The 56443-nt window shown below is 61.0% G+C and carries 53 protein-coding genes and 3 tRNA genes (1 of these 56 running past the window's edge); 29 read left to right on the top strand and 27 right to left on the bottom strand.

Annotated features, from left to right (window positions below; genetic code table 11):
• Positions 1-66: 66 nt before the first annotated feature.
• On the top strand, positions 67-753 hold the full coding sequence (xerC, locus tag BV911_RS07615; RefSeq protein ID WP_240512184.1) for a tyrosine recombinase XerC: 687 nt from the start codon (positions 67-69) through the stop codon (positions 751-753).
• Between the two features lie 36 nt (positions 754-789).
• Positions 790-1095 (top strand): tyrosine-type recombinase/integrase, encoded by a 306-nt coding sequence (locus tag BV911_RS19970; RefSeq protein WP_371587959.1) that lies wholly within the window; start codon positions 790-792, stop codon positions 1093-1095.
• Between the two features lie 68 nt (positions 1096-1163).
• Here the strand turns inward: BV911_RS19970 and BV911_RS07610 are convergent.
• A tRNA-Cys gene (locus tag BV911_RS07610) sits at positions 1164-1237 on the bottom strand.
• A gap of 270 nt (positions 1238-1507) precedes the next feature.
• Between BV911_RS07610 and deoC the strand changes: the two genes are divergently transcribed.
• The gene (gene deoC, locus BV911_RS07605; RefSeq protein ID WP_086052998.1) at positions 1508-2461 is read left to right on the top strand and encodes a deoxyribose-phosphate aldolase; all 954 of its coding nucleotides are present in this window, start codon (positions 1508-1510) and stop codon (positions 2459-2461) included.
• Between the two features lie 9 nt (positions 2462-2470).
• Complete coding sequence (locus BV911_RS07600; protein WP_086052997.1) at positions 2471-4855, top strand: aldehyde dehydrogenase family protein; 2385 nt, start codon at positions 2471-2473, stop codon at positions 4853-4855.
• A 158-nt stretch (positions 4856-5013) separates the two neighbouring features.
• Here BV911_RS07600 and BV911_RS07595 read toward each other — a convergent pair.
• The 6 genes from BV911_RS07595 to BV911_RS07570 all read right to left on the bottom strand — a co-directional run bounded on the left by BV911_RS07595 (position 5014) and on the right by BV911_RS07570 (position 9817).
• Positions 5014-5088 (bottom strand) — tRNA-Glu (locus tag BV911_RS07595).
• Between the two features lie 174 nt (positions 5089-5262).
• A tRNA-Glu gene (locus tag BV911_RS07590) sits at positions 5263-5337 on the bottom strand.
• Positions 5338-5414: 77 nt separating this feature from the next.
• Complete coding sequence (gene recJ / locus BV911_RS07585; protein WP_240512182.1) at positions 5415-7097, bottom strand: single-stranded-DNA-specific exonuclease RecJ; 1683 nt, start codon at positions 7095-7097, stop codon at positions 5415-5417.
• 72 nt (positions 7098-7169) lie between these two features.
• On the bottom strand, positions 7170-8135 hold the full coding sequence (gene glpX, locus BV911_RS07580) for a class II fructose-bisphosphatase (protein ID WP_086052995.1): 966 nt from the start codon (positions 8133-8135) through the stop codon (positions 7170-7172).
• A 71-nt stretch (positions 8136-8206) separates the two neighbouring features.
• Positions 8207-9493 (bottom strand): homoserine dehydrogenase, encoded by a 1287-nt coding sequence (locus tag BV911_RS07575; protein WP_086052994.1) that lies wholly within the window; start codon positions 9491-9493, stop codon positions 8207-8209.
• Between the two features lie 81 nt (positions 9494-9574).
• On the bottom strand, positions 9575-9817 hold the full coding sequence (locus tag BV911_RS07570) for a hypothetical protein (RefSeq protein ID WP_086052993.1): 243 nt from the start codon (positions 9815-9817) through the stop codon (positions 9575-9577).
• A gap of 345 nt (positions 9818-10162) precedes the next feature.
• Between BV911_RS07570 and BV911_RS07565 the strand changes: the two genes are divergently transcribed.
• From BV911_RS07565 to BV911_RS07545, 5 genes are all read left to right on the top strand, one after another.
• Entirely contained in the window at positions 10163-10654 is a 492-nt protein-coding gene (locus BV911_RS07565; RefSeq protein ID WP_086052992.1) for a hypothetical protein, read from the top strand.
• A 103-nt stretch (positions 10655-10757) separates the two neighbouring features.
• The gene (locus BV911_RS07560; RefSeq protein ID WP_086053014.1) at positions 10758-12197 is read left to right on the top strand and encodes a Glu/Leu/Phe/Val dehydrogenase; all 1440 of its coding nucleotides are present in this window, start codon (positions 10758-10760) and stop codon (positions 12195-12197) included.
• 135 nt (positions 12198-12332) lie between these two features.
• Positions 12333-14279, top strand: a complete 1947-nt coding sequence (gene dnaG, locus BV911_RS07555; RefSeq protein ID WP_086052991.1) for a DNA primase — start codon at positions 12333-12335, stop codon at positions 14277-14279.
• A gap of 129 nt (positions 14280-14408) precedes the next feature.
• Positions 14409-16418: an RNA polymerase sigma factor RpoD gene (gene rpoD, locus BV911_RS07550; protein ID WP_086052990.1), complete on the top strand. Its 2010-nt coding sequence runs from the start codon at positions 14409-14411 to the stop codon at positions 16416-16418.
• 6 nt (positions 16419-16424) lie between these two features.
• Entirely contained in the window at positions 16425-17021 is a 597-nt protein-coding gene (locus tag BV911_RS07545) for a dihydrofolate reductase family protein (RefSeq protein ID WP_086052989.1), read from the top strand.
• Here BV911_RS07545 and yghX read toward each other — a convergent pair.
• A complete protein-coding gene (gene yghX, locus BV911_RS07540) occupies positions 17018-17905 on the bottom strand; it encodes a YghX family hydrolase (protein WP_086052988.1) in 888 nt (295 codons plus the stop codon). The two genes, BV911_RS07545 and yghX, sit on opposite strands and share 4 nt — an antisense overlap.
• A gap of 175 nt (positions 17906-18080) precedes the next feature.
• On the opposite strand from yghX, the gene BV911_RS07535 reads away from it, so the two are divergent.
• The 6 genes from BV911_RS07535 to BV911_RS07510 all read left to right on the top strand — a co-directional run bounded on the left by BV911_RS07535 (position 18081) and on the right by BV911_RS07510 (position 22523).
• The gene (locus BV911_RS07535) at positions 18081-18521 is read left to right on the top strand and encodes a hypothetical protein (protein ID WP_086052987.1); all 441 of its coding nucleotides are present in this window, start codon (positions 18081-18083) and stop codon (positions 18519-18521) included.
• Positions 18512-18967, top strand: coding sequence for a secondary thiamine-phosphate synthase enzyme YjbQ (locus BV911_RS07530; RefSeq protein WP_240512180.1), 456 nt, complete (start codon positions 18512-18514; stop codon positions 18965-18967). Before BV911_RS07535 ends, BV911_RS07530 begins: the two co-directional genes overlap by 10 nt.
• Positions 18968-19088: 121 nt before the next feature.
• Entirely contained in the window at positions 19089-19556 is a 468-nt protein-coding gene (gene nrdR, locus BV911_RS07525; RefSeq protein ID WP_086052986.1) for a transcriptional regulator NrdR, read from the top strand.
• Positions 19557-19585: 29 nt separating this feature from the next.
• Positions 19586-20701, top strand: a complete 1116-nt coding sequence (gene ribD, locus BV911_RS07520) for a bifunctional diaminohydroxyphosphoribosylaminopyrimidine deaminase/5-amino-6-(5-phosphoribosylamino)uracil reductase RibD (protein WP_086053012.1) — start codon at positions 19586-19588, stop codon at positions 20699-20701.
• Positions 20702-20838: 137 nt separating this feature from the next.
• A complete protein-coding gene (locus BV911_RS07515; protein ID WP_086053011.1) occupies positions 20839-21765 on the top strand; it encodes an ABC transporter ATP-binding protein in 927 nt (308 codons plus the stop codon).
• Complete coding sequence (locus BV911_RS07510) at positions 21762-22523, top strand: ABC transporter permease (RefSeq protein WP_086052985.1); 762 nt, start codon at positions 21762-21764, stop codon at positions 22521-22523. Before BV911_RS07515 ends, BV911_RS07510 begins: the two co-directional genes overlap by 4 nt.
• Positions 22524-22546: 23 nt before the next feature.
• Here BV911_RS07510 and BV911_RS07505 read toward each other — a convergent pair whose 3' ends face one another.
• A complete protein-coding gene (locus tag BV911_RS07505) occupies positions 22547-23422 on the bottom strand; it encodes a lysophospholipid acyltransferase family protein (protein ID WP_086052984.1) in 876 nt (291 codons plus the stop codon).
• Positions 23423-23532: 110 nt separating this feature from the next.
• Entirely contained in the window at positions 23533-26082 is a 2550-nt protein-coding gene (gene pepN / locus BV911_RS07500; RefSeq protein WP_086053010.1) for an aminopeptidase N, read from the bottom strand.
• 232 nt (positions 26083-26314) lie between these two features.
• Between pepN and BV911_RS07495 the strand changes: the two genes are divergently transcribed.
• Positions 26315-27091, top strand: a complete 777-nt coding sequence (locus BV911_RS07495) for a gamma-glutamyl-gamma-aminobutyrate hydrolase family protein (RefSeq protein ID WP_086052983.1) — start codon at positions 26315-26317, stop codon at positions 27089-27091.
• On the opposite strand, the gene BV911_RS07490 is transcribed toward BV911_RS07495, so the two are convergent.
• Positions 27042-27563: a GNAT family N-acetyltransferase gene (locus BV911_RS07490; RefSeq protein WP_086052982.1), complete on the bottom strand. Its 522-nt coding sequence runs from the start codon at positions 27561-27563 to the stop codon at positions 27042-27044. The two genes, BV911_RS07495 and BV911_RS07490, sit on opposite strands and share 50 nt — an antisense overlap.
• A 422-nt stretch (positions 27564-27985) precedes the next feature.
• On the opposite strand from BV911_RS07490, the gene BV911_RS07485 reads away from it, so the two are divergent.
• Entirely contained in the window at positions 27986-28318 is a 333-nt protein-coding gene (locus tag BV911_RS07485) for a hypothetical protein (RefSeq protein ID WP_086052981.1), read from the top strand.
• A 41-nt stretch (positions 28319-28359) separates the two neighbouring features.
• Here the strand turns inward: BV911_RS07485 and BV911_RS07480 are convergent, their stop codons facing one another.
• The 3 genes from BV911_RS07480 to BV911_RS07470 all read right to left on the bottom strand — a co-directional run bounded on the left by BV911_RS07480 (position 28360) and on the right by BV911_RS07470 (position 32419).
• A complete protein-coding gene (locus BV911_RS07480; protein WP_086052980.1) occupies positions 28360-30900 on the bottom strand; it encodes a hypothetical protein in 2541 nt (846 codons plus the stop codon).
• A 112-nt stretch (positions 30901-31012) separates the two neighbouring features.
• On the bottom strand, positions 31013-32152 hold the full coding sequence (locus tag BV911_RS07475; RefSeq protein WP_086052979.1) for an ABC transporter substrate-binding protein: 1140 nt from the start codon (positions 32150-32152) through the stop codon (positions 31013-31015).
• Positions 32153-32179: 27 nt separating this feature from the next.
• The gene (locus BV911_RS07470; RefSeq protein WP_086053009.1) at positions 32180-32419 is read right to left on the bottom strand and encodes an Lrp/AsnC ligand binding domain-containing protein; all 240 of its coding nucleotides are present in this window, start codon (positions 32417-32419) and stop codon (positions 32180-32182) included.
• A 203-nt stretch (positions 32420-32622) separates the two neighbouring features.
• On the opposite strand from BV911_RS07470, the gene BV911_RS07465 reads away from it, so the two are divergent.
• Positions 32623-34023, top strand: a complete 1401-nt coding sequence (locus BV911_RS07465; protein ID WP_086052978.1) for an aspartate aminotransferase family protein — start codon at positions 32623-32625, stop codon at positions 34021-34023.
• 4 nt (positions 34024-34027) lie between these two features.
• Here BV911_RS07465 and BV911_RS07460 read toward each other — a convergent pair whose 3' ends face one another.
• From BV911_RS07460 to BV911_RS07450, 3 genes are all read right to left on the bottom strand, one after another.
• On the bottom strand, positions 34028-35251 hold the full coding sequence (locus BV911_RS07460; RefSeq protein ID WP_086052977.1) for a multidrug effflux MFS transporter: 1224 nt from the start codon (positions 35249-35251) through the stop codon (positions 34028-34030).
• A 170-nt stretch (positions 35252-35421) separates the two neighbouring features.
• Entirely contained in the window at positions 35422-36060 is a 639-nt protein-coding gene (locus BV911_RS07455) for a DsbA family oxidoreductase (RefSeq protein WP_086052976.1), read from the bottom strand.
• A 183-nt stretch (positions 36061-36243) separates the two neighbouring features.
• Positions 36244-38061, bottom strand: a complete 1818-nt coding sequence (locus BV911_RS07450; RefSeq protein WP_086052975.1) for an extracellular solute-binding protein — start codon at positions 38059-38061, stop codon at positions 36244-36246.
• A gap of 333 nt (positions 38062-38394) precedes the next feature.
• Between BV911_RS07450 and BV911_RS07445 the strand changes: the two genes are divergently transcribed.
• The 3 genes from BV911_RS07445 to BV911_RS07435 are packed head-to-tail and all read left to right on the top strand — an operon-like array spanning position 38395 to position 40429.
• Complete coding sequence (locus BV911_RS07445; protein ID WP_086052974.1) at positions 38395-39168, top strand: 3-hydroxybutyrate dehydrogenase; 774 nt, start codon at positions 38395-38397, stop codon at positions 39166-39168.
• 26 nt (positions 39169-39194) lie between these two features.
• Positions 39195-40244, top strand: coding sequence for a patatin-like phospholipase family protein (locus tag BV911_RS07440; protein ID WP_086052973.1), 1050 nt, complete (start codon positions 39195-39197; stop codon positions 40242-40244).
• A gap of 56 nt (positions 40245-40300) precedes the next feature.
• Positions 40301-40429 carry an entericidin A/B family lipoprotein gene (locus BV911_RS07435; protein ID WP_086052972.1) on the top strand — a complete coding sequence of 43 codons (129 nt, stop codon included), beginning with the start codon at positions 40301-40303 and terminating at the stop codon, positions 40427-40429.
• Here the strand turns inward: BV911_RS07435 and BV911_RS07430 are convergent, their stop codons facing one another.
• The 4 genes from BV911_RS07430 to BV911_RS07415 all read right to left on the bottom strand — a co-directional run bounded on the left by BV911_RS07430 (position 40430) and on the right by BV911_RS07415 (position 43737).
• Positions 40430-41044 carry a LysE/ArgO family amino acid transporter gene (locus tag BV911_RS07430; RefSeq protein ID WP_086052971.1) on the bottom strand — a complete coding sequence of 205 codons (615 nt, stop codon included), beginning with the start codon at positions 41042-41044 and terminating at the stop codon, positions 40430-40432. It abuts the gene before it with no gap.
• 51 nt (positions 41045-41095) lie between these two features.
• The gene (locus tag BV911_RS07425; protein ID WP_086052970.1) at positions 41096-41818 is read right to left on the bottom strand and encodes a DUF502 domain-containing protein; all 723 of its coding nucleotides are present in this window, start codon (positions 41816-41818) and stop codon (positions 41096-41098) included.
• A 105-nt stretch (positions 41819-41923) separates the two neighbouring features.
• Positions 41924-42844 (bottom strand): pseudouridine-5'-phosphate glycosidase, encoded by a 921-nt coding sequence (locus BV911_RS07420; RefSeq protein WP_086052969.1) that lies wholly within the window; start codon positions 42842-42844, stop codon positions 41924-41926.
• Complete coding sequence (locus BV911_RS07415; protein WP_086052968.1) at positions 42841-43737, bottom strand: PfkB family carbohydrate kinase; 897 nt, start codon at positions 43735-43737, stop codon at positions 42841-42843. Before BV911_RS07415 ends, BV911_RS07420 begins: the two co-directional genes overlap by 4 nt.
• A 227-nt stretch (positions 43738-43964) precedes the next feature.
• On the opposite strand from BV911_RS07415, the gene rpsB reads away from it, so the two are divergent.
• The gene (rpsB, locus tag BV911_RS07410; RefSeq protein WP_086052967.1) at positions 43965-44762 is read left to right on the top strand and encodes a 30S ribosomal protein S2; all 798 of its coding nucleotides are present in this window, start codon (positions 43965-43967) and stop codon (positions 44760-44762) included.
• Positions 44763-44844: 82 nt separating this feature from the next.
• Positions 44845-45720, top strand: coding sequence for a translation elongation factor Ts (gene tsf / locus BV911_RS07405; RefSeq protein ID WP_086052966.1), 876 nt, complete (start codon positions 44845-44847; stop codon positions 45718-45720).
• 181 nt (positions 45721-45901) lie between these two features.
• Here the strand turns inward: tsf and mnmA are convergent, their stop codons facing one another.
• Positions 45902-47035, bottom strand: a complete 1134-nt coding sequence (gene mnmA, locus BV911_RS07400; RefSeq protein WP_086052965.1) for a tRNA 2-thiouridine(34) synthase MnmA — start codon at positions 47033-47035, stop codon at positions 45902-45904.
• Between the two features lie 133 nt (positions 47036-47168).
• Here mnmA and BV911_RS07395 point away from each other — a divergent pair, with 133 nt between their 5' ends.
• The 5 genes from BV911_RS07395 (at position 47169) to BV911_RS20215 (ending at position 52790) form a co-directional block, all read left to right on the top strand.
• On the top strand, positions 47169-47447 hold the full coding sequence (locus BV911_RS07395; RefSeq protein WP_086052964.1) for a DUF1153 domain-containing protein: 279 nt from the start codon (positions 47169-47171) through the stop codon (positions 47445-47447).
• Between the two features lie 92 nt (positions 47448-47539).
• Positions 47540-48256 (top strand): response regulator transcription factor CtrA, encoded by a 717-nt coding sequence (gene ctrA / locus BV911_RS07390; RefSeq protein ID WP_086052963.1) that lies wholly within the window; start codon positions 47540-47542, stop codon positions 48254-48256.
• 101 nt (positions 48257-48357) lie between these two features.
• Positions 48358-50472: an NAD-dependent DNA ligase LigA gene (gene ligA / locus BV911_RS07385; RefSeq protein ID WP_086052962.1), complete on the top strand. Its 2115-nt coding sequence runs from the start codon at positions 48358-48360 to the stop codon at positions 50470-50472.
• The gene (recG, locus tag BV911_RS07380) at positions 50469-52559 is read left to right on the top strand and encodes an ATP-dependent DNA helicase RecG (RefSeq protein WP_086053008.1); all 2091 of its coding nucleotides are present in this window, start codon (positions 50469-50471) and stop codon (positions 52557-52559) included. The genes ligA and recG overlap by 4 nt, the downstream gene beginning before the upstream one ends.
• Before the next feature lie 99 nt (positions 52560-52658).
• Positions 52659-52790: a hypothetical protein gene (locus BV911_RS20215; protein WP_256388246.1), complete on the top strand. Its 132-nt coding sequence runs from the start codon at positions 52659-52661 to the stop codon at positions 52788-52790.
• 156 nt (positions 52791-52946) lie between these two features.
• Here the strand turns inward: BV911_RS20215 and BV911_RS07375 are convergent, their stop codons facing one another.
• Positions 52947-53396 (bottom strand): iron-sulfur cluster assembly scaffold protein, encoded by a 450-nt coding sequence (locus BV911_RS07375; protein WP_086052961.1) that lies wholly within the window; start codon positions 53394-53396, stop codon positions 52947-52949.
• A 67-nt stretch (positions 53397-53463) separates the two neighbouring features.
• Here BV911_RS07375 and hisI point away from each other — a divergent pair, with 67 nt between their 5' ends.
• On the top strand, positions 53464-53823 hold the full coding sequence (gene hisI, locus BV911_RS07370; RefSeq protein ID WP_086052960.1) for a phosphoribosyl-AMP cyclohydrolase: 360 nt from the start codon (positions 53464-53466) through the stop codon (positions 53821-53823).
• On the opposite strand, the gene gluQRS is transcribed toward hisI, so the two are convergent.
• The 4 genes in view from gluQRS to BV911_RS07350 are tightly spaced (at most 41 nt apart) and all read right to left on the bottom strand, a layout consistent with a single transcriptional unit that may run on beyond the window.
• Positions 53804-54694: a tRNA glutamyl-Q(34) synthetase GluQRS gene (gene gluQRS, locus BV911_RS07365; protein ID WP_086052959.1), complete on the bottom strand. Its 891-nt coding sequence runs from the start codon at positions 54692-54694 to the stop codon at positions 53804-53806. The two genes, hisI and gluQRS, sit on opposite strands and share 20 nt — an antisense overlap.
• A 40-nt stretch (positions 54695-54734) precedes the next feature.
• On the bottom strand, positions 54735-54917 hold the full coding sequence (locus BV911_RS07360; RefSeq protein ID WP_086052958.1) for a hypothetical protein: 183 nt from the start codon (positions 54915-54917) through the stop codon (positions 54735-54737).
• A 41-nt stretch (positions 54918-54958) separates the two neighbouring features.
• Positions 54959-56311 (bottom strand): methylenetetrahydrofolate--tRNA-(uracil(54)-C(5))-methyltransferase (FADH(2)-oxidizing) TrmFO, encoded by a 1353-nt coding sequence (gene trmFO / locus BV911_RS07355; protein WP_086052957.1) that lies wholly within the window; start codon positions 56309-56311, stop codon positions 54959-54961.
• A protein-coding gene (locus tag BV911_RS07350; protein WP_086052956.1) for a site-specific tyrosine recombinase XerD crosses the window boundary here: on the bottom strand, positions 56308-56443 show its final stretch. It continues 866 nt past the right edge of the window; 136 of the gene's 1002 nt are visible here — the last part of the coding sequence; its start codon lies beyond the right edge, outside the window; the stop codon is at positions 56308-56310. Before BV911_RS07350 ends, trmFO begins: the two co-directional genes overlap by 4 nt.

Below are 56443 nucleotides of genomic sequence, written 5' to 3'. Positions count from 1 at the left end.
CGACGCCGGGATGACGGACCTGAACGGCGATGATGACTTCATGAGTCGCGATCTAAGGATGGGCAAATGACTAAGAATATCTTGCCTAAATACGTGTATCATGATCGAGGCTATATTCGGTTCATTCGGCGAGCGCGCAGTCAATCGGTGATGATGAACGAGGATCCTGGAACGCCTGAATTTTGGGACCACTACAATCGATTGCTTAAGGGGCGCATGCCAGTCGCAGCAAAGCGCAACTTTGAAGCACTGGCCTTAAGCTACTTCGAGAGCGACGCATTCACCAAGTTGAAGCCACGCACAAAGTCGGACTACCGAAAATACATCGAGCACATTCGCAAAATTTGGGGCACCAAAGACCCTCAGAAGATTGAAACAAAACACATTTTCTCTCTTTTGCAAGCCAACAAAGGCCACTGGCGGCAGGCGAATTATCTGGTTCAGGTACTGGTGATTCTGTTGAACCATGCCCGGTTGATCGGGTTCCTAAAGAAAGAGCATGGTAACCCGGCGAAGGGCATTCCGCTTTTGAAGCAACAGGGCGACGGCTGGGAGCCATGGCCTGATGACGTGCGTGAAGAATTTGAGGCGATGGCGTCGTCTCGTGCCCGGCTTATCTATGAACTCTGCATTGGCACAGGCCAGCGTATCGGAGACATACTCAAAATGCGCTGGGACCATGTCACAGGCGACGAGATTTCCGTTACCCAAGGCAAGACCGATAAGCCGTTGCTGCTTCCAATGACAGACTGACTTGCTGGCCACCTTGCGAATCTCAGAAAGACGGGACTGACGATAGTAACCGGCGCATACGGCGGCCCTGCCAGCTACCGTTCAGTCGCGGATGAGATGCGCAAGGTCAAAGGCAGCATGGGCCACCCTGATGCCATGAAGTACGTGACGCACGGCCTGCGGAAGAACGCGACTATAGAACTCTACGAGGCGGGTTGTAGTGACGAGATGGTGAAGGCCGTCACCGGTCACTCAGGCGTAGAAATGCTGAAAAAATACGGCGGAAGGGTTCGACAGATCGAACTGGCCAAGCAGGCGCAGGTGGCGCGAAACCTATTTGAACAGAACAAGACCAGAACGTGAATGTTTCAACAGGTGTTTCAAAAACTCCAACCGATGAGGCTAAATATGACGCAACCCATTGAAAATATTGGAGGCGAGTATGAGAATCGAACTCATGTGCACGGATTTGCAATCCGCTGCGTAACCACTCCGCCAACTCGCCGCCGAGACGGCTTATGACGCCGTTCTCGGGGCGTTTCAACACCTGTTTGCGATTTTGAGACAGGTTCTGATGCGGGGGCCATCGCGACGAGCCGGGCTGCGCCCGTTTTTGGGGCGCCAGACGATGAGAGGGGGGCTTTATTGCTGGTTTTTTCGCTGCCATGTTGTGTCGCGCCTGCAAGCCTGCTTCAATCGAGGTTTCTGCTACCTTTGATCTGCCCGGTCGACATTGGTCGTTGGCGGGCCCGACCCGGACAGGACCGCGCGTGATATGAAACATGACTTCCCCCGCATGGTCGGCACGGCGTTCACCCCGGATTGGTTCGACGGCATCAACGTCAATCGCTCTGCGGCCGAGCGCCGCGCCGCGACCCTGACCACCCGCCGTAGCGTCAAAAAAGAATGGCAGGCGGCATGGCTATTGAAAGCGATCACCTGCATCGATCTGACCACGCTGGCGGGCGACGACACGCCCGGCCGGGTGCAGCGTTTATGCGCCAAGGCCCGCAATCCGGTGCGCGCCGATCTGCTGGAGGCGATGGGGGTCGGCCCGATTACCACGGGGGCGGTCTGTGTCTATCCAACGATGGTGCCGCATGCGGTCAAGGCGCTGGCGGGGACAGGCATTCCCGTGGCCTCGGTCGCGACCGGGTTTCCCGCCGGTCTGACGCCGTTGCCGATCCGGCTTGCCGAGATCACCTATGCCCGGGAGCAGGGGGCGCAAGAGATCGATATCGTCATCACCCGGGAGTATGCGCTGACCGGCCAGTGGTCCGCGCTGTATGACGAGATCGCGGCAATGCGTGAGGCCTGCGGCGATGCGCATATGAAGGCAATCCTTGCCACCGGCGATTTGTCGACCCTGACCAATGTGTATAAGGCGTCCATGGTGGCGATGCAGGCCGGGGCCGATTTCATCAAAACTTCGACCGGGAAAGAGGCAGCAAACGCGACGTTGCCGGTCTCGTTAACCATGGTGCGGGCGCTTCGGGATTTTCGGGACCGCACTGGCCAGATTGTTGGCTTCAAGCCTGCGGGCGGTCTGTCGACGGCCAAACACGCGATGGCGTGGCAATTTTTGATGAAAGAAGAACTGGGCTCGCGCTGGTTGGAAAATGATCTTTTCCGCATCGGCGCCTCATCTCTGCTGGGCGATATCGAACGTCAGTTGGAGCACTTTGTCACTGGCCGGTACTCGGCCTCCAACCGCCACGCGCTGGCCTGAGGATCCCCGATGCCGTCGATCAAGGACATCATGCAGACCATGGATTATGGCCCCGCACCCGAAAGCAACACCGAGGTCAAGGATTGGCTCAGCCGCCATGCCGCGGGGATTGGTCATTTCATCGACGGAAAATTTGTGGTTCCGGATGGGCCGATGGTCGATGTGATCGATCCGGCCCATGACACGGTTCTGGCCAAACTGGCCATCGCGGGACCGGCAGAGGTGGACGCGGCGGTGAAAGCGGCCCGCGCGGCTGGTCCAAAATGGGCGGCGCTGCCGGGGCATGCCCGTGCCAAGTACCTTTATGCCATCGCCCGCCACGTGCAAAAGCGCGAGCGGTTTCTGGCGGTGCTGGAAACGATGGATAACGGCAAAACCATTCGCGAAAGTCGCGATCTGGATATCCCGTTGGTCGCCCGTCATTTCTATCACCATGCCGGTTGGGCTGAGTTGCTGGAGTCTGAATTTCCGGATCACGGGCCCGTTGGGGTCTGCGGTCAGGTGATCCCGTGGAATTTTCCGTTGCTGATGTTGGCGTGGAAAATTGCTCCGGCGCTGGCAGCGGGCAATACGGTCGTTCTGAAACCGGCTGACCTGACGCCGTTGACCGCCTTTGCCTTCGCTGAAATTTGCGCCGAAATCGGCCTGCCGCCCGGTGTGGTCAATATTGTGCAGGGCGATGGCGAGACCGGCGCGTTGATCACCGGCCACAAAGATGTGGACAAGGTCGCCTTTACCGGATCGACCGACGTGGGCCGGGCCATCCGCAAGCAGATTGCCGGGTCTGGCAAGAAGCTGTCGCTAGAATTGGGCGGCAAATCCCCGTTCGTGGTGTTTGAGGATGCCAATCTGGATGACGCGGTTGAAGGGGTTGTGGATGCGATCTGGTTCAATCAGGGCGAGGTTTGCTGCGCCGGTTCGCGCATATTGGTTCAAGAGGGCGTGGCTGAGACGTTTTTTGCCAAACTGCGCGCGCGACTAGAGACCCTGCGGATTGGCGACCCATTGGACAAATGCGTGGACGTGGGCGCGATCGTCTCGCAGAAGCAACTGTCGCGGATCAATGATCTGCTGGCGCAGGGTGCGGCTGAGGGGGCTGTGCTGCATCAATCTTCGGCGCAGCTTCCCGGCACGGGCAGTTATTGCGCGCCCGGCTTCTTTACTGGGACTGCGCCTGCCCACACCGTCAGTCAGGTCGAGATTTTCGGTCCTGTCGCCACCACCACGACCTTCCGCACCCCAGCCGAGGCGGCGATTTTGGCCAATGACACGCGGTATGGCCTTGCGGCGTCGATCTGGAGCCAAAACATTGACCGGGCCATCGATCTGGCGGCCTCGGTTAAGGCCGGGGTGGTTTGGATCAATGCCACCAATCTGTTCGATGCCGGCGCGGCTTTTGGTGGCTATCGCGAAAGCGGTTTTGGCCGTGAAGGCGCGCGGGAGGGCCTGTTAGAATATCTGGTGCCAACCGGGTTCAAACAGGGCAAATCCCGCCCCGCACCGGTTCTGACCCCAGATGTGACGCCTTTTGGCGGCACCTCGACCGCGCCAGAAATCGACATTACCGCAAAGCTGTACATTGGCGGCAAACAAGTCCGTGCCGATGGTGGGCAGAGCTACACGGTGATGGGAAAGTCCGGCGCGGTGGGTCAGGCCGCTTTGGGCAATCGCAAGGACATCCGCAATGCGGTCGAGGCGGCGGCCAAGGCGTCCGGCTGGTCCGGTGTCACCGCCCATAATCGGGCGCAGGTGCTGTATTTCTTCGCCGAGAATCTGAGTCAGCGCCGGGCGGAATTTGAGACGCTTCTGACCGACTGCACGGGCGTTTCGTTGAAAGCCGCCACCGAAGAGGTCGAGGCGACCATTCGCCGGGCGTTCTGGTATGCGGCCCAAGCTGACAAGTTCGACGGCGCGGTGCATGCCACAAAATCGCGCCATGTGACCTTGGCCTTGCATGAGGCGTTCGGCGTGATGGGGCTGGTCTGCCCGGATGAAATGCCTTTGCTATCAATGATGTCTCTGGTGCTTCCGGCGGTGGCCATGGGCAATCGGGTGGTGGTCATCGCGGCGCAAAGTCACCCGCTGATTGCGGCGCGGCTGTATCAGGTGCTGGAAACCTCGGACGTGCCTGCGGGCGTCATCAACCTGATCACCGGCGCACGGGACACGTTGGCCCGGACCTTGGCCGATCACACCGAGGTCGCGGCTCTGTGGTATTGCGGCGATGCCAAGGGGACGGCGATGGTCGAAGAGGCATCGGTGGGCAACTTGAAAACCGTTTGGACCGACGGTGGCATGATGCGGGATTGGCGCGATCCAGTGCAGGGGCAGGGCCGGGACTTCCTGTGCCGGGCCACGCAAGTGAAAACCATTTGGTTGCCCTATGGGGCGTGATCTTTGGATTGCGTCACCGCAATAGATCACTGGCGGCGATGTGACAGCAGCGCCGCCAGATCACGATGCAGCCTCGCAGCGCAAGAATCGCTCTCACAGCTGCGGTTGCGACGGCTGGCGCTGGGACTGATTTGATTGTGAGATGGGGAAGTACGCCATGGTAGCCCGTAGGGGAGTTGAACCCCTCTTTCCAGGTTGAAAACCTGGCGTCCTAACCGATAGACGAACGGGCCATCACATGGCGTGTTGGACGTTTAGGCAAACTCGCTGCGAGGTGCAAGGGGGTTTGATGCAACCAATGGCATTCGCTCTTAGAAATTTATCGACAAGACCCATACGTACGGCGCGTCTTAGGTCACCGATATCGGTTTCTAGGGCGCTGTCATTCTGTGGGGAAAAACACGCCATGGTAGCCCGTAGGGGAGTTGAACCCCTCTTTCCAGGTTGAAAACCTGGCGTCCTAACCGATAGACGAACGGGCCATCACATGGCGTGTGGGCGGTTTAGGGAAACTGCGCCGGAGGCGCAAGAGGATTTTCTGGCCCTTGCGCGAAAAAATTCACGGTGTCGCCGCGTCTTCCAATCGGATCTGCACGCGTTGGCGCCCGCCCCATGTATTCAGCTCTAATCTGCCTGCCAAATGCACCCGTCCGCCCCGCATCCGTTCCAGTTCCGGGCCAAGTGGGCCATCGAATGCGCCAAAACAGATGCCATCCAAACGGGGGCCACTGCCATCGCTGACTGTCAGTTTGAGATGGGTTTCGCCGACGCGCCGGGTGTCGTGCAGCAGCGCGTCGGGAAAGGCGAATCGCGGGGTGGAGGCCCCGGCGCCAAACGGCCCTGCGGCTTCAAGGTTCTGGACCAGTTCGGGTGTCGCTGCACCGGCCATCAGCATCCCATCTAAGGTCAAGTCACGGGGGCCAAGATCGCCTGCCCCTTGCCGTGCCAGCAATTCGGACAGATGCGCCATGGCGGTCTCAAGCTGATCGCGGTGCAGGCTTAGCCCTGCCGCCATCTTGTGACCGCCGCCGCGCTCAATCAAGCCATTGGCGGCGAGGCGGTGAATGGCTGCGCCAAGATCAATTCCAGCAACGGACCGGCCCGAGCCTTTGCCTGTGGTGCCGTCAAAGCCGATGACGACGGCCGGGCGATTGGTGGCTTCTTTCAGGCGGGCGGCGACGATACCGACCACGCCGGGGTGCCAGCCTTCGCCTGCGGCCCAGACCAGCGGTCCATCGCTGCTCCGTTGCTCGACCTGCTCAAGGGCGTCGGCGCGCACCTTGGCTTCGATGTCGCGACGATCAGTATTCAGCTCTTCCAGTCGGGCGGCAAGGCCTGCTGCCACTTCTGGATCGTCGGTGGCCAGCAGGCGCGCCCCAAGGTCTGCTTTGCCGACCCGGCCTCCGGCATTGATCCGCGGTCCGAGAACAAAGCCCAGATGGTACGATGATGGCGCTGTGTCCAGTCGCGCGCTGTCGGAAAGGGCGGTCAGGCCAACGTGTTGACGCCGGGCCATGACGGCCAACCCTTGCCGGACAAACGCGCGATTGACTCCAATCAGGGGGGCGACATCGGCCACGGTGGCCAGTGCCACCAGATCCAGCAGGGCAATCAGGTCCGGGCCGCTTTGTCCGGCCTCGCGTCGTTGGCGATTGGCTTCGACCAGCATCAAGAACACCACGCCCGCGGCGCAGAGATGGGCCAGATCGCCGGATTCGTCTTGCCGGTTCGGATTGACCACCGCCACTGCGGGGGGCAGGGTTTCGCCGCCAAGATGGTGATCCAGCACAATGACATCTGTCGGGGCCGCAGCTGCCAGCGGCTCGTGAGACAGGGTGCCACAGTCAACGCAGATGATCAGGTCGTGATCGCGTGCAAGGGCGGTCATGGCCGGAACATTGGGGCCATAGCCTTCGTCGATGCGGTCGGGAATGTATAGCGTTGCGGTTTGGCCAAGATCGCGCAGCCACCGGATCAGCAGTGCAGCCGACGCGCCGCCATCGACGTCATAATCGGCAAAAATGGCGATCCGTTGCGCGCGATCGACGGCCATGAGGAAGCGACGCGCGGCCGCTTCCATGTCTTTCAGACTGCGTGGGTCGGGCAGCAGATCCTTGAGGCGCGGCGCCAGAAATGCCGCCACACCGTCAGACGGCACGCCCAGCCGCGCCAGTACAGAGCAAAGCGGACGCCCGTGTCCGGTGAGCTGCGCCATTGCTTCGGCAGCCCGGTCTGTTTCCACGGACGGTCCAACCCAGCGGCGCCCGGATAGTGACCGGGCGACCCCTAGAAATCCCTCTGTACCAGTCACGAATTAAGCGGTCGGGTTGCGATAAGTCATGCGCCGAACCGATCCGGTCTTGGACCGCATCAAGATCGTCTCGGTCGTCACGAAGCCGACCTCACGCTTGATCCCGGCCACCAGCGACCCTTGGGTCACCCCGGTCGCGGCAAAGATCACGTCATCGGTGACCAGATCATCGCGGGAATAGATCCGGTCCAGATCGGTGATGCCGGCCTTTTCGGCGCGGCCGCGTTCGTCATCGTTGCGGAACAGCAGTTTGGTGAACATCTGGCCGCCCATGCATTTCAGGGCTGCTGCTGCCAACACGCCTTCGGGCGCGCCGCCGCTGCCCATGTACATATCGATGCCGGTCACTGCAGCTTCAGCGCAGTGAATGATGCCTGCGACATCGCCATCAGGGATCAGCCGGATCGCGGCGCCGGTGCCACGAAGTTCGGCCACCATTTCGTCGTGGCGCGGCCGTTCCAGCACGCACAAGGTGATGTCGGAGGGCTTGCAGCCTTTTGCCTTGGCCAGTGCCTCGACCCGCTGGGTCGGGGTCATGTCCAGCGTGACGACGCCGTCATCATAGCCCGGTCCAATCGCCAGCTTGTCCATGTAAACGTCAGGCGCATGCAGCATCGAGCCGCGCGGCCCCATGGCGATCACGGTCAGGGCGTTGGGCCAGTCTTTGGCGGTCAGCGTGGTGCCTTCCAGTGGATCCAGCGCGATATCCACAGCCGGGCCGTTGCCGGTGCCGACCTCTTCGCCGATATAGAGCATCGGTGCTTCGTCCCGCTCGCCTTCGCCGATAACCACGACACCGGCAATATCGAGCATGTTCAACTGGGTGCGCATGGCGTTAACAGCGGCCTGATCAGCGGCCTTCTCGTCGCCGCGACCGATCAGACGTGCCGAGGCAAGGGCTGCGGCTTCCGAAACTCGGGCAAGCCCGAGAGACAACATACGGTCGTTGAAATCTTTAGGTGTGGTCATCGGCTTCTCCAAGCGGGCTAGGGCAACGGCTAGGTGTGACGTTTACGAAATATACCAGACAAAGCCCGGCGTCAGACATTCTCGATTCGAATTGCGACCGGATTGTCGGAAAGCACTCCGGTTCCGGCAAATTCATCAATCGCGATGTTCAACGCCTCACGATTCGTCTTGTGGGTGACGATAAGGACAGGGACGGACTGTTCCTCGTGGCCATACTGACGCATCCGGTCGATCGAGATACCTTGATTGCCCAAGATGGTCGCAATCCGCGCCAGCGCGCCGGGTTTGTCGTGAAGATGCAGGCGCAGATAGTAGCGCGCGGGCGTCGGCGCGACGGCAGGCGTCGCGATGGTCAGGCTGGCTGCGGGTTGGCCAAAGGTCGGAAGGCGCAGCCCCCGGGCAATGTCGATCACGTCGGACAGCACCGCAGAGGCGGTCGGCCCTTCGCCGGCACCGGCACCGCGCAGTACGATCTGGCCGCATGCGCTGCCTTCCAGAACCACCATGTTCATCGCGTTCTCGAGCCGGCCCAGCGGCGAATTCAACGGCACCATGCAGGGAGTCATGCGTTGTTCCAGACCGCGACCCGTCATCTGAGCCACCCCCAGCAACTTGACGCGAAAGCCCATATCCTTGGCGCGGTGAATGTCCTCGATGGTGATCCGTTCGATCCCTTCCAGCGTGACATTGCCGAAATCCACCTGAGTTCCGAACGCGATGGAGGCCAGAAGCGCCAGCTTGTGACCGGCGTCGATCCCGCCGACGTCCAAGGTAGGGTCGGCTTCGAGATAGCCCAGATCCCGGGCCTCTTGAAAGACGGTGTCATAGGGCAGTCCGGCGGTTTCCATGCGAGTCAGGATGTAATTGCAGGTGCCGTTCATCACGCCCATGATCCGGCTCATCCGATTGCCGGCTAGGCCTTCGGTCAAGCATTTGACCACCGGAATACCGCCCGCGACGGCCGCTTCAAAGCGCAGGGCGCATCCGGCATCTTCAGCTTGAAGTGCCAAAGCCTGTCCGTGGATGGCCAGCATCGCCTTGTTGGCCGTCACCACATCTTTGCCATGTGCGAGCGCAGCCTCGGTGGCAGCTTTCGCAGGGCCGTCCGATCCGCCCATCAATTCGATGAACAGATCAATGTCGTCGCGGCCGGCCAGCGCCACGGGATCGTCTTCCCAAGCATAGGCGGACAAATCAACGCCACGGTCCTTGTCCCGGTTGCGGGCGGAAACGGCCACAATTTCAATGGCGCGCCCGGTGCGCGCGGTCAGCAAAGTGGCGTCTTGCTGCAAGATGCGGATTACACCTGCGCCGACCGTGCCAAGTCCAGCGATCCCAAGGCGGAGGGGAGGGGACATCGGCAAACTCCTTCAAAAAACCGGTTCCGACAGCCTGTTACCCGCTTCGCCGTGGCTGTGCAACGCGGTGGTTGGCCGGGGTTAGGGGGCGGCGGCCCGGATTGCCTCGGCGCGGGCGCGGAGATCGGCGCCGCGCTGTGCTAGATCGGGGTCGGGATCCGCGGCGGCAGGCAGATCGGATTCGGCCAGTAGAAGCAAACTGTGCAGCGGCAAAATTTCCGGCATGGCAAGCGTGTCAATCGTGCTCGAGTGGGGGTCGTCGGGCAACCCTTCCGGTGTGCAGGCCGACAGCCACAAGATCACAAAGAGTATCAATAGGCGCATGTCCGGTGGTCCAAATTGTCCGGGTCGCGCCGATGGCGCTGTGGGTCTGGGCAATCCTTACACGGACCTGCGGCCTGGGAACAGGTCGTTCCGCAGCTGGCGCTTTCAGGGGGGCGGCGGGCCGTATGGGGATCAAGGCCCGCGGCCGGGTTGGTGCCCGCCCCGTTACGCGCGGCGTCCCCGGCGGTTGGCGGCCCGGTCTTGGTGTTCATGGTGATTGGCAGAGGCCGTCCACAGCGCGCGGACGTTGTGCATAATCGCGAGACCGACTAGAGCGAAGGGGATCGCACAGGCCAACGAATGCCGCTGCGCACCCGTCTTGTACGCTTTTCTAAAGGATGTTTGATGACCCAGATTTTGGCCACTTTGACCCCATCCCCGGTCCGCAGGGTCGCGGCGATCGTTGTGTTGGTTGCGACGGCCGGGATGATGCTTTGGGTGGCAGCCAGCCGTCCGCCGGAATCGTTGGGGTGGTTGGCCTTCCTGATGGGCATGGGTAGCCTGTTGCTGTGGCTTGGCTGGGCATTGTGGCAAGCAACCGAACGCAGCGTCAGTTTGACGGATGATGGTCTTTTCGACAGCGATGGCCGCTGCTTGTGCCGGATCGACCAGATCGCGGGTGTGGACAGCGGTGCCTTTGCGTTCAAGCCGTCGAATGGGTTCGTCGTCCGGCTGACCCGTGATGCCGGGTCTGCATATGCCTGGGCACCGGGACTGTGGTGGCAGATCGGCCGCAAAATGGGCGTCGGTGGCGTGACACCCAAGTCGGGGGCGAAACAGATGGCGGATATCCTGACGTTCCGATTGGCCGAGCGCCGCAACGCCGCGTCGGAATAAACCCCAGTTTTAGGGTATCTCTAATATCTTTGTTCTGTAGTGTGTCCGGATGGACTGCCTGTTTTCAGGGCGGTTTGTAAACCGGAGGACCCCCATGACCACGATGCAGAACCCGGGCGCAATCAAAGAGCCAAGTTTTCGCGAATCCGTTGATCTGATGTTCAACCGTGCGGTTGCGCTGATGGACCTGCCACCCGGTCTGGAAGAGAAAATCCGGGTGTGTAACGCGACCTATACCGTGCGGTTTGGCGTGCGCCTGCGGGGGCAAATCCACACCTTCACCGGCTACCGGTCGGTGCATTCGGAACATATGGAGCCGGTCAAGGGCGGCATCCGCTATGCCTTGTCCGTCAATCAAAACGAGGTTGAGGCGCTGGCGGCGCTGATGACCTATAAATGCGCGTTGGTCGAAGCGCCCTTCGGGGGCTCCAAGGGCGGGCTGTGTATCGATCCACGGGACTGGAACGACGACGAGTTGGAACGGATCACGCGCCGGTTTGCCTTTGAGTTGATCAAGCGCGACCTGATCAATCCCAGCCAGAACGTGCCTGCGCCAGACATGGGCACGGGCGAGCGGGAAATGGCGTGGATCGCGGATCAGTATCACCGGATGAACACCACCGATATCAATTCGCAAGCCTGCGTGACCGGCAAGCCTTTGCATGCCGGGGGTATTGCCGGACGGGTCGAGGCGACAGGTCGGGGGGTGCAGTACGCCCTACGTGAGTTTTTCCGCTATCCGGAAGATGTGGCTGCGGCACAGCTATCGGGGACGCTGGATGGCAAGCGGATCGTCGTCCAAGGCTTGGGAAATGTGGGCTATCATGCGGCCAAGTTTCTTCAGGAAGAAGACGGCGCCCTGATTGTCGGGATTGCCGAGCGCGATGGCGGGTTGTTCAACGCCGCCGGCCTGAATGTCGAATCGGTGCATGGCTGGATTGCCAAGCATGGTGGCGTGACAGGATATCCTGATGCGACCTTCGTCGCCGATGGCGCCAGTGTTCTGGAAGAAGAATGTGACATCCTGATTCCAGCTGCATTGGAAGGTACGATCAACCTGAACAACGTCACCCGAATTCAGGCTACCCTGATCATCGAGGCGGCCAACGGTCCGGTGACGGCTGGGGCTGACGAGTATCTGCGCAACAAGGGTGTGGTGATCATTCCGGACATGTACGCCAATGCGGGCGGGGTCACGGTCAGCTATTTCGAATGGGTCAAGAACCTCAGCCATATCCGGTTCGGCCGGATGCAGCGCCGGCAAGAGGAATCGCGCCATCAACTTGTGGTGGATGAACTGGAGCGGTTGAACCGGAATATCGGCGATGCGTGGTCGATCTCGCCCGATTTCAAAGCCAAGTATCTGCGTGGTGCTGATGAGTTGGAATTGGTCCGCTCTGGGCTCGACGATACCATGCGCGCGGCCTATCAATCCATGCGTGAGATTTGGCATGGCCGGGATGACGTGACGGATTTGCGGGTGGCAGCTTATCTGGTGGCGATTTCCCGGATTGAACAAAGCTACCGCGCCAAGGGGCTGTGACGCGGTAGCTTATCATTCTTGGTCTGGCGCGGGACAGCATTCGCGCGCCAGCACTGAGAGATTTTTGACCTCTCGGCCGTCTCGGCATGGTCATGGCGGCTTTACACCGCTGCCCGGCGGGCCGATATTAGGTGCATGAGTCTCCCTCCCGGTTTCCTTGAAGAATTGCGTGGCCGGTCGAGCCTTGCCCAAGTTGTTGGTCGCAAGGTGATTTGGGATGCGCGGAAGTCCAATCAGGGCAAGGGCGACATGTGGGCGCCATGTCCGTTCCATCAAGAAAAATCCGCCAGCTTTCATGTCGATGATCGCAAAGGTTTTTATTACTGCTTTGGCTGTCACGCCAAGGGCGATGCCATTTCCTTTCTGCGCGAAACCGAAAATATGGGTTTCATGGAAGCGGTTGAATTGCTGGCCCGCGAGGTCGGCATGCCAATGCCCGCCCGCGATCCACAGGCGCAACAGAAGGCGGATCGCCGGACCGAACTGTCCGATGTCATGGAAGCAGCGGTGCAGTTCTATCGCTTGCAACTGTCCTCGGCGGCAGCGGTTGAGGCACGGGCCTATTTGGACAAGCGGGGCTTGCGGGCTGAGGCGCTCAATCGATTCTGGATCGGGTATGCGCCGGATACACGGCAGGGGGTGTTCCGCCACCTGACTGCAAAAGGCATCGCGCCGCAAATGGTGATCGACGCAGGTCTGGCGGCGCTGCCGGATGGAGGAGGGGCGCCGTATGATCGGTTTCGCGGCCGCATCATCTATCCGATCCGAGACCTACAGGGCCGGTGTATCGGCCTTGGCGGGCGGGCGATGGCTGCCGACGCCAAGGCGAAATATCTGAACTCGCCCGAGACCGAGCTTTTTGACAAGGGACGAAGCCTTTACAACCAAGGTCCGGCGCGCGAGGCGGTGGGCAAGGGCGCGCCTTTGATCGTCTCCGAAGGTTATATGGATGTGATCGCCTTGGTCGAAGCTGGGTTCGGCGGGGCTGTGGCGCCGCTGGGGACTGCAATCACCGAAGATCAGCTTCAATTGCTGTGGCGGCTGTCGCCAGAGCCGATCATCGCGTTGGACGGTGACCGGGCCGGGTTGCGCGCCGCGCAACGACTGATCGATCTGGCGCTGCCGCTTCTGGAGGCGGGCAAGAGCTTGCGCTTTTGCCTGATGCCTGAGGGGCAAGACCCGGATGACCTGATCCGTGCACAAGGGGCCGCTGGGATGCAGGCCGTTCTGGATGCCGCCCAGCCTATGGTTCGGCTGTTATGGCAGCGCGAAACGGAAGGGGTCACCTTCGACAGCCCCGAACGTAAAGCCGGGTTGGACAAGATCCTGTTTGAGTTGACCGGCCGAATTCAGGATCAGGGTTTGCGGCATCATTACCGTGAAGACCTGCGGCGGATGCAGTGGGAGTTTTTTAACCCTCGGCGGACCAATACGCGACGCAGCGGTAAGCCTGCGGAACGGGTGCCCAGCCTCTCGACGCGCACCTCGCTTCTGGCTTCCCAATCGGCCCGCGCTGCCGGGGACGCCTTACGCGAAGCCGTCATCCTTGCATCGGTTTTGAGCGCGCCGCAAATTCTGGACCGTCTCGCTGAGCAACTTTCTGAGGTCCCGATGTCTTCTGTCGATCATCAGCGCATTCTGAACGCTTTGCTGGACTGGCATCGGCGCCCGGCTGGCATTGCCCGGGACCATGTCGTGGAAAAAATAGGCAGAGGCCCCGTTGACACCGTGTTTTCCCACGCCCATGTGCAAGTGTCTCCGGTCGTGCGGAAGCCCGGGGATGCCGAAATTGCTTATCTTTGCGCGTCTCTTGAGCTTGCCAAGCTGGCGTCGCGCCGGGGGGTGGCAGAAGAGATCGCAGAACAAGCGGAAGATTTCGCTGGGTTTGCCGACGATGGGGCCGCAATGAAATGGCGCATCGCGCAGGCCAATCTTGCGCGCCATCAGGCGGATCTGGGAACCGGTGACGACAAGACAGATTACGAGACCGGTCCCAACGGGGCCGACCTGAACAAAGACGAACGAAGCGCGCTGGATCGACTGATTCGCGATATTAGCTACTCGAAATCGGGGCCGAACTGAGTGTTTTCGGCATTTTAGTGAGGAAACATTCGTAGATTCCCGATAGGTGAGTCGCGAATCACCGTGACGCTGATTATATGATTCGTATTGACCGGCCCCGCCCCGCCAGTCCCAAACTAGGAGCCCCAAATGGCCGCCAAAGACACAGACGAGCGCAAACAAGACAATTCCGAGGCGGAACCGATGCTGGACATGAGCCAAGCCGCGGTCAAGAAAATGATTGGCGATGCGCGCGAACGTGGCTTTATCACTTATGAGCAGCTGAATCAGGTTCTGCCGCCCGATCAAGTTTCGTCCGAGCAAATCGAAGACGTGATGTCGATGCTGTCTGAGATGGGCATCAATATCATCGAGGAAGAAGAGAACGAAGACGGCGATTCTTCCAAATCCACTGACATCGTGACCACCGCCGGTTCGCGTGAAGTGACGCTAGCGGCATCCGAGACTGAAAAGCTGGACCGGACCGATGATCCGGTGCGGATGTATCTGCGCGAAATGGGGTCGGTCGAGCTTCTAAGCCGGGAAGGCGAGATTGCGATCGCCAAGCGGATTGAGGCCGGTCGGAACACCATGATCGCGGGCTTGTGTGAAAGCCCGCTGACTTTTCAGGCGATCACGATCTGGCGCGACGAGCTTTTGAGCGAAGACATCCTGCTGCGCGATGTGATTGACTTGGAAACCACCTTCGGCAATTCCTTGGAAGAAGACGGCGAAGGGGCAGCGGTTCCTGTGGTGGCCGGACTGGCGGCCGGGCTTGACGCTGCGCCCAGCAGTTCTGACGGAAAATCTGCCGAGCCTGCCGCAGCGTTGGACGCCGACGGCAACCCTATTCAGGTCGATGACGACGACGATGAAGACGAACAGGCGAACATGTCGCTGGCCGCGATGGAAGCCGCGCTGAAGCCTCGGGTCTTGGAAACCCTAGACCGTATCGCCAATGACTATGTGGATTTGGCGGCGTTGCAGGATCAGCGGATCTCGGCAACCCTGAACGAAGACAAAAGCTTTGGTGATGGCGACGAAGCCGGATATCAGAAGTTGCGGTCCGAAATCGTTAAGCTGGTGAATGAGCTTCACTTGCACAACAACCGGATCGAAGCGTTGATTGACCAGCTTTATGGCATCAACAAGCGGATCATGTCGATTGACGGCGCAATGGTGAAGCTGGCGGATCAGGCCCGGATCAACCGCCGTGACTTCATCGACGCCTATCGGGGCTGCGAACTGGACCCGTCCTGGGTCGAACGGATGTCCGAAAAGCCCGGTCGCGGCTGGCAAGCTTTGATCGAACGGTCGCTGCCCAAGGTTGAAGAACTGCGGGCGGAAATGGTTCAGGTCGGTCAGTATGTCGGCCTGGATATTTCTGAATTCCGCCGCATCGTCCAACAGGTTCAGAAGGGCGAAAAAGAAGCCCGGCAGGCCAAGAAGGAAATGGTCGAAGCGAACCTGCGTCTGGTGATCTCGATTGCTAAGAAATACACCAACCGTGGCCTGCAATTCCTGGACCTGATTCAGGAAGGCAATATCGGCCTGATGAAGGCTGTGGACAAATTCGAATACCGTCGCGGGTATAAGTTCTCGACCTATGCGACCTGGTGGATCCGCCAAGCGATCACCCGGTCAATCGCGGATCAGGCCCGGACCATCCGCATCCCGGTGCATATGATCGAGACGATTAACAAATTGGTCCGCACCAGCCGCCAGATGTTGCACGAAATCGGCCGCGAGCCGACCCCGGAAGAATTGGCCGAAAAGCTGCAAATGCCGCTGGAAAAGGTTCGCAAGGTGATGAAAATCGCCAAAGAGCCGATTTCGCTGGAGACCCCGATTGGCGACGAAGAAGACAGCCAACTTGGCGACTTCATCGAAGACAAGAATGCGATCCTGCCACTGGATTCGGCAATTCAGGACAATTTGAAAGAGACTACAACCCGGGTACTGGCGTCGCTCACGCCGCGCGAAGAGCGGGTGTTGCGGATGCGGTTTGGTATCGGCATGAACACGGATCACACATTGGAAGAGGTCGGCCAGCAGTTCAGCGTCACGCGCGAACGGATTCGGCAAATCGAAGCCAAAGCCCTGCGCAAGCTGAAGCATCCGAGCCGGAGCCGGAAATTGCGGTCCTTCTTGGATCAGTAATCCAAAATGACGGTGCCCTCGGGCGCGGCGGTCTCTGACACCGCCGCGCGTCCAGTCTTTACCTTGACGGTGATGGTGACGTCGGACGGGTTCATCGCCCGCGATCCGTCTGATAACCCGGCGATCTGGGCCTCCCCGGAAGAGCAGGCTCTGTTTTTTAGCGATGTAGACGCGGCAGACTGGGCGATCATGGGCCGGCATACCCATCAGGTGGCTGATCGCCCTGATCGACGCCGCATTGTGCTATCGAGCGCGGGCGGTGGCTGGAAGCGGCCAACACAGCTTTGGTTGGACCCGGCTGGGATCGGCCCGGCTGATCTGCGTGCCCATGTCGCCCATCGGCACCCGATGCAGAACGGGTTGATCCTTGGCGGCACGCGGGTGCATGATTGGTTTTTGGCCGCGCGATGCATTGACCGTGTGCATCTTACCATTGAGCCGCTGACATTTGGCACCGGCGTGCCGTTGTTTTCCAATCAGGTTGGGGCCGATCCAGAGGCGATCCTGATCAGCGCAGGCTTTGGCCAGCATTCAGGCCGGATATTGAACCGCCTCGGCACGCGCCATCAGGTTTGGCTTCCTGCCGAAGCGGCGGGTTCTTAGGACAAATACTGATTGAACCAATCGATGGTCCGTTGCCATGCGAGGTCGGCCATCGTTGCATCATAGCGCGGCGTGCTGTCATTGTGAAAACCGTGGTTCGCGCCCTCATAGATATAAGCTTCGAAGGTTTTGTCATTCGCCAAAAGCGCGGCCTCATATGCAGGCCAGCCTTCGTTAATCCGTTCGTCTAGCCCAGCGTATTGCAGCAGCAACGGCGCTTGGATCTTTGGCACGTCCTCCGCTGCCGGCTGCCGCCCATAAAACGGGACGGACGCGGCAAGTTCTGGATAGGCCACGGCCAAGGCGTTACAGACGCCGCCGCCATAACAGAAGCCGACACAACCGACCTTTCCTGTGCTATCTTCGCGGTCCATCAGGTGCTCAAACCCGGCGAAGAAGTCGTTCATCAACTTGGTGGAATCGACGGTTTGCTGCAATTCGCGCCCTTCGACATCATTGCCGGGATATCCCCCGACCGAGCTTAGCCCGTCTGGCGCCAATGCCATAAAACCGGCCTTGGCGGCCCGTCGTGCCACATCTTCAATATAGGGATTGAGGCCGCGATTCTCGTGGATCACCAGTACTGCGGGCAGGGGGGCGTCGGTATTCGCCGGTCGCACCAGATAACCGCGCACCTCGCCATGCCCGTTCGGCGACGGATAGGTGATGTATTCCGCAAGGATGTCGGGATCGTTGAACGACACTTGCTCGGCCAAAGCGTAATTCGGACTGAGCATTTTCAGCAATGTAACTGCGGTCAGTCCGCCAACAGCGAAGCGCCCGGCCTTATCTAGAAATTCGCGCTTTGAAATTTTCCCATGCGCATAGAAATCGTAAAGGTCCAAGAGGTCTTGGTCAAAGTCCTTGGCAGTCATCCGTGTCATGCTCGGTCCTTCCGAAATGCTGTGGGGGCTCGCCACAGCAGTAAGTCGCGAAAACCCCTGCCGATCAAGCAGTGTGACCCACAAATTTTTTCACGGTTCGGTGCTTGGGGTTGCGGTTCGGCTGTAGAATTGCCATTTTCCGGCATTAGGCCTTCGTTCCGGATTGGATACTCCCATGCGCCGCCCGTTGATCCTTGCAGCAGTTCTGGCCCTTGGTGCCTGTGCGCCTGATTCCGCCGAAGTCAGGATGCAAAGCGTTTACATGACATCGAACAATATGCGGGTCGTTCCTTCTGCTGATCCGGCCAGTTTCGAAGTGCTGTCCAACGCCGGGTCCGGAGGGCCGAATTTCTTCTGTGCCGCAGCAGATTATGCCTATTACCGTCTGAATGCAGCCAATAATGCGCGGGTCGTTCTGCGCGCTCCGGTCGGTCCGAGTGTGGCCAACCCGGGTGGCCGCAGTGCGTTTTTTGATGTCGTGCCGCAAGGCAGCGTTCCTGAAACGGACGGCTTTACCATCAATATGCGCCGCGCCGGAGAGAATTTCAGCGTGACCCATGCGCTTGCGTTCTGTCCGCCGATCTTAGGCAACCTATTTGGCAGCACGTGGGGCTGACGTCGGATCAACCGCGCACCGGGTTGCCGTCCCAGACCTGCTTCGAGGTCGCAACCTGCGGCATCGGCTTTTATCCGCTGACGGACCGGGTCACCGCATGGGTGGCAGGGCAAAAGGCCGCCACAGGCCTTCTGACGCTGTTCCTGCGCCACACCTCTGCGTCGCTGATCATTCAAGAAAATGCCGATCCCGATGTGCAGCACGATTTGCTGACCTATCTGGACCGGCTTGCGCCTCCTGCGACAGATCCATCCATGTCTTGGATGCGGCATACGTTGGAAGGTCCGGATGACATGCCTGCACATATCAAGTCGGCGTTGCTTCCTGTCAGTTTGTCGATTCCGGTCTGTGATGGGAAGTTGGTTCTGGGAACATGGCAAGGTATCTTCCTGCTTGAACACCGCCGCGCCCCACATCGTAGACACGTGGTCCTGCATCTCAGCTGATCGGCGCGGAAACTTCATCTGGTAGGTCAATTTCCCCCCTACCCAAGCAGTGGCGGTATCCCTATACTGATCGCGGATGGTTCGGGGTTTGCCCCCAGACATATGCGACAAGGATGACCCGATGCGCTGTCCGTTCTGCGGAAACGTCGATACCCAGGTTAAGGACTCTCGCCCGGCGGAAGATCACGTGGCGATCCGGCGGCGGAGATTTTGCCCCGAATGCGGTGGCAGGTTTACGACCTATGAGCGGGTGCAGTTGCGCGATCTCGTTGTGATCAAGACAAACGGGCGTCGTGAGGATTTTGATCGCGACAAGTTGGAACGGTCCATCCGCATCGCGTTGCAAAAGCGGCCCGTTGATCCGGAACGGATGGAAAAGATGATTTCCGGGATCGTGCGGCGGCTAGAATCCCTTGGCGAGCAGGATATCCCCTCCAAAACGATTGGTGAGATCGTCATGGAAACGCTGGCGCGGATCGACACCGTTGCCTATGTGCGCTTCGCAAGCGTTTACAAGAATTTCCAAGCCGCAGACGATTTCGACAAGTTTGTGTCGGAACTGCGCCCGGACGTTCCGCCAGAGCCGTGACTTTAGATGCCGCGATTGATCGGCGCTTCATGGCCGTCGCCCTATCGCTTGGGGCGCGCGGGCAGGGGCGGTGTTGGCCCAATCCAGCAGTTGGGTGTGTGCTGGTACAGGGCGGGCGCGTGGTCGGGCGCGGCTGGACCCAGCCCGGCGGACGGCCACATGCCGAGACCCAAGCGTTAGCCCGGGCCGGTGCTGCTGCCCGGGGCGCTACTGCCTATGTCACTCTTGAACCTTGCGCGCATCAAGGCCGAACGCCGCCCTGCGCCGATGCCCTGATTGCCGCGGGAGTGGCGCGGGTGGTTGTGGCCCTGCGTGATCCCGATCCGCGTGTCGATGGTGGCGGCATTGCGCGGTTGCGGGAGGCTGGGATTACGGTTGAGGAAGGCGTGATGGGCCGCGAAGCCCAGTACCAGCATGGCGGATTTCTGCTGCGGGTGACCGAGGGGCGCCCTTGGCTGACGCTCAAGCTTGCCAGCAGTTTCGATGGCCGGATTGCGACCGGGGCTGGCGACAGCCAATGGATCACGGGACCCGAGGCGCGGCGGCAGGTCCATGCCGATCGGGCGCGTCACGATGCCGTTCTGGTGGGGGCGGGGACGGCGCGTGATGATGATCCGTCATTGACGGTTCGGGGGCTTGGAATCGTGCCACAACCAGTGCGGGTTGTGGCCTCGCGCAGATTGGACCTGCCCGAAACCGGGGCCTTGGCCAGAACTGCCAAGGACATTCCGCTGTGGCTACTGCATGGTGCTGATGCGGATGCTGACCGCGTCGCCCGCTGGCGAGCCCGAGGGGCGCAATGCCGGTCTGTGCGGTTTGGCCCGGACCGGCAACTTGATCCGTTGTCTTGCCTGCAAGCGTTGGGCGCGGCGGGCCTGACACGCGTCTTTTGCGAAGGTGGCGGCAGTCTGGCGGCTGCGCTTTTGTCCTGTGATTTGGTGGATGAACTGGTGGGCTACACCGCTGGGCTGGCAATCGGGGCCGAGGGCCGCCCCAGTCTAGGCGCGATGGGAATTTCTGCTTTGGCCGATGCGCCGCGCTTTGTGCTGGCCGAGACTGCGTGCATCGGCGGCGACGTCATGCATCGCTGGAGGCGCGCGTCGCTGTCCGGGGAAGGTGCGTGTGCGCACAGCCCCACTGGCTGAGATATGCATTGCGCAAATCTTCTTGGGCCATAAGTCTGTAACCTGAGAAATATGCGTCGGCACCTCCGTGCCGGGTCGCCCCTACGGTGTGGCCGCAGGGTTTGACCCCCGTGCCGGCAGATGATTTGGAGAGTATCTTGAGCGCAATTGTATCTGTCGTGAATTTGACAAAGGCTTATGCCAGCGGCGTCCACGCTCTGAATGACGTCAATCTGGAGATTGAAGAGGGCGAGATTTTGGCCCTTCTTGGGCCGAACGGCGCTGGCAAAACGACGTTGATTTCGACGATTTGCGGCATTGCTATGCCAACCTCGGGCCAGATCGTCGTGGGTGGCCATGACGTGGTGACGGCGTTCCGCCCGGCGCGTTCGATGATCGGTCTGGTGCCGCAAGAAATCGCACTGGAGCCCTTCACAACCGTCGAGGCAACGGTGGCGTTTTCGCGTGGCCTGTTCGGCAAAGCGCCAGACCCGGCCTATATAGAGCAACTGTTGCGGCAGTTGTCGCTGTGGGACAAACGCAGTGCCAAAACGCGCGAATTGTCCGGCGGGATGCGGCGGCGGGTCCTGATTGCCAAGGCGCTGGCGCATGAACCCCGCGTGCTGTTCCTTGATGAACCGTCGGCCGGGGTCGATGTCGAACTGCGCCGGGACATGTGGAATGTGGTGGCAGGCCTGAAGGCGCGCGGCGTGACGATCATTCTAACGACCCATTACATCGAAGAGGCAGAGGCCATCGCCGACCGGGTCGCCGTCATCAATCGCGGGCGTATCCTGTTGGTCGAAGACAAAGCCAGTCTGATGAAGCGCTTTGGCAAGAAGCAGTTGCGGCTGGACCTGCAAGTTCCGGTGGAAACGATTCCCGAGGCTCTGTCGGGCTATGATCTGCAACGGGTCGACAATGGCGCGACGCTGGTATTTTCGTACGACACCCGAGGCGCGCGAACGGGGATCACCCGATTGCTGGCCGATCTCAGCGCCGCAGGGCTGGTGCTGCGCGACCTCCAAACCCAAGAAAGTACGCTCGAGGACATTTTCGTCGGGCTGTTGAGTGAGGCATCATGAACAATCGGGCCGTTCTGACCATCTATAAATCCGAGATGCACAGGTTTCTGAGAACCCTGTCGCAAAGCCTGTTTTCGCCGGTCCTGTCGACGTCATTGTATTTTGTCGTCTTTGGTGCGGCTATTGGCAGCCGGATCCAAGAAGTTGAGGGAGTATCCTATGGCGCCTTCATCGTTCCGGGGTTGATCATGCTCAGTGTGATGACCCAGTCGATCTCGAATGCGTCCTTCGGAATCTACTTCCCGAAATTCATCGGCACGGTTTACGAGTTGTTGTCCGCGCCGATCAACTTTCTTGAAATCGTGCTGGGCTTTGTGGGTGCGGCGGCCACCAAGTCGTTCCTGATCGGGCTGATCATCTTGATGACGTCGTTTTTCTTTGTGGATTTGCACATTGCGCACCCGTTGGCGATGATCGCGTTTCTATTGCTGACGTGCCTCTCCTTCAGTCTGCTGGGCTTTATCATCGGAATTTGGGCTGACAATTTTGAGCAATTGCAATTGATCCCTCTTCTGATCATCACGCCGCTGGTCTTCCTGGGGGGCAGTTTCTATTCGATCACCATGTTGCCGCCGTTCTGGCAGTCGGTGTCGATGTTCAATCCGGTGGTCTATCTGATTTCCGGGTTTCGCTGGTCGTTCTTTGGGCAGGCTGATGTCAGTATCGGCGTCAGTTTGCTGGCCATTGCGGCTTTTACTGCGCTTTGCATCGGCGTGATAGCGTGGATGTTCCGCACGGGGTATCGCATCCGGCAATAACCGAACCGGGTCCGGTCAGCGGCCTATAAGCCGATGGCCGGACGGGCCCAAGAGGGCAGGCGCGAGTTCTGCACCAAAGACACCGAAGGGGCATAGCGGCCACCAAGGGCCAATGTCGCTTTGCGCAACATGTCGATCCCTTCATCCGACCGGCTTGGCAAGGCGGATGCCGGGATCGGATCGCCGACCGTGATTCGAAACGGTTGCTTATGCTTGTTCAGGGTCTCGTGAAACAGGGTGATGTCGCGCAAGGTCGGGTGGATCAGGTCGAACAGATAGAACAGCACTGAATTGCGCGCCCGGATGTTGACCGGAATGACATCCAAGTCGAACTTCCGCGCGATCATCGCCGCCGACGCCATCCAAGGACGTTCATACAATTTTAGCCCCCGGCGCTTGGCCAGACGTCCAGCCGGGAAAATCACTCCAAGCCGCCCGTCATCGACAGCCTTGCGGGTATTGGCCATGGTTTCCCGGGTTTTGGCATGCGACCGCTTTTCCAGGCGCCATTCGACCGGCACAATCACCTCGTTCATTTGCGGCAGGACCCGGAGGATATCGCTGTTGGCATAGAAAAAGGCATCGCTGCGTACTTTGGCAATGACCGCATTCAGCAAGATGCCATCGGCAATCCCGGTAGGATGGTTGGCCACGATCAGGGCGGGTCCGCTGCTGGGAATGTTCGTCAGGCCAGAGACTTCAAGGTCCCTTGCCAAAAGCCCGGCCATAACCTGCATGATTTCACCCGCTGGCCGCTCCCGCAGGAATTCGGCCAGACGTATGGTTCTGTTATACCCCAGCATCCCGGTCAGCACCGTACGAGACGGGGCAGACCACGGGTGTCCGGCAAAAAGCCAGGGGGCGCGTTCAGAAATCAGCGGGTCTATTCGATCTTTCATCCGCACACTCAATCACGCTCATGCGAAGCCAGTATGACATGACATTACGCATAAATTAGAGGCATGGCAAACACACCACCGTTGATCGGCGGAAGAGTGTGTCCCTCCGGTCATCCTGCCAGAATCCGGCTCACCATTTCTTGGGTGTCACGTGACAGACCCTCCGTGCGCCCGATTCTGTCTAGGGCCGCGCGCATCTGCGCCTGTCTGGCTGGCGCGAACCGTTTCCAAGTGTCGAACACGGTGATCATCCGGGCGGTTGTTTGTGGGTTGATTGGATCAAGCCGGATCAGCCAGTCCGCGACCAGCGCATAGCCGTCACCAGACGGATCATGGAATCCGGCCGGATTGGCCGCAAACCCGCCAATCAACGCCCGGAACCGGTTGGGATTCTTCCAATCGAAGTCCGCATGCTCCGTCAGCTTTTGGGCGGTCTCAACCGCGGCGTCTGCCCGGGCGAGGCCGGCTTGCAGACCGAACCATTTATCGATGACGAGACGGTCCTGATGCCATTGGTCATAAAATGCCGCGCATTGGGCCGCGCCGCGCCCGGTGTCCAAAAGCGCTGCCAACGCCGCCAACTGCTGGGTCATGTTATCGGCAGCATCGTATTGCGCGGTCGCCCGGTCGCCGCCGTCGCGCCGCGTCAACAATCGCAAGACGGTATTGGCCAAGGCGCGCTTGCCAGCGGGTTCGGCATCGGGGCTGTAGGGTCCGGGCACCTGCATCGCGTCATAGAGGCGCTCCAAGGTGCTGCCAAGTTGTGCGGACATGGCATCGGCTAGCGTTTCTTGCGCCTGATCGATCGCAATCGGATCGGGCGTTTTGCCCGCCGTCATCAGGGCTTGAGCGATATCTTCTTGCCCCGGCTGGCTGAGAACCAACGCTTGAAAGGCAGGGTCGAGACTGGAGTCGTCCAGAACACTACCAAGCGCCGACAGGTAGTGCGGGTCCGGTGCCGCGCCGGTGTCCAGCATGGCGACAAGGTTAGCCCGGGCGAGGCTGCGTCCCGCTTCCCAGCGGTTGAAAGGATCGGTGTCATGGGCCAGCAAAAACGCGCGCTCTGCCGGATCAGACTCGCGCGCCAGAATGACCGGCGCAGAAAAGCCGCGCAAGATCGACGGAACGGGACGCCCGGCAAGCCCGTGGAACTGGAATGTCTGCTCGGCTTCAGTCATTTCAAGGATGGTGGTCTGCACAACTTCGTCGCCATTGGCGCTGAGCAGGCCAACCGCAATGGGGATCACCAATGGCTGCTTGTCGGTCTGCCCCGGGGTCGGTTGCACGGTCTGCCGGAACGACAATGAATAGGTGCCGTCGCTGAAGGCGTCCGACACGCTGAGGCGCGGTGTGCCCGCTTGCGAGTACCAGCGTTTGAACTGAGACAGGTCCCGATCGGTGGTATCCTCAAACACCGCCAGCCAATCTTCGATCGTGCAGGCTTGGCCGTCATGGCGGTCGAAATACAGGTCTAGGGCCGTGGCATAGGCGTCGTCGCCCACCAACCTTTTCAGCATGCCGATGACTTCGGCGCCCTTGTCGTAAACCGTCGCGGTGTAGAAATTATTGATCTCGACAAAGCTTTCGGGCCGAACCGGATGGGCGAGGGGGCCATTGTCTTCGCGGAACTGCCGCCCGCGCAGGGACAGGACATCATCAATCCGCTTGACCGCCGGGCTGCGCATGTCGGCAGTGAATTGCTGGTCGCGGAAAACGGTCAGCCCTTCTTTCAGGCACAATTGAAACCAATCACGGCAGGTGATCCGGTTGCCGGTCCAGTTGTGAAAATACTCATGGGCGATGATGGATTCGATGCGTTCGAAATTGGCATCGGTGGATGTTTCCGGCGAGGCAAGGACGCAGGACGAATTGAACACGTTCAGTCCTTTGTTCTCCATCGCGCCCATGTTGAAGTCATCGACCGCGACGATGTTGAACACATCGAGATCATATTCGCGCCCATAGACCCGTTCATCCCAATCCATGGACCGGATCAACGCGTCCATCCCAAAGGCACATTTGCCTTCGTCGCCGGGTCGGACCCAGATATTGAGATCAACAGCCTTGCCCGATCTGGTGGTGAACTTTCCGGGATGAGCGATCAGTTCCCCGGCGACCAAGGCAAACAGATAGGCCGGTTTCGCCCAAGGATCGTGCCATTCAGCCCAGCCCGGGCCGCTTGCGCCGGGATTGCCGTTAGACAACAGCACAGGAAGTGCGCCTTCGATCCGCACCGTGAACGGGGCCATCACATCGGGCCGGTCGGGGTAATAGGTGATTTTGCGAAAGCCTTCGGCCTCGCACTGGGTGCAGTACATGCCGTTGGACATATAGAGGCCTTCCAGCGCGGTGTTGGTTTGCGGGCTGATTTCGACTTCGGATTCCCAGACAAACGGCGCATCTGGCGCTGCGCAAGTCAGCCCCGCGTCCGTCAGGTCAGGTGTGATCGGCGTGCCGTCGATGGCGGCTGAAATCAGGGTCAGGCCCTCACCATGCAGGGTAAACGGCCCCGGGGCATCAGGGTTGGGCCGGAACCGGATCCGGCTGAGGACCCGGGTGGCGGTTGGCGCAAGCCGGAAGGTCAGATGAACTTCGTCCACCCAAAAAGCCGGAGCGGTATAATCGGCCAGATAGATTGTCTGGGGGGCGGCATCGCGCATCGCGGTCTCCTGTTTCAGTGGGTTGGTCCAGATGTAACCGGCAGCGGGCGGTGTGCAAGGGTGAAGCGCCGATTGCGCCGCTGCGTGCGGTGACCGATGCTGGCCTTCCTGCAGAATACCTGCCCAAAAAAACAGCATTTCGCAGGATTGCACACCTGAGACTGTGCTGGTGCATCTCGACCTCGGGCGCAAATGGGACTAACAGGTGCACGATAAATTCAACGAGGGATACATGGACCGGCCAGTCATCGGCATTATCAGCAACAGTCACCAATTGAACGACCAATACGCGGTCCACGCGGGCGGATTGATGAATTCGCAGGCGGTGGCCGAGGTGGCAGGTGGGTTGCCATTGTTGATCCCCGCCGACCCCCGTGTGGTAGCGGTCGAAGACCTGCTTGAGGCCTGCACCGGCTTTCTGTTCACCGGTGGGCGTCCGAACGTTCACCCGGAAGAGTATGGTGAATGTGAAACCGCCGCCCATGGCGTGTTCGACCGGGCGCGGGATGCGATCACCTTGCCGCTGATCCGAGCCTGCATTCAGCGCGGCCAGCCATTTTTGGGCATCTGCCGTGGGTTTCAAGAGGTGAATGTCGCATTGGGCGGCTCGCTCTATCCAGAGATCCGGGATTTGCCGGGCCGGATGAACCACCGGATGCCACCGGACGGGACGCAGGAAGAAAAGTTCGAGCTGCGCCATATGGTCAAGTTCACGCAAGGCGGGGTGTTTCACCGTTTAACCGGTGCGCAAGAAGTGATGACCAACACGCTGCACGGTCAGGGCGTGAAGGCGCCGGGCAAGCGGATCGTGATCGACGGCTATGCGCCCGATGGCACGCCCGAAGCCCTGTATGTGCAAGATGCGCCGGGATTTACCCTTGCAGTCCAATGGCATCCTGAATGGAACGCCGCGAACGATCCAGTATCGCGTCCGTTGTTCCAAGCCTTTGGCGCGGCAGTCAAAACTTTCGCAGCGGGGCGGGTTGCTCGGACGTTGTCGACGGCGTGATCTGGCCTGCAAGACGCTTGTCCATGCGAAAATTCGTCAATGACACGGCGCCCCTTTGCACCTCTTGCCGGGCCAGTTCCCGCCAGCCCTGACGCAGAAAAAAGCGCCGGGCGAGGAGGCTGGCTTCGGTGGTTAGGCGGGTCATGTTGTGATCTTCGGCACGGGCAAGCAGGCGGTCATGCAGGCGGGCAGCGATGCCTTTTCCCATCCAATCTGGTCGGACATAGGCCAGATCGAGATGGCCGTCGTAACCCAAGGTCATAAAGCCGATCAGGCCGTCCGGATGCTGGGCGACCACGGTGATCTGATCGCCCAGACGCCGGGTCCAGACCGGTGAGGCGGTGACGGCTGAGGCCCACGCATGCCGCTGTGCCGCGTCATAGGCGCTGGCCGCGCCTTCCTGTACAGACCTTTGAAAAACAAGCAAAAGTTCCGGCGCATCTGCCGGTTCAAATGGCCGAATTCGGATCATAATCTCGGGTCCTTGCGCGGAGATTTGGTGACGGCGTGCAGATCAAAAAGCAGGACGTTTGGCACATCGAACCTCTGGAGCGGCCGGGAACGGGACGCGGATTTCATCGCCAGCATGAGCGAAACTTCCCCTGAAATCCAGCGTCGGACTTTTATCGGACTTTCGTCGGACTTTTGTCGGACTGGTATCAGGCCGCGCGCCCGCCGAGCGTGGGATTTTTGCAAAGCGTTAACCGTGATTGGCGGCGTCACGTTGCCGTTGCGGCCCATTCGGGGTATCATGGTTGGCAAAATTGGCTCGGGCACTGACATTTCGGATTGGCGCGGCGACCGCCGGGTGCGATCCAGATCAAACTCGACTGCGCGCCTAAAAGACCGAGCCCAAAAAAGATCGCTTGAGACGGCAATCTGGAGCAGGACACTATGGTGAAATATTTTCTGTTTGGCGGAGTTGCGTTGGCATCGGCGGCGTTGGGCTATGGCGTGTCTGAACTGACCGCGACGCCCGTGCCGCTGCCGCTGCCGCTGCCGCTTCCTGTTGCGGTCAGCCCTGCGCCAGTGGCGGCGCCAGTGTATTCGCCGCAACAAGTGGCCCGGGTGGCGGCCAAGGCCAGCTTGAGCCGGATCATGGAGCCGGCACAGGGCGACGGGTTTATGGCGGTGTGCGAGACGCCGCGCGGGGAATGTACCGTCGGCCCGCAGCCGATCAATTCGGGATGTTATTGCGGCGAGACACCGGGTCGGATCACCCGCTGACCACCCCTGTCCTCGACCTGCCATCTGCCGCGCGGGTTAGATCAGTTGCGACCGTCGAGGGCCGCATCTGTGAGGGCGCAATCGGCGGCCCGGAATGAGAAGGTGAGATCGGTGTGATCATCGCCTTCACTGGTCCAGACCGCCAAGCGCCCGCTGAGTTCTAACGCCGGTGTCAGGCGTGTGGTCTGGGCGGCCTGCGGGTCGGCGGATGCGGCGGGGGGCGGCGGTGCAGCAGCGGCGACGGTTTCGATAAAGCGTGGGTCCGGGCGTAGGCCCGCGATGGTGTCGGTGCGGAAGGTGGCCAGAATGCCCAGCATGTCGGGCATCACCTCAATCTTGTCGGCTTTCACATCGTCCAGCGTCACCACGGTCGAGCGCCACAGCCGTTCGCCGGGAATGACGAGGGACAGGTCGCCGCAAGCCGGAAGCCGATACCGGTCGCGTAGGGCATTTTGGTTGATCCGCGGGCCGGTCACCAGATTACTGCCAATCACCAGCCCATCCAGCGCCGAGTAGTCGGGCGGCAGGTTGAGGCGGAAGTGGCGCTTTTCAAAGCTGGGCATCAGCGCCGGAATGCGGTCATCAAGCACGAGGTCGTTAAAGGCGCTACGGTCGTAAGGCGCGTTGTCGATGTCGAGAAACCCTTGCCAGACATCCAGCTCCAGACTGTCGAGATAGGCCGGGACCGAGACGATGACCAATTGCGAGGCCATCATCGGCTGTTTCGGGCCGTCCTTGACGATGGCCCATCCGAAATCAAACAGCTTGTCGAGATCGCCCTTGTTGTCGTGTCCGCCCCGGCCGGAGGCGAAGTTGATCATGCTGGGCTGGGCCTCGGCCTGGCGGGCCCGTGCGGCATCGCCGACGGTGGCCCGGGCCGACAAGCCGGGCACCCCGTCCAGCCGCCCGGCCACCGACGAGGTCGACAGGGTTTCGGTGACGACGCCGGTGACATCGCCGCGCGGAAAAGCGGCGTAGGTGTAGCTTTCCACCTCGGTCATGCGGCGCAGGAAGTAATAGGCACCAAGGCGCAGTTGAATGCTGTCGCCGGGAAAACAGCTGGAGGCATAGCCGCTGCTTTCGGCGGGCGCGGTGGCCCCGAAGTAAAACCACGGATCGTATTCAGAGGCGCGCCCGAAGCACAGTTGCGATCCGGTGGCCTTGGTCAAAAGCGCCTCAAGGGCGGGCCGGGTCAGGACGCTGTCCACCGCCTCTTTGGTGGAGGCGGCGAGGGATTGCGACCGGGGTTCGACCCAGATCGACTTGGAGCGGTCGGCGCAGGCGTCGGCATCGCAGTCGACCTGAAGCCACCCGGCTTGGGACGGATCGTCTGGTCCGGTCTTGCGGGTGCCGGGGCTGGCCGGGGCGGGGTCACTGGTGACGAAGGCCAGCGGCACCTCCAGCCCGTCGAGGGTCAGATTGATCGCGACCTTGCAGAACAGCTCGTCCTCGGCTTGCAGGTGGCGCAGCTTGAGTTGGAAGAGCTGGCCCCATGGCAGTGGCAGCTGGAACGGTTGGGCCTTGGGCCGTTTGGCCAGAAAGTGTTCGATGGTGATGTCGGCATCGCCTGTGGCGCAATCGCGCCCGGCCTCGTCATAGACCCGGTTCAGAAAATCGGTGCCGATTGAGATTTTTTCGGGCGGCAGGCGCAGCACATAGGACAGCGCGTCGTCCACGGCGTGGGTTTCTGCAAAGACCTTGGCAAGGAAATCCCGGGCTGATGGGGCGAGGACGGTGCCGGTGCAAAGCGTGCGGTCGGCCATGACAAGGCCGCGGTTTACCGCGCAGAGATCGCCGCGCGCGACATTCTTGTGATCGTTCAGCCGCTGTTCGATGCTGCTGCGCCATTTGTCGAAATGCCGGTCGAGGGTTTGAACCGTGGTGATGTCGGTGCCGTCGGGGTCCAGATCGCTGTGCAGGCTGATCGGGCTGGACCAGCGGCCATAGAGCGGCGCGAGGTCTTCGAGGCTGCGATGCAGGGCATCGAGGGGGTTCGAGGTCATCTTGACGATGACGGCGGGGCTGAGGACGGTATTGGCCCCCGGCAGGACGGCGGTGTCGAACTTCAGCCCGAACACGGTGTTGCCGCTGAGGTCGTGGCGATCGTCGAGGGCGTTTTCGAGGATGCGCTGGCGGATCTCGTCGCGGGCGGCGGATTGCAGATCAAAGCGGGTGCGGAACGACAGATCGGCACTGTCCGGGATCACCGGTTGGCCGGGGGTCGTATCGGTGGCTTGGGGGGAGGCGGCGGCGGCAGGGCCAAGGCTGAGGGTGATGCCGGCATCGCGAAACTGCTGCTGCACGCTGTAGATGTCGATGAAGCTGGTGTCAGGGTCGTCGATTTCCGCCAGCTTGGCCCGCAGCCACGCATCCTGCCCATAGCGGTCGTTGACCAGCCGTTGCCGGGTATAAACCTCGGGGCTTTCGACGAAGACCAGACCGGCGGTGGTGGCGGGGCGGGTCAAAGCGGTGCGGATGGTTTGGGTCGCTTCGGCCAGATAGGGAAGGGCGAAGGCGGCGGCGAGCACCGCAATGGCGGCGACAACCAAGGTGGTAAGTATGAGGAGCGGCGTTTTCCACATCCCTGAACGGTGGCACGGGAACGCGGCATTGTCGACTAAAAGCTTGACCTAAGGGAAGGCGGCCAAAGCCCCCCGGACCGAGGCTGGGTCCGGTCCGGGGGGATAGCGGGTGTTACATCTTGCACTCGGCGACATAGGCGTCGGCCCGGTCGGCCAGTGCGACGCCGAGGATGCGGTTGGTGTAGACGTCGCCTTCCTTGATCACCTCGCGGACATAGAAGTCCTGAACCGGGTGGTGGTTGGGGGCGAATTCGAAATCGCCGCGCACCGAGGCGAAATCGGCCTCTTCCAACGCCGCCTGAAACGCGGCGGCATCGTGGACGTCGGCCTTGTCCATGGCGCTGAGCAGCAGGTTGGCGGTGTCATAGCCTTGGCTGGCATAGAGCGACGGCAGGCGGCCATAGGTGGCGACGAAGGCGTCGACGAAGGCGATGTTGGCCGCGTTGTCCAGATCCTTGCCCCATTGCGAGGTGTTTTTCACCCCAAGCGCTGCATCGCCGACGGCTTGCAGGATGCCTTGGTCAAAGCTGAAGGCCGGTCCGATCAACGGAATTTCCACGCCGCTATCGGCATATTGCTTGAGGAACGAGATCCCCATGCCGCCGGGCAGGAAGAAATAGACGCTGTCGGCACCCGACGCCCGGATCTGAGCGATCTCGGCGGCGTAATCGGTCTGACCGAGGGTGGTGAACAGCTCACCCGCCAACTGACCTTCGTAGAACCGCTTGAAGCCTGTCAGCGCGTCCTGACCGGCCGGATAGTTCGGGGCCAGCAGGAACGAATTTTTCAACCCGGCCGAATTGGCATAGGCGCCGGCCGCTTCGTGCAGGTTGTCGTTCTGCCATGCGACGTTGAAGTAATAGGGGCTGCATCCCGCGCCCGCCAAAGCCGAGGGGCCAGCATTGGGCGACAGATAGAATTTGCCCTGTGCCACCGCCGCCGGCACCACCGCCATGGCGAGGTTGGACCAGATGATTCCGGTCATGACGTCGACCTTGGTGCTCTGGATCATTTCATCGGCCAGTTGCACTGCGATTTCAGGCTTTTGCTGATCGTCGGCAATGACCAGTTCGATATCGGGGGCGTCGGCCATCTCCAGCGCCAGAAGGAAGCCATCCCGGACATCGATGCCCAGACTTGCGCCGCCCCCGGACAGGGTTGTGATCATCCCGACTTTCACCGGCTCGGCCACGGCCAGTCCGGCCAGCGACATGACCGTGGTCGCGGCACCTAGCATGTGAAGAAGTTTCATTCGTCTGTCCCTTTGTTCTTGCCTGCCTCAGAACGCCTTGAAGGTCAGCGTTGTCAGCGTCCGCTCGATTCCTTTGATGTCAAGCAGATTGTCATTGATGAATTTTCCGATGTCCACGCCATCTGGCACATATAGCTTCAGGAGCAGGTCGAAATTTCCACTGGTCGAGTAAAGTTCGGAATGCAGTTCGCGCAAGGTAATCTCGTCGGCCACTTTATAGGTGGTTCCGGGCACGCATCGGATTTGCACAAAGACACAGTTCACGATTGCCAACCTTCTTTTCGGGGCGCAAGAGCCCGGGGGGATTTCCGCCGACACTGCGAATTTCCGCATGTGTTAGAGCAAGCCGGACCAATCGTCCATCACTGTTGGGGCAGAAACCCCGATGGTTTGAAGATGTGAACGTGATAGAGCTCTGGCTTGCGCGGCAGATCAGTGCGGCGCCTGTCCTTAAGAGAAGAGCCGCCGAGATGAGCGAGATCACCAACCACCTGCCGACCGCAGCCCTGCAAGCGTTGGATGTAGCGCACCACATGCATCCCTTCACCGACGCCGAGGCCCTTGCGGCCAAGGGCGCGCGGGTGATTACCCGGGGCGACGGGGTGTTTCTGACCGACAGCGACGGCAATCGCATTCTGGACGCAATGTCCGGGCTTTGGTGTGTCAACTTGGGCTATGGCCGCGAAGAACTGGCCGATGTGGCGGCGCGCCAGATGCGCCAGCTGGCCTATTACAACACGTTTTTCCAGACCACCCATGTGCCTGCCATTGCCTTGGCGGCGAAGCTGGCCGAACTGGCACCGGGTCATTTGAACCATGTGTTCTTTGCCGGGTCCGGGTCGGAAGCGAACGACACCAATCTGCGCTTGGTACGGCGGTATTGGGACGTGAAGGGCAAGCCGTCGAAGCAGATCGTGATTGGCCGCAAAAACGGCTATCATGGCTCGACCATGGCCGGGGCGTCGTTGGGCGGCATGGCGGGGATGCATGCGCAGGGCGGCTTGCCGATTCCCGGCATCGTTCATATCGACCAGCCCGATTGGTATGGCGAAGGCGGCGCCGCCACCCCAGAGGCCTTTGGTCTGGCCCGTGCCCGTCAGCTTGAAGCGAAGATCGCGGAATTGGGCGAGGACCGGGTGGCCGCCTTTATCGCCGAGCCGATCCAAGGGGCTGGCGGCGTCATCATCCCGCCTGAGACGTATTGGCCCGAGATTCAGCGGATCTGTGATGCGCATGAGATCTTGTTGATCTCGGATGAGGTGATCTGCGGCTTTGGCCGGACCGGGCAGTGGTTTGGCGCGCAGACCGTGGGGGCGCGGCCTGACATCATGACCATCGCCAAGGGGCTGTCGTCGGGCTATCTGCCGATTGGCGGCTCGATCGTCAGTGACGAGATTGCGCAAGTGGTGGGATCGGCGGGGGATTTCAACCACGGTTACACCTATTCCGGGCATCCGGTGGCGGCGGCGGTGGCACTGGAAACCCTGCGCATCATGGAAGAGGAACAGATCGTCGACCGGGTGGCCGGTGTCGTGGTCCCCTATCTGGCGGCGGCATGGGCGAGGTTGGCCGCGCATCCGCTGGTGGGCGAGGCCCGCACCGTCGGCATGATGGGATCGCTGGCCTTGACCCCGGACAAGGCCCGGCGGGCCCGGTTCGCCGCCGATGCAGGCACCATCGGCCTGCGCTGTCGCGAGCAGTGTTTTGCCAATGGTCTGGTCATGCGCCATGTGGGCGACCGGATGATCATCGCGCCGCCTTTGGTGATCACCGAAGACGAGATCGATCAACTGGTGGACCGGGCGCGGCGGGCGCTGGACCAGACGTTGCAGGCGGCGCTGGCTGATGGGCTGATGGTGGCGGCGGCCTAAGCGCTTAGGCCGACCGCGCCCGGCTTTCCGCCACAGGCCGGATGGTCCGCATCAACAGCAGGGCAAGGACGCTGCAGACCAGCACGCCGACCGCAACCGGCAACGGCGTGCCGTCAAACATCAACCCGACCGGCACCGCGATGAGGACCGCGCCAACGGTGCTGACGGCGCTGATGATGGAAGAGGCGGTGCCCGCAATATGGCCCATCGGCTCCAACGCCATGGCGTTGAGATTGCCAAGGATCAGGCTGACGGCGGCAAAGACGCTGATGCCCCAGACCATGAAGGCCGGGAACAGCAGGGCTTCGGGCCAGAGATGCAATTCGCTCATCCCGACATAGACCACGCCAAGCGCGACCTGAACGATCAGGGTGCGCATGATCACGTCGCGCATTCCGATCCGCATCACCAATTGCGAATTCAGAAAGCCGCCGAACGAGCCGCAGAGCGCGATCAGGGCGAACCACAGCGGGAAGCTGTCGGCTTTGCCGAAGCTCTGGTCGAAGATCATCTGCACCGACGAAATCGTGCTGAACATGGTGCCAAGTACGAAGGTCTGCACCAGGATGGACCGGCGGACCAGCGGGTGGGCGATGACCTCGCGGGCGGCGGACATCACTGGGCCGAACCGCAGCGGGCGGCGACGCTCGGGCGGCAGGGTTTCGGGTTGGCGCAACATCAGCCAGCTGACCGACACCGCAGAGAAGATCAGGAAAGCGACGAAAATTCCGCGCCAACTGGTCACCAGCAGGATCGCGGCCCCCAGACTTGGGGCGATGGCCGGGACGAGGGTAAACACGATGATGACGAAGGACACCATCTGCGCCATTTGCCGTCCGGCATAGAGATCGCGCACGATGGCGATGGCGATCACCCGTGAGGCCGAGGCGCCAAAGCCCTGAAGGACGCGGGCGGCCAGCAACATCTCTAACGATTGCGCCTGCGAGGCAAGGATAGCGCCAAGGCAGAACACCACCGCGCCGCCAAGCAGCACCGAGCGGCGTCCGAAACTGTCTGACAGCGGCCCCATCACAAGGGTGCCGAGGCCCATGCCCAGAACGAAGCTGGTCACCACCAATTGCGCCTTGTTGGGGAAGTCTGGCGTCAGTTCCGCCGCGATCTGGGGCAGGGCGGGCAGCATGGCGTCGATGGACAGCGCCAGCGTCGCCATGAGCATGGCCATGATGCCGATGAATTCGGGTTTGGACGGCTGGGGGGGTGTGAACATTTGCAACTCCGGTCTGGCCTCCGCGATAGGACAGGCGCGGAGGCCATGCCAGCCTTAACTGCCCTGCGTCAGCGCAGGGGGGCCTGTGCGTGGCTTCAAGTCTCGGAGGTCGCTATTTACTATTACTTGTTACTTCAATGACATAAGCGCCAGTCTGGGGCTGGTTTGGGTCAGCCGGCTTGCGCTTGGATCACCTGTGCCATGACCTGACGCCATAGGTCGGTTGGCTGTGCGCCGGGAACCGCGTGTTGCCGGTCAACGATGAAGGTCGGCACCGAGTTGATCCCCATCTCGCGGGCGTGGGCATCGCGTTTCAGCACTTCGTCGATGTCTTCGTCGGTGGCCAGCAACCGCCGCACTGCCGCCGCATCGATGCCGGCGGTGTCGGCGATATCGGCCAGAATATCGGTATCGCCAATATCGAGACCCTGCTGGAAATAGGCCTCAAAGAGGGCGTCCACCACGGTATCTTGGCATTGCTCGATATAGGACCAGTGAATCAGGCGATGCGCGTTCAGCGTGTTCGGCGTGCGTTTGATCGCGCCAAAATCAATGGGCAGATTGATGGCCTCGGCGGCTTCGGCGATCTGGGCATAGACCCGGACCGCGTTTTGTTTGCCGCCAAATTTGGTTTCCAGATAATCGCGGCGATCCATTCCCTCACGGGGCATGTCCGGGTTCAACTGGAACGGGTGCCATTCGATCTCGAAAGGCTGATCGGTTTGCTGGGCCAAGGCCCGGTCGAGATTGGTTTTGCCGATATAACACCACGGGCAGATCGGATCGGAGAAGATATCAAGTTTGACCATGTGTCGTGTATGCCTCGAAGCTCCGGCGCGGGGGGGTGGCGCAGGATCATGTCAGGGGCCCTGCATGGCAGAGCCGGGGAATAGTGATAGAACTTGCAGCACTTGTAGCGCGGCAAGCGTGCGGAGGCAAATGTGCCTGCCTCCGCGATGTGCGGGGCCAAGGCCGCGCTGGGACGGCGGGGGTTACTCGGCCTCAAACCACCAGACATCGGGCTGGAACCCGGTCCAGTCGCCGTAGACGGGCAGTGCGTCGGGGTAATGCAAGCTGCTGGAATGGGCGATGCGCGAGACATTCGAGAACCACAGCGGAATGACATAGCGCCCGGTGGTCAGGATGCGGTCCAAGGCCCGGGCGGCATCGGTGAAGTCTTCATTGGTGGTGGCGGTCAGCATCGTGTCGACCATGGCCTCAGCGGCGGGGCTGTTGACGCCCATCCAGTTGCGGGTGCCCGGAGCGGTCACCCCTTCGCTGCCCCAGTATAGTGTTTGTTCATTGCCCGGCGAGAGCGACAGGGCGATATTGTAGAAGGTCATGTCGAAATCATACGCGCTGGTGCGTTGGTTGTACTGGGCGCTATCCACGGTCGTCACCGTGGTACTGATGCCGAGACGGTTCAGCGCCTGCACGTAAATATTGACGATGGCCTGATATTCGGCCGAGCCCTGCCGCAGCAAGATGTCGAAGGTGAACGGTTGCCCGGCGGCATTGGTCAGCACGCCATTGACCGGGGTCCAGCCCGCCTCGCGCAGCAGATTGGTGGCGATGACGATGTTGGCGCGGTTGCGTTCCGATCCGTCCGAGACCGGCAGGGAATAGCCCTCCAGCGCGCCGGGCAGCAGGTCATCGGCAAAAGGCTCCAGCAAGGCCCGCACGCCGTCGGAGGCAGGCCCGTCTTGCATGGCCAGTACCGAGTTGCCGAAATAGGACGGGATGCGCGGGTCAACGCCGCCGGTCTGGGTTTGGGCGATGAATTCATAATTGAAGGCGTGCAGCAGGGCGTCGCGCACCCGCCAGTCAGCAAAGATGTCCCGGCGGGTGTTGAAAACCAGCCCGGTCATGCCGGTGGGGCGGCGATGCGCGATTTCGGATTTGGTGATCCTGCCGTCATGCACCGCGTCGAAATCATAGCTGTCGGTCCAGCGGGCGGCGTTGCCTTCGCGATAGGACGTGATCTCGCCAGCCTTGAAGGCTTCGAAAATCACCCCCGCATCGGCGAAGAAGTCATAACGAATCTCGTCCAGATTATGCTGGCCGCGATTGAAGTTCAGATCGCGCCCCCAATAATCCGGGTTGCGGGTGAAAGTCAGGCTGCGTCCGGGGATGGCTTCGGTCACAGTATAGGCCCCGGATCCGATGGGCGGCAGCATAGAACTGGCCGCGAAATCCAGCCCCTCCCACTGCGCCTTCTGAAAGATCGGGCGCAGGCCCATGATCAGCGGCAATTCCCGGTCGGCGGTGTTGAAGGTGATCCGCAGCGACCGTGGCCCGGTCTGGGTCATCTCGGCAATCTTGGCATAGGACGAAGCGAATCGCGGGTGGCCCTCGGTGCCCAGAGTGTCGATTGACCAGATCACATCGTCGACGGTGACAGGGCTGCCATCGGAAAACTGGGCCTCGGGGCGCAGGGTGAAGTCTACCCAGTCACGATTCGGTCCGGTTTCGACTGATTCTGCCAAAAGACCGTAAAGCGTGAAGGGTTCATCCCAGTTTCGCCCGAGCAGCGATTCAAACACATGCAGGCGCATTCCCCATGGCGCGTTGCCTTTCAGGATGTGCGAATTGAGCGAATCGAATCCCCCCCGTTCGCCAAAAACGATTCGTCCGCCCTTGGGGGCGTCGGGATTCGCATAGGGTAAGGACACAAAATCCGGTGGAAGGGCCGGGTCGCCATACATAGCTATGCCATGACTGGGCTCGGCCGCGACGGGCGGCGAAACATTAAGAACTATTAACGCAATAAGGGTGCAAAGCGCCTTGGTGACGGATTTATGGGGGGTCATCGGGGTCCTGCCTGTCGTGGTGTTGGCTCAGAGCTTATCGAAAGTTTTATGGTTTCTCAAACTTTTGGGTTGGAGGTCGTGCATCTATTGCTTATATTGAAATCACTGCTCGATAGGTTTCTTGCCTGTATGAAACCTGCCTCAATAACTTAGCGCCCGCCTTGTGCGGGCGTTTTTTTTTGGCGTTTGGGTCTGCGGGTTTCCATGGTGTTTGCCGGTTGGCGGACGCAATGTCGCAAAGGCGTGGGGAAACAGGACAATTCCGCAGTTGCCCCTGTTCATTGCAGGCGGACTGGATATCCTTTCGGCGACATTCAATCGGAAGGGACTTCCATGACTCTCAAAGGCAAGACCGCAGTCATTACCGGGTCGAATTCGGGAATCGGTTTGGGCATCGCCACAGAAATGGCCATTGCCGGTGCCAATATTATTTTGAATTCCTTTTCCGACAGTCAGGAAGATCATGATTTGGCTGAAAAGCTGGCAAAAGAGCATGGGGTCGAGGTCCGCTATATTCAGGCGGACATGTCGAAAGGCGATCAATGCCGGGCGCTGATTGAACAGGCCGGGCGTTGCGATATTCTGGTTAATAATGCCGGTATTCAGCATGTGGCCGCGATTGACGAATTTCCGGTTGAAAAATGGGACGCCATTATCGCGATTAACATGAATTCGGCGTTCCACACCACCGCTGCCGCGCTGCCGATCATGCGTAAGGCGGGCTGGGGCCGGGTGATCAACATCGCTTCGGCGCATGGGCTGCGGGCCTCGCCGTTCAAGTCGGCCTATGTGGCGGCAAAGCACGGGCTGGTGGGCATGACCAAAGTGGTCGCGCTGGAGACCGCGCGCGATCCGATCACCGCCAATGCGATCTGTCCCGGCTATGTGCTGACCCCGCTGGTGGAGGCGCAAATTCCTGACACGATGAAAAAGTACGACATGGACCGGGAGACGGTGATCCGCGACGTGCTGCTCGAGCGGCAGCCGTCCAAGGAATTTGCGACCACTGAACAGTTGGGCGGCGTGGTTCAGTTCTTATGCTCGTCTGCGGCGGATCAGATCACCGGCACCACGATCAGCGTCGATGGGGGCTGGACGGCGATGTAGGTCGGGGCGGTGCCGGGCGTGCCGTCATGACCCCGCTGTCGATCAATCTGGCGCTACAGGGCGGCGGGGCGCATGGCGCGTTCACGTGGGGCGCCTTGACCCGAATTCTTGAAGACCCCGAGATCGAGATTGCCGCGATTTCGGGAACATCGGCCGGGGCCTTGAACGGAGCCGCCCTGAAGGCAGGCTTGACCAGCGCGCCGGGGGACGCGGGGCGGCAGGCCGCGCTGGACAATCTGGACTGGCTTTGGGCGCAGATGGGGGCGGTCAACGATCCGGGGCTGCAAGCCTGGCTGGACGCGATTTCGCCGCCGGCGGCGCTGATGTCCCGGGCGCTGGAATATTCACTGCCGGTGGCGATGATCGATGCCTATACGCGGGCGATCAGCCCCTATGCTTTGGGCGCAGCTTATCAAAACCCGCTGCGCCGAATCGTGGATCGGTTTCGGTTTGACCGGGTCTGTTCCCATGCGGGCCCCGCGTTTTTCGTGAACACCACCCGGGTGAGCAACGGCAAGATCCGGGTGTTTACCCAAGACGAGATGTGCACGGATGTCATTCTGGCTTCGGCCTGTCTGCCGTCGGTGTTTCAGGCGGTTGAGATTTACGACACCGAAACCGACCGGATCGAGGCGTTTTGGGATGGCGGCTATACCGGCAATCCGGCGCTGTTTCCGCTATTCGACCCGGCGTTTTCCCGGGATGTGGTGATCATCAACGTCAATCCGCTGGAAACCGAGACCCTGCCGCGCACGCCGATGGAGATCCAGAACCGGATCAATGAGATCAGCTTCAACTCGTCCTTGCTGCGGGAATTGCGGGCCATCGCCTTTGTGCAGCGGATGCTGACAACGGGTGCGTTGACCCCCGGCACCATGCGCGATCTGAACATCCATATGATCTCGGATGACGTGTTGATGAATGCGCTGTCGGTGGCCACAAAGATGGTGCCGCTGCCCACGGTTCTGGGGCAGTTGAAAATCGCAGGCTATGACGCGGCGGCCAAGTTTCTTGACGCGCATAAAGCCGATCTGGGGGTCAAGAGCACAGTCGATCTTCCAACAATGTTCGGCTAGAATTCGCTTTAGCGTCGGTTGCTTGGCCGGTGCCCACATAAATAAAGGAAGACGGAATGAGGTTGAGCATTGTGATCGGGGCGCTGCTGGTGGCGCTGGCGGGATGCAACACGGTCGAAGGGATGGGGAAAGACATCCAGTCCGGCGGTCAGACCATCGAAGGGGCTGCGAAATCCGCGCAGTAATCAGGCGAGGCCGTCGTGAAGCAACGCGGCGGCCAGTCCCCACATCACCAATGCGATGATCAGATCAAGGATGCGCCATCCGGTGGCGGTGCGCAGCACCGGGGCCAAAAAGCGCGCGCCATAGCCCAGACTGAAAAAGAACACGAACGACGCCGTCGCAGCCCCGAGGCCGAATGCAGCTTTGGTTGCCACGTCCGGGAACTGGGTCGAGATCGCGCCGATCAGCCCCAGCATATCCAGATACACATGCGGATTGCCCCATGTCAGCGCTGCGGCGATGGCGAGGGTCTTCCACAGGCTTGGCGACTGCCCCGACAGTTGCAGGCTGTAATCGCCGCGCCATGCGGCGTGCAGGCGCATGGCACCATAGGCGATCAGGAAAGCGGCCCCGCCCAGCATCAACAGGCGCGGCACCAGAGGCCATGCCGCGCTGACTGCGCCGAAGCCAAGGATGCCCAAGCCAATCAGGATCGCGTCAGAGGCGGCACAGAACAGGCACAGCGGCAGGACATGGGTTCGCAGCAGGCCCTGACGCAGCACAAAGGCGTTTTGCGCCCCGATGGCCAAGATCAACGACAAGCCCGTGGCGAAACCGGTGACGAGGGCCGCATTCATCGGGCGGCCCCGCAGGATAGACGTAGATCAGAGGTCATGGATGGCAGGCGTTCAGCGCCAGCTTTCCCGGGCAGTTTGGTCCGGGGTTGGCATCAGTGGCACCTCTTGAGGAAGTTTTTCGACGGGGTGGACCAAGCCCGCGGAAATGACCATTTTTGCCGCGTCTTCGATGGTCATTTTCAGTTCAGTCACTTCGCTTTTCGGCAGGAACAGCAAGAAGCCCGAGGTCGGGTTTGGCGTGGTCGGCACGAAGACGCTGAGCAGCGGTTCATTGGTGCCGGCAATGCGGTTGACCTCGCCCTTGGTGACGGTCGAGATGAAGCCAATCGCATAGATGCCCTTGCGCGGGTATTCGATCAGGCAGGCCTTCTCGAAGCTGGTCTCTTGTTGGGCAAACACGGTTTCCGCAATTTGCTTGAGGCCGTTATAGATGGAGCGAACCACTGGCATCTGCTCGACCAAGCCTTCGGCCCAGCCGATCAAGGACCGGCCAATCAGGCCCTTGGCGATCCAGCCGACCAACACGGTAAAGATCAAGAAGATGATCACGCCGACGCCGCGCAGATTGATCCCGATATAGTGCTCAGGGCGCCACGGGCCGGGCACCAGCGGCAACACGAACCCGTCGACCAATCCGATCACAGTCCAGATCAGGTACAGGGTCAGGCTGATCGGCGCGATCACGATTAACCCGGTCAGGAAATTCGCGCGCAGCTTGCCGATCAGACCCGGCTTGCGCCGTTCGATCGGGGGAAGGTCAGGGGTTTCAAGCATCAGGGGGCTTTGCACTCTATGGCGGTCGCTGGAACGGCTTGAATGTAGAAGGTCGCGCCGGGCTCTACAATGGGGCAGGCCAGAGCGCGGCAGCCGGAACTTGAATTAACCACGAAGTGCGGTGAATTGCTGGGCGATTTGGGCGGCCAACCGGGCATTGTTCAAAACGAGGGCAATATTCGCCTCAAGCGACCGCCCCTCGGTCAGCTCAAACAAGCGGGCCAGCAAATAGGGGGTTACGGCTTTCGCGGTGATTCCGTCAGCTTGGGCTTCGGCTTGGGCCTGTGCGATCAGCGGGGCCAGCACCTCGGCGGGGATCTCGTCGGCTTCGGGGATCGGGTTGGCGACCAATTGGCCACCAGACAGCCCGAGGGCGGCGCGGGTCAGGGCGGCGCGGGCGATCTGCTGGGGGCTGTCCAGACGCAAGGGGGCGGCAAGGCCCGAGGCGCGCGACCAGAAGGCGGGCAATTCGTCCTGCCCGTTGACGATGACAGGCACGCCAAGGGTTTCCAGAACCTCAAGCGTCTTCGGCAGATCGAGAATCGCTTTGGCCCCGGCGCAGATCACGGTCACCGGCGTGCGCGCCAGTTCCTGAAGATCGGCGGAGATGTCAAAGCTCAGTTCGGCGCCGGCATGAACGCCGCCGATACCGCCAGTGGCGAACACATCGATGCCGGCTTGGGCGGCGGCAATCATCGTCGCGGCGACGGTGGTGGCCCCGGTGCCGCCAGTGGCGATGCAGACCGCCAGATCGGCACGGGACAGTTTGGCGACATTCTTGGCTTGGGCCAGCGCCGTCAGTTGGTCGGGGTCGAGGCCGATATGCAGGGTGCCGTCCAGCACGGCGATGGTGGCGGGCACAGCCCCCTCTGCGCGGATCACAGCCTCGACCGCACGGGCGGTTTCGACGTTGCGGGGGTAGGGCATCCCATGGGTGATGATGGTGCTTTCCAGCGCCACGATTGGCGCGCCACGGTCACGGGCGCTGGCAACTTCGGCGGAAAAGTGAAGGGGCAGGGAGGTCATGGGCTGTCAGTTCCTGAAACATAGGTGGCGGCGGCGTGAATCGCGGCCCCAAGCGCGAAGGGGCGTTGGTGACCGGCGGATTCGGCGGCAATATGGGCCGCGACAAAGGTGTCGCCCGCGCCGGTGATGCGGCGGGGTTCGATCTGGGGCGGATGGGCGGTATGGACTTCCTCGGGGCAGGCGTCAGTGGCAGCCTGTGCGCCATGGGTGACCAGCACCCGGGCGCTGCCCGCCTTGACGAGGGCCGAGGCGGCCTCGGCGCTGCTGCGGAAGCTGGTTTCAGCCAGAATTTCGGCCTCTTCCAGATTAAGGTACAGCGTTGCGTTGGCCATGGTCAGCAGTGGCCGCAGGCGCGTCGCCTTGCCGGGCGAGGCAGGCACGATGCGCAACGACGCCTTGGCAAAAAGCGGGCTGTCGGCGATTTCGGTCAGGACGTCTTCGGACAGATTGCCATCCAGCACCATCGCCCCGGAAAATGGCGCGTCGGCAGTGCCCAGACGGCCATCTGCCAGCGGCGCGAGGATGGCATTGCCGGCAGCTTCCAGAGACTGCGCATCGGCAATGGCCGCGATCAGGCCGTTCAGCCCTTCGATGGCCATATAGCGGTCGGTGGGCAGATCGCTGCGGCGCAAGGCGTGGCGGGTGTCGATCCCGAGCCGGGCACATTCGTCGATCAGGTGGTGGCCATCCGCGTCGGTGCCGATGGCGGTCAGCACGGTCGGCTGCATTCCGAAGCGGACCAGTGTCATCGCCACGTTCAGGGCTACGCCTCCGGGCAGGCGGGTGATTGTGCCGGGCCGGTCGGCGCCAAGGCCCATGGCATGGCCATGCCGTCCGATGATGTCCCACAACACCGAGCCGATACAGGGGATACAGGGTTTGCCACTCGTCATAGCAAATGTCTGGCGACTTGGCGCAGCAAAGGCAAGCCCTGCTTGGGGTGGGTCGCTGCGCCAATGTGGGCGCTTCGGACTTGCAATCAGGTTGGAACTGGCCTATGGGGCGGCTTCACTTCGCAGGCGGGACTTGGGCCATTGGGGGAGACATCCTCAAAGGTCCGCCGGTTGGGGCATCCGCCCCTCACACCCCGCCGTGGCGCAAACCGGAAAAGGAAAAGGCTATGACGCCCGATTTCTCAATGCGTCAGCTTCTTGAAGCTGGCGTTCACTTTGGTCACCAGACCCAACGTTGGAACCCACGCATGGCGCCGTATATCTACGGCGACCGTAACGGGATTCACATTCTCGACCTGACGCAGACTGTCCCGATGCTGGACGCTGCGCTGAACGCTGTGCGCGACACGGTTGCTCGTGGCGGCCGCGTGCTGTTCGTTGGCACCAAGCGTCAGGCACAGAACCCGGTGGCTGAAGCTGCTGAAAAATGCGCCCAGTACTACATGAACCACCGCTGGCTCGGTGGCACGCTGACCAACTGGAAAACCGTTTCCAACTCGATCAACCGCCTCAAGGCGATCGACGAGCAAATGGAAAACGGCGTCAGCGGCCTGACCAAAAAAGAGCGTCTGGGCATGGAGCGCGAGCAGACCAAACTGCAAGCCTCGCTGGGCGGTATCCGGGACATGGGCGGCGTTCCTGACCTGCTGTTCGTCATCGACGTCAAGAAAGAAGACTTGGCGATCATGGAAGCCAAGAAGCTGGGCATCCCGGTTGTGGCTGTGGTTGATTCGAACTGCTCGCCCGATGGTGTGGAATACATCATCCCGGGCAACGACGATGCGGCACGCGCCATTGCGCTGTACTGTGATCTGGTTGCACGCGCGGCGCTGTCGGGCATGACCGCACAGATGGGTGCCGCTGGCATCGACCTGGGCGAGTTCGAAGATGGCCCGGTCGAAGAAGCGCTGGACGACGCGACCGAAGTTGTCGAAGCCGCCGCTGCCGAGACCGTCGAGGGCTGATCGCCCCCGCCATTACATTTTTGACACACGCCGTGGCTACCACCACGGCGTGATCATACGTGAGAATTCAGGAGAGCCGAAAATGGCAATTACAGCTGCACTGGTCAAAGAACTCCGCGACAGCACTGGCGCGGGCATGATGGACGCCAAGAAAGCCCTGACGGAAACTGATGGCGACATGGAAGCAGCGGTCGATTGGCTGCGCACCAAAGGTCTGGCCAAAGCCGCCAAGAAGTCCGGCCGCACCGCGGCTGAGGGCCTTGTGGCCGTTGCCGTCACCGACGGTAAGGGCATCGTGGTTGAAGTGAACTCCGAGACCGATTTCGTCGGCAAGAACGCTGAGTTCCAGGCCATGGTGAAAGATATTGCCACGGCTGCGGTTGCTGTTGACGATCTGGAAGCGCTGAAGGCGGCCAAGATCGGTTCCAAAACCGTTGAAGAAACCATCACTGCCAAGATCGCCACCATTGGCGAAAACATGTCGGTGCGCCGGATGGCGGTTCTGACTGGCGGCACGGTTGTGTCCTACATCCACAACTCGGTGACCGAGGGCATGGGCAAAATCGGTGTTCTGGTCGCGCTGACCGGCGACAATGCCGAATTTGGTCGTCAGGTTGCCATGCACGTGGCTGCGATCAACCCGGCCTCGCTGAGCGAAGCCGATATCGATCCGGCCATGGTTGAGCGTGAAAAGCACGTCCTGACCGAGCAAGCGCGCGAAAGCGGCAAGCCCGAGCAAGTGATCGAGAAGATGATTGAAGGCCGGATGAAGAAATTCTTCTCGGAAGTCACCCTTCTCAATCAGGCATTCGTTGTGAACCCTGACCTGACGGTCGCGGCTGCTGCGGCAGAAGCTGGCGTTGAAGTCACCGGTTTCGTCCGTCTTGAAGTCGGCGAAGGCATCGAGAAAGTGGCAGAAGATTTTGCTGCTGAAGTGGCGAAAGTCGCACAGGGCTAATCAGGTGTCGCGCCGGCCCGGTTCGGGCTGGCGCGAGATTGTGAAAAAAGGGGCGGTATCGGCAAAGTGCTGATACCGCCCCTTTTTTTTGTTTAAAGATATGACTTGAAATGGGGAGAGGGCATGCGTGCGTTAAGGCGCTTGTCCCGACTGGACGCCGGGGTGCCGTGTTCCGGCCCCGTTAGTGACCGCGCCAGATCCAGCCGCCGCCCAGCACGCGGCTGTCGCCGCCGGAATAGAAGACGCAGGCTTGTCCGGCGCTGACGCCCTCTTCCGGGGTCAGCAGTTCAACCTCGGCTTCGGTGGCAGACAGAGGCCGGATCAATGCGGGCCGGGGCGGGCGGGTTGAGCGGACCTTGACCTCTACCTCCCAGACCGCCTGACTGGTCAGGGGTGCATCGCCAAGCCAGTTGATCTCGCGCACGGGGACGATCCGGGTGCTCAGCGCCTCTTTCGGGCCGACTACAACCTGCCGTGCGTCGGGATCAAGCCGCACGACGTAAAGCGGATCGACCAGACCGCCGATGCCCAGACCGCGCCGCTGACCGACGGTGTAATGAATCACCCCGCGATGGGTGCCGAGGACGGTGCCTTCCATATCGACGATATCGCCGGGATCGGCCGCGCCCGGGCGCAGTTTTTCAATCACGCTGGCATAATCGCCGTTGGGCACGAAGCAGATGTCTTGGCTGTCCGGCTTGTCGGCAATCGCCAAGCCATAGCGGGTCGCCAATTGGCGGGTCGCGTCTTTCGACGGCAGGTGGCCCAGCGGAAAGCGCAGATAGGACAGCTGTTCAGCGGTGGTGGAGAACAGAAAATAGCTCTGGTCCCGGGTCGAATCAGCGGCGGCGTGCAGCTCTGGTCCCAGCGCGCCGGACTTGCGCTGAATGTAATGGCCGGTCGCCATACAGTCGGCATCCAGATCTTTTGCCGTCGCCAGCAGGTCACGAAACTTAACGCGCTCGTTGCAGCGGATGCAGGGAACTGGTGTGGCACCGCCCAAATAACTGTCCGCAAATTCGTCGATCACGGCTTCGCGGAAGATGTTTTCGTAGTCCAACACATAGTGCGGGAATCCCATCTCTTCGGCCACCCGCCGCGCATCATGAATGTCGCGCCCGGCACAGCAGGCGCCCTTCTTTGCAAGGGCCGCACCATGGTCATAAAGCTGCAGCGTGACCCCGATGACGTCATAGCCTTCCTCGGCCAATTGTGCCGCAACCACGGAACTGTCGACGCCGCCGGACATGGCAACGACCACACGAGTCTCGGATGGCGGCTTTGCAAAGCCGAGTGAATTCAACGGGTAGGTCATAAGGGAGGGGTCCGGGCAACAGGGTTAACCTATCGGAATATAAGAAAATCTGAGGTATTTTCAAGGGTTGGTTTCACCGCGTGTTTAACAGCTGCGCGCATTCCTGAGGGTGGTGGTAACGAGGGGAACCAAAATGTACATCAAGAAAATCGACGGCCCACGACTGGTCAGCCTTCCGGACGGCACAACTCTAACCCGGGCGGACCTGCCCGCTGAGGACACAATCCGTTGGGTGGCCAGTAGAAAAGCGGTGGTGGTTAAGGCCGTGAAGCACGGATTGATTACCCGGGACGAGGCGAAATCGAAGTATCAGCTGTCGGATGACGAACTGGACAGCTGGTCGATTGCCGTGGATACGCATGGAGAATCTGCTTTAAAAACAACGGCTTTACAGCGGTATCGACAAGTTTAAGTTGTATTAGGTCCTGTTTGTGACATAGTAACCTACGATTAACCTCTTTTGTTCACGTTAGCTTTAATTGCAATCTTAACGGAGGACGTGAGATGCGCGTGTTGCTAGTTGAGGACGACCCGACCATTTCGAAAAGCATCGAATTGATGCTGACCCACGCCAATCTCAACGTCTATTGCACGGATCTTGGGGAAGAGGGGATCGATCTTGCCAAGCTATACGATTACGATCTGATCCTGCTCGACCTTAACCTTCCCGATATGAATGGCCACGATGTCCTGCGTCAGCTTCGTCTGGCGCGGGTCGAAACGCCGATCCTGATCCTGTCTGGCGAAGCGGATACTGAAAACAAGATCAAAGGCTTCGGGTTCGGTGCGGATGATTACCTGACCAAACCGTTCCACCGTGAGGAATTGGTGGCGCGGATACATGCGATCATTCGCCGGTCCAAGGGCCATTCCCAGTCGGTGATCCGCACCGGCCTGATCGCGGTCAATTTGGATGCCAAGACCGTCGAGACGGACGGCGGACCGGTGCATCTGACCGGCAAGGAATACCAGATGCTGGAGCTTTTGTCGCTGCGCAAGGGCACCACTCTGACGAAAGAAATGTTTTTGAACCATCTCTATGGCGGCATGGACGAGCCGGAACTCAAGATCATCGATGTGTTTATCTGCAAGCTGCGCAAAAAGCTCAGCGAAGCCACGGGCGGCAACAGCTATATCGAGACCGTCTGGGGCCGGGGCTATGTGCTGCGCGATCCCGAAGCGGAGCAGCGCGGCGTTGCTCATCTGGCGATTGGGGTTTGAGCGGATCGTGCCGTCATCGGCAAAGAAACCCTATGGCGGACTGGACCTGATCGCCAAGCCCTCCTATCACGTCGTTGGAAACGAAGGACGGGATCGGGCGTGTGGCAGAAGCAACCATCGAAACGTTGACAGAAGATGCGGCGCGGCAGGAACTGGCCGAATTGGCGCAGCGTCTGGCCGAGGCGAACGAAGACTATCACGGCGCAGATTATCCTCGGATCGATGACGCCACGTATGATCGGCTGAAGCGGCGTAATCAGGCAATTGAAGCACGGTTCCCGCATCTCAAGCGGAGCGACAGCCCGACCGACGCGGTTGGCGCACCGGCGTCTGACGCCTTCTCCAAGGTCGCGCATCAGCAGCGCATGATGTCGTTGGGCAACGCGTTTGACGCCGCGGACGTTGCCGATTTCGACAGTTCGGTCCGGAAATATCTGGGCATGTCCGCGGCCGATCCGTTGGATTATACGGCCGAGCCGAAGATCGATGGCCTGTCTTTGTCGCTGCGCTATGAGGATGGGCAATTGGTTCAGGCGGCGACGCGGGGCGACGGGCGCACCGGCGAGAACGTGACCGCGAACGCCCGGACCATTGCCGATATTCCCCAAACCCTGACCGGGGTCGGCGCGGTGCTGGAGGTGCGCGGCGAAGTCTATATGCATCAGGACGATTTCGCGGCGCTGAACGTCCGGCAGGCCGAGGTCGGCGGCAAGCCGTTCGCCAATCCGCGAAATGCCGCGGCCGGATCCTTGCGCCAGTTGGACGCCACAATCACAGCGCGCCGTCCGCTGCGGTTTTTTGCTTATGGTTGGGGCACGCTGTCCGAGCCATTGGCCGACACGCAATTTGACGCGCTTGAACGCCTCGGCGCGCTTGGCTTTTCGATCAATCCCCTGACCCGGCGCTGCCCGTCCCCGGACGCGCTTTTGGCGCTTTACGCCGAGATCGCGCAGCAGCGCGCGACGCTTGGCTATGACATTGATGGCGTGGTCTACAAGGTGGATGATCTGGCGCTTCAGGGGCGGCTTGGCTTTCGGTCGACCACGCCGCGATGGGCGATCGCCCATAAATTCCCCGCAGAACTGGCTTGGACGCGGCTGGAGGCGATCGACATTCAGGTGGGACGGACCGGGGCGCTGTCTCCGGTGGCGCGGCTTACGCCGGTCACCGTGGGGGGCGTCGTCGTATCCAACGCGACCCTGCATAACGAAGACTACATTGCTGGCCATGGCGCTAAGGGCGCCGAGATCCGGGACGGCAAGGACATCCGTGTCGGTGACTGGGTTCAGGTGTATCGCGCTGGCGATGTCATTCCAAAAATTGCGGATGTTGATCTGTCGCAACGGCCAGAGGACGCGGTGTCGTTCGTGTTTCCAACGACTTGTCCGATCTGCGGCTCGGACGCGCCGCGTGAGGCGGGCGATGCGGTGCGCCGTTGTAACGGTGGGCTGATCTGTCCGGCGCAGGCGGTGGAAAAGCTCAAGCATTTCGTGTCCCGGGCCGCATTCGATATTGATGGGCTTGGCGCGAAACAGGTGGAACAATTTGCCGAGGACGGCTGGATCGCGGAACCTGCCGATATTTTCACGCTAGAGGCGCGTTATGGCAGTGGCCTTCAACAGCTAAAAAACCGCGAAGGCTGGGGCGAGAAATCGGCGCAGAACCTGTTTTCCGGGATCCGCGCTAAACGGCAAATCCCGCTGGACCGGTTGATTTTCTCGCTGGGTATTCGGCACGTGGGCGAGGCGGGGGCCGCGCTTTTGGCCCGGCATTTCGGCACGTGGGAAGCACTGACTGCCGCAGTGGATGCCGCCAGCCCCGAGAATGAGGCTTGGGCAGACTTGCTGTCGATCGACGGCGTCGGCAGCGTCATGGCGGGCTCGTTGGTCACGGCATTGGGGCAAGCCGCCGAGCGGGCGTCGATTGACCGGCTCGTGGCACATTTGCAAATTCAGCCGGTGGCCCGTCCGAGCGGTGAGGGAAGCCCGATTGCCGGCAAGACCATCGTGTTTACTGGCAATCTGGAACAGATGACCCGGGCCGAGGCCAAGGCCCGTGCCGAGGCTATGGGGGCGAAAGTGTCCGGGTCGGTCTCGGCAAAAACCGACATTGTCGTGGCCGGGCCGGGGGCGGGGTCGAAGGCCAGCAAGGCGGAAAGTCTTGGGATTGAGATCATGGACGAAGCGGCGTGGATGGCCCTGATCGGTGCGGCGTGAGCGGCCGTCCGCCCCAGCTTTTCCCCTTGTTCGCGGGGCTGGAAACCTTGGATGGGGTCGGCGCGAAGACCGCCGCGCATTTCGCCCAGATGGATGTCAGCCGCCCGCGGGATCTGATCTTTACCCTGCCGCAAGGCATCATTGATCGGCGCCTGCGCGACAGTGTGGTGGGGGCAGCAGCGGGCAGCGTGGTGACGGTGAAAGTGCGGGTGTTGCGGCATCAGGCACCGGCGCAAAAGGGGCGGCCCTATCGGGTCACGGTCGAGGATGCGGGCACCAGTTTGTCTCTGGTGTGGTTTCGTCCGAATGAGGGCTATCTGAAAAATCTGCTTCCGGTCGGCGAAGACCGGATCGTCTCGGGAAAGCTGGAACTGTTCGACGGGTTGGCACAGATTGCGCACCCGGATCATGTTCTGCCGCTGACCGAAGCCGCCACGATCCGCCCGTTTGAGCCGGTCTATCCGCTGACCGCCGGGATCGGTGGCCGGGTGATGAGCCGGGCGATCACCGCGGCGTTAGCACGGGCGCCTGGCTTGGACGAATGGATTGATCCGGCGCTGAAAGCACAGCGGGGCTGGCCCGACTGGCAGCAGGCATTGGCGGCGGCGCATGATCCCAACGGGGCCGACGATGTGTCGCCGCGTAGTCCAGCCCGGGAACGTTTGGCCTATGATGAGTTGTTTGCGCATCAAATGACCTTGGCGTTGGCCCGGGCGCAGGCGCGGTCACCGAAAGGCCGGCCCGCGATCGGCACCGGCATCATGCGGGACAAAGTGCTGGCAGCGTTGGATTTTTCTCCCACAGCTGCGCAACGTCGCGCAGCGGCTGAAATTGCTGCGGATATGGCCAGCGACCGGCGGATGTATCGCCTGTTGCAGGGGGATGTGGGCGCGGGCAAGACGCTGGTGGCCCTTCTGGCGCTGGTGACGGCGGTGGAGGCGGGCGGCCAGGGCGTGCTGATGGCCCCGACCGAAATTCTGGCGCGACAGCACCGGGACGCGCTGGCGCCATTGGCCGACGCGGCAGGCTGTCGGTTGGAGGTGTTGACCGGGCGCGATTCCGGGCAGGGGCGGGCCGCGAAATTGGCGGCGCTGGCGGCGGGTGAGATCGACATTCTGGTGGGGACCCATGCGGTCTTTCAGGCCGATGTGCAGTTCGCGGATTTGCGACTGGCTATCGTGGATGAGCAACATCGGTTCGGCGTCCGGCAGCGCCTTGAACTGGGGGAAAAGGGTGCGCGGACCGATTTTCTGGTCATGACGGCCACGCCGATCCCGCGCTCGCTGGCCATGACCCAATATGGCGATCTCGACCTGTCGGTTCTGGATGAAAAGCCGCCGGGCCGCAAATCGGTCAAGACCGCCTTGATGGCGGTGGACCGGTTGGACGATGTGGTGACGCATCTGCGCAAAGCGGCAGATGAGGGGCGGCAGGCCTATTGGGTCTGTCCGCTGGTCGAAGAAAGCGAGTCGGTGCCCATGGTCGCGGCTGAGCAGCGCTTTGCTCAGTTGCGCGCTGTTCTGCCAGAGGGCACCGTCGGTCTGGTCCATGGCCAGATGCCGGCCGAGCGCAAAGATCGCGCCATGGCCGATTTTGTCGCTGGGGTGACCAAGGTGCTGGTGGCGACAACGGTGATCGAGGTGGGCGTCAATGTCCCCAATGCTTCGATCATGGTGATTGAGCAGGCGGAAAGCTTTGGTCTGGCGCAGTTGCATCAGTTGCGGGGCCGGGTCGGGCGGGGGGCCGCCTCCTCGACCTGCCTTCTGTTGTACGACACGCCGTTGTCGGAAACGGCGGCGCGGCGTTTGATGTTGCTGCGCGATACCGAGGATGGATTTCGGATTGCCGAGGAAGACCTGGCCATGCGCGGCGCCGGGGATGTGATCGGGGTGGCGCAGTCCGGCATCCCGCGTTTCCGAGTTGCGGATCTGGAGACTCAAACCGATTTGATGGCGTTGGCGCAAAGCGATGCCCGGGCCTGTCTGGCACGCGATTCCACTTTATCCAGCCCGCGTGGAACTGCGATCCGGGCGCTCCTATGGCTTTTGGAACAGGATAAGGCACTGAAATTGCTGCATGTCGGATAATTTCGCGCCCCGGTGTTCCACTTGTGTTCTTAATTTTTCTTTACAAAGGTTAACGGAATCGGCATAAGAACATTATAGGAACACAAAGGAGCCGAGACGATGATCGAAGATGTCAAACAGGCCATTGAGCGATCCGCCGCAACTATGTGGCGCGACCTTCTGGGGGCAATTTCGCTCTGTATCGCCTTCTTTGGGTTTCTGTATCTGCCGGGACTTCTGCCCGCTATTTGAACTGCCCCTGCGGGACCCACGGACATCTGCCATCGCCTAATGGCTCGCCTGTCTCTGGTCTTTGCCCTGTCCAGAGCCTGTCCTGTCCCGCACCACTTGCGCCGCCTCCTGCCCCGGAGTGCGGCGCTTTTTCTTCGGCGGTGGGATCAGACGGCGTCAGACGCAGTCAGTTGCGACGGCAGCATCAAAGGCCTGTAGGCTTGCATCCAGACTGAGCAGGATGGAGCCGCGGCGGTTGGCATAGTCGCGCGCCGGAAGCAGCACTTCAAACTCCGCGAAAGGCGCGTCCGGCACCGGGCCTTCGGATTTCAGCATCGCTGCCAGTTGCGCCCGGGCGGCGGCGATCTCTGCGCGGTTCCGACCGAGAATGTCAGCCCCGACCACGGCGGCAGCGGCCTGACCCAAGGCGCAGGCCTTCACGTCCTGTGCAAAACGCACAACGCGGCCATTTTGCACATCCAGATCAACAACCACGGACGATCCGCACAGCGGCGCCCGGCAGCGCGCGGTGCCCATCGGCGCGTCAAGGCGCCCGGTCAGGGGAATCTCAGTGGCGAGCCGCAGGATGCGCTTGGAATAGAGTTTGATAAGATCAGTATCGGCCACGGCGGCTTTTCCTTCTGGAGCAGGTATTGTACATAGCGGTGCTGTGCCCTGTTGCAAAGGATAACCCATGAGTTTCGATCCCGACAGTCTGGTTTATAATGAGCAGGGCTTGATCCCGGTCGTCGCCCAAGACGCGGTCACCAACCAAGTTTTGATGGTGGCCTGGATGAATTCCGAGGCGGTCATGCGGACGTTGCAAAGCAAGCGGGTGACCTATTGGTCGCGCTCGCGCCAAGCTTTCTGGGTCAAGGGTGAAACCAGTGGCCACGTTCAGCATCTGGAAGAGTTACGGGTGGATTGCGACCGAGATTGCCTGCTGGTGCGGGTCCGGCAGGTCGGTCCGGCGTGCCACACCAATCGGAAATCTTGCTTTTACACTGCCGTTGACTTGGATGGCGAGCACGAGCTCATGGCGCCAGAGGACTAAGCCCGACCAAGGCGCGAATGTCTGCTGGCGTTGCGCCCATGTCCCGGTACAGCCGGATCGCGCGGGCGTCATCACGTTTGGCCAGCCGTTTGCCTGCCGCATCCCGGATCAGCCGATGATGGTGATAGGTTGGCGTTGGTAGCCCTAAAAGCCGTTGCAGCAACACGTGAATGACCGTGGCCTCAGCCAGATCGGCCCCGCGCACCACATGGGTGATTTGCTGCGCGGCATCGTCCACAACCACCGACAGATGATAGGACGTGCCCATGCCCGCCCGCGCCAGCACCACATCGCCGATGGTGTGGGCCAAATGCGCGAGAGGAACGTCGGTGGAACCGTGGTTTGGGCCGGGCCCAGTCTCGACCACATGCAGGACCGGCGCAGTGGGTTCACCGGCAAGCACTGCCACGGCCCGGCCGATGTTTAGCCGGTAGGTGCCGCTTTTCGGGCGCGGCTGGGTCGGCGCGACGGCGTCCGGTGCAGGGCGGCAGGTGCCGGGATAGATCGGACCGTCGGGGCCGTGGGTTGGCACGCCTTCCTGCGGCGCAGACAGGGCATCCGAAATGTCACGGCGCGTACAGGTGCAGGCATAAAGCAGCCCCCGTTGCCACAGATCGTCCAGCGCCGCCTCGTAGGCCGTCATGCGGTCTGATTGCCGAAGCACCGGCTCTGGCCAGCGCAGGCCAAGCCAGTGCAGGTCCGCGAAGATCTGCGCCTCCCATTCGGGACGGGCGCGGCTGCGGTCGATGTCTTCCAGGCGAAGCAAGAACGTACCCCCCGCCGCCCCGGCCATGTCTTGGGCAAGCAGCGCTGAATAGGCGTGACCCAGATGCAGCGGGCCGGTGGGCGAAGGGGCAAATCGGGTGATCATGGGCATGGTTGCGCAGCCAGTTGGTTCCGGCAGGCGCCGATCAGGGGGCCACGCTTTTTTGGTGAATCAAGAACCATGCCAGCAGGATGAACATGGGGTGGGTCAGCCCGCCCGAGAAGAACAGGGCGGGGATCCAGATCAGGAAGGTGATGATGGCAACTATCCAGCGACCGGTGAACAAGATCGCCAACGGGGGCAGAAAGATTGCGAGAATATAGTTCATGTCATGTCCTCGTCACAGGTGGGCGTCTGGGGGGCTGGGGCTCAGGCCGCCCCGGTTTTGGGCAGATCGAGCCAGTCCTGCCACGCGGCTTTGGCCCGGTCAGTATAGGCTTTGTAGCGGTCTTTGCGGCCGCGACGTCCGCCCTTGGCGTCGATCGGGGGGAACAGACCAAAGTTGACGTTCATCGGCTGAAATGTCTTGGCGTCAGCCCCGCCGGTGATGTGGGTCACCAGCGCGCCGGTCGCGGTATCCGCAGGCGGGTGGGTGATCGGGCGGCCAAGGATCTCAGCTGCGGCAAGGCGACCGGCAAGCAGACCCATCGCGGCGCTTTCCACATAGCCTTCGACCCCGGTGATCTGGCCCGCGAACCGGATATGCGGCTGGCTGCGTAGGCGCATCTGCCCATCCAGCAAGGTCGGTGAGTTCAGAAAGGTGTTGCGGTGGATGCCGCCCAAACGGGCGAAGCTGGCGCTTTCCAGCCCGGGGATCATCCGCAGAACTTCGGTCTGCGCACCGTACTTCATCTTGGTCTGAAAGCCGACGATGTTGAACAGGGTGCCAAGCGCATTGTCGCGGCGCAACTGCACCACGGCATGGGCTTTGATCTGGGGTTGGTGCGGATTGGTCAGGCCAACAGGTTTCATAGGACCGAAACGCAGAGTCTCGCGTCCGCGTTCCGCCATAACTTCGATTGGTAGGCAGCCGTCAAAATAACGGGCGGTCTCACCCTCTTTGAATTCGGCTTTTTCGGCGCTTAAAAGCGCGTCGATGAACGCCTCATAGGTCTCCTTGTCCATCGGGCAGTTTAGATAGGCGGTGCGTTCTTCTTCGGTATCGCCCTTGTCATAGCGTGATTGGAACCACGCTTTCGACATGTCGATGCTGTCAGCGTACACGATGGGGGCGATGGCGTCGAAAAAGGCCAGCGCATCTTCACCGGTCTCGGCCCGGAGGGAATTGGCCAAGGCCCCTGAGGTTAGCGGTCCGGAGGCGATGATCCAATGGCCAGATGTGGGTAGGGCGGTGATTTCGCCGGCTTCTACCGTGATCAGGGGGTGGGCGTGGATACGCGCAGTTACGGTCTCGGCAAACGGATCGCGGTCCACCGCCAAAGCCGATCCGGCTGGCAAGGCGTGGGCATCGGCGGATTGAATGATCAGCCCGCCAGCGGCGCGCATTTCCCAATGCAGCAGCCCGACCGCGTTGGCTTCGTCATCGTCGGAGCGGAATGAGTTCGAGCAGACCATTTCGGCCAGATTGCCGGTGCGGTGCGCGAAGGTCTCAACAGTGGGGCGCATCTCGTGCAGAACTACGGGCACGCCCAGTTCCGCAGCCTGCCAAGCCGCCTCGCATCCAGCCATGCCGCCGCCAATAATGTGAAGGGTCTCTGTCATGTCTGGGCCTTATCTTGGATAGGGTGCGCCCGGGTTGGCGCAGGCGCGTTCTGTGCCAGAGGATGGTGGGTCAGTACAAGCTCTCGCAGGCGGGTTTCCAGCACATGGGTATAGATTTCCGTGGTGGACAGG

The sequence above is a fragment of the Pseudoruegeria sp. SK021 genome (assembly GCF_002119405.1).
GTDB lineage: Bacteria > Pseudomonadota > Alphaproteobacteria > Rhodobacterales > Rhodobacteraceae > Meridianimarinicoccus.
The sequence above is the reverse complement of the archived record's forward strand: the minus strand, read 5'-3'. Positions and strand labels throughout refer to the sequence as shown.

Coding starts and splice junctions, on each gene's coding strand:
- xerC (WP_240512184.1), top strand. CDS start 67: ATGACTAAGAATATCTTGCCTAAATACGTGTATCATGATCGAGGCTAT.
- deoC (WP_086052998.1), top strand. CDS start 1,508: ATGAAACATGACTTCCCCCGCATGGTCGGCACGGCGTTCACCCCGGAT.
- BV911_RS07600 (WP_086052997.1), top strand. CDS start 2,471: ATGCCGTCGATCAAGGACATCATGCAGACCATGGATTATGGCCCCGCA.
- glpX (WP_086052995.1), bottom strand. CDS start 8,135: ATGACCACACCTAAAGATTTCAACGACCGTATGTTGTCTCTCGGGCTT.
- BV911_RS07575 (WP_086052994.1), bottom strand. CDS start 9,493: ATGTCCCCTCCCCTCCGCCTTGGGATCGCTGGACTTGGCACGGTCGGC.
- BV911_RS07570 (WP_086052993.1), bottom strand. CDS start 9,817: ATGCGCCTATTGATACTCTTTGTGATCTTGTGGCTGTCGGCCTGCACA.
- BV911_RS07565 (WP_086052992.1), top strand. CDS start 10,163: ATGACCCAGATTTTGGCCACTTTGACCCCATCCCCGGTCCGCAGGGTC.
- BV911_RS07560 (WP_086053014.1), top strand. CDS start 10,758: ATGCAGAACCCGGGCGCAATCAAAGAGCCAAGTTTTCGCGAATCCGTT.
- dnaG (WP_086052991.1), top strand. CDS start 12,333: ATGAGTCTCCCTCCCGGTTTCCTTGAAGAATTGCGTGGCCGGTCGAGC.
- rpoD (WP_086052990.1), top strand. CDS start 14,409: ATGGCCGCCAAAGACACAGACGAGCGCAAACAAGACAATTCCGAGGCG.
- BV911_RS07545 (WP_086052989.1), top strand. CDS start 16,425: ATGACGGTGCCCTCGGGCGCGGCGGTCTCTGACACCGCCGCGCGTCCA.
- yghX (WP_086052988.1), bottom strand. CDS start 17,905: ATGACACGGATGACTGCCAAGGACTTTGACCAAGACCTCTTGGACCTT.
- BV911_RS07535 (WP_086052987.1), top strand. CDS start 18,081: ATGCGCCGCCCGTTGATCCTTGCAGCAGTTCTGGCCCTTGGTGCCTGT.
- nrdR (WP_086052986.1), top strand. CDS start 19,089: ATGCGCTGTCCGTTCTGCGGAAACGTCGATACCCAGGTTAAGGACTCT.
- ribD (WP_086053012.1), top strand. CDS start 19,586: ATGGCCGTCGCCCTATCGCTTGGGGCGCGCGGGCAGGGGCGGTGTTGG.
- BV911_RS07510 (WP_086052985.1), top strand. CDS start 21,762: ATGAACAATCGGGCCGTTCTGACCATCTATAAATCCGAGATGCACAGG.
- BV911_RS07505 (WP_086052984.1), bottom strand. CDS start 23,422: ATGAAAGATCGAATAGACCCGCTGATTTCTGAACGCGCCCCCTGGCTT.
- pepN (WP_086053010.1), bottom strand. CDS start 26,082: ATGCGCGATGCCGCCCCCCAGACAATCTATCTGGCCGATTATACCGCT.
- BV911_RS07495 (WP_086052983.1), top strand. CDS start 26,315: ATGGACCGGCCAGTCATCGGCATTATCAGCAACAGTCACCAATTGAAC.
- BV911_RS07490 (WP_086052982.1), bottom strand. CDS start 27,563: ATGATCCGAATTCGGCCATTTGAACCGGCAGATGCGCCGGAACTTTTG.
- BV911_RS07485 (WP_086052981.1), top strand. CDS start 27,986: ATGGTGAAATATTTTCTGTTTGGCGGAGTTGCGTTGGCATCGGCGGCG.
- BV911_RS07480 (WP_086052980.1), bottom strand. CDS start 30,900: ATGTGGAAAACGCCGCTCCTCATACTTACCACCTTGGTTGTCGCCGCC.
- BV911_RS07475 (WP_086052979.1), bottom strand. CDS start 32,152: ATGAAACTTCTTCACATGCTAGGTGCCGCGACCACGGTCATGTCGCTG.
- BV911_RS07465 (WP_086052978.1), top strand. CDS start 32,623: ATGAGCGAGATCACCAACCACCTGCCGACCGCAGCCCTGCAAGCGTTG.
- BV911_RS07460 (WP_086052977.1), bottom strand. CDS start 35,251: ATGTTCACACCCCCCCAGCCGTCCAAACCCGAATTCATCGGCATCATG.
- BV911_RS07455 (WP_086052976.1), bottom strand. CDS start 36,060: ATGGTCAAACTTGATATCTTCTCCGATCCGATCTGCCCGTGGTGTTAT.
- BV911_RS07450 (WP_086052975.1), bottom strand. CDS start 38,061: ATGACCCCCCATAAATCCGTCACCAAGGCGCTTTGCACCCTTATTGCG.
- BV911_RS07445 (WP_086052974.1), top strand. CDS start 38,395: ATGACTCTCAAAGGCAAGACCGCAGTCATTACCGGGTCGAATTCGGGA.
- BV911_RS07440 (WP_086052973.1), top strand. CDS start 39,195: ATGACCCCGCTGTCGATCAATCTGGCGCTACAGGGCGGCGGGGCGCAT.
- BV911_RS07435 (WP_086052972.1), top strand. CDS start 40,301: ATGAGGTTGAGCATTGTGATCGGGGCGCTGCTGGTGGCGCTGGCGGGA.
- BV911_RS07430 (WP_086052971.1), bottom strand. CDS start 41,044: ATGAATGCGGCCCTCGTCACCGGTTTCGCCACGGGCTTGTCGTTGATC.
- BV911_RS07425 (WP_086052970.1), bottom strand. CDS start 41,818: ATGCTTGAAACCCCTGACCTTCCCCCGATCGAACGGCGCAAGCCGGGT.
- BV911_RS07420 (WP_086052969.1), bottom strand. CDS start 42,844: ATGACCTCCCTGCCCCTTCACTTTTCCGCCGAAGTTGCCAGCGCCCGT.
- BV911_RS07415 (WP_086052968.1), bottom strand. CDS start 43,737: ATGACGAGTGGCAAACCCTGTATCCCCTGTATCGGCTCGGTGTTGTGG.
- rpsB (WP_086052967.1), top strand. CDS start 43,965: ATGACGCCCGATTTCTCAATGCGTCAGCTTCTTGAAGCTGGCGTTCAC.
- tsf (WP_086052966.1), top strand. CDS start 44,845: ATGGCAATTACAGCTGCACTGGTCAAAGAACTCCGCGACAGCACTGGC.
- mnmA (WP_086052965.1), bottom strand. CDS start 47,035: ATGACCTACCCGTTGAATTCACTCGGCTTTGCAAAGCCGCCATCCGAG.
- BV911_RS07395 (WP_086052964.1), top strand. CDS start 47,169: ATGTACATCAAGAAAATCGACGGCCCACGACTGGTCAGCCTTCCGGAC.
- ctrA (WP_086052963.1), top strand. CDS start 47,540: ATGCGCGTGTTGCTAGTTGAGGACGACCCGACCATTTCGAAAAGCATC.
- BV911_RS20215 (WP_256388246.1), top strand. CDS start 52,659: ATGATCGAAGATGTCAAACAGGCCATTGAGCGATCCGCCGCAACTATG.
- hisI (WP_086052960.1), top strand. CDS start 53,464: ATGAGTTTCGATCCCGACAGTCTGGTTTATAATGAGCAGGGCTTGATC.
- gluQRS (WP_086052959.1), bottom strand. CDS start 54,694: ATGATCACCCGATTTGCCCCTTCGCCCACCGGCCCGCTGCATCTGGGT.
- BV911_RS07360 (WP_086052958.1), bottom strand. CDS start 54,917: ATGAACTATATTCTCGCAATCTTTCTGCCCCCGTTGGCGATCTTGTTC.
- trmFO (WP_086052957.1), bottom strand. CDS start 56,311: ATGACAGAGACCCTTCACATTATTGGCGGCGGCATGGCTGGATGCGAG.